Source organism: Pigmentiphaga litoralis (assembly GCF_014651835.1).
Classification (GTDB): domain Bacteria; phylum Pseudomonadota; class Gammaproteobacteria; order Burkholderiales; family Burkholderiaceae_B; genus Pigmentiphaga; species Pigmentiphaga litoralis.
Genome location: NZ_BMXQ01000001.1, coordinates 1,711,237 through 1,768,732, shown reverse-complemented (window position 1 = coordinate 1,768,732; position 57,496 = coordinate 1,711,237). Strand labels below are relative to the sequence as shown.

Genomic DNA, 57,496 nt, shown 5'->3' with positions numbered 1-57,496 from the left:
GTCCATCTATGCCTTCCGCGGCGCCAACGTCGGCAACATGGCCGAATTCGAACGCGACTTTGCGGCCGACCAGGTGATCCGGCTGGAACAGAACTACCGGTCGTATGGGCACATCCTGGACGCGGCCAACACGCTGATCCGCAACAACTCGGGCCGGCTCGGCAAGAATCTGTGGACCGATCGCGGCCACGGCGAACCGATCCGGGTGTACGAGGCAATGTCCGACCAGCAGGAAGCGCAGTGGGTGGTCGAAGAGATCCGCTCGCTCGTCAACGACGGGCGCCTGCGCAGCCAGATCGCCATCCTGTACCGCAGCAACGCCCAGTCGCGCGTGCTGGAACATGCGCTGTTCTCCGCCCAGGTGCCCTACAAGGTGTACGGCGGCCTGCGCTTTTTTGAACGCCAGGAAATTAAGCACGCGCTGGCCTACCTGCGGCTGATGGAAAATCCGCACGAAGACACCGCCTGGATGCGCGTCGTGAACTTCCCGACGCGCGGCATCGGCGCGCGCACGCTGGAACAGCAGGCCGACATTGCCCGCACCCATGCCATCAGCCTGTATTCGGCCGTGGGACACGTGGCCGGGCGCGGCGGCAACAACCTGGCGCAGTTCGCGTCGCTGGTCGACCGCATGCGCTTCGAAACTCAGAACCTGCCGCTGCATGAAATCGTTGAACACGTGATCGAGGCCAGCGGCCTGATCGCCCACTACCAGACCGAAAAGGAAGGCACCGAGCGCATCGAGAACTTGCGCGAACTGGTGAACGCCGCGGCGGCCTTTGCGTCCGAAGACGGGTATGCGTCGGACGATGCGGGCGCCTTGGCCACGACCCTGCCCGAGACCGCACAGGTGCTGCCGTCACCGCTGGCTGCCTTCCTGTCGCATGCGGCGCTGGAAGCCGGCGACAACCAGGCCAGCCTGGGCCAGGACGCCGTGCAACTGATGACGGTGCACGCCGCCAAGGGCCTGGAGTTCGAAGCCGTGTTCATTTCGGGGATGGAAGAGGGCCTGTTCCCGCATGAGAACAGCATCCTTGAACCCGCCGGACTGGAAGAAGAACGCCGCCTGATGTATGTGGCGATCACGCGAGCGCGCGAACGCCTGTACATGAGTTTTTCGCAGACACGGATGCTGCACGGCCAGACCCGCTACCACATGCGGTCGCGTTTCCTGACCGAAGTGCCGGAAGAGTCCCTGAAGTGGCTCACGCCCAAGATGGGCCTGGCCAAAGGCATGGACAGCACGCCCGCCTGGGGACGGTCATCGGCATGGATCGACAGCGAATCGGCCGACGGCGTCAGCATGGGCCGTAGCCGGGGCAAGGATGTGCACGGCTACGTCGGCGCGGCCGAGACGTACTCGAGCCGACGCACGGCGCCGGCAGGCGTCGAGGTCAACGGGAAGACGTACATGGTGGGACAAAGCGTGTCGCATCCCCGGTTCGGGGAAGGGGTGATCGTTCGCCTGCAAGGCGCCGGGCTGGATGCCCAGGTGCAGATCAACTTCAGTGGCTCGGGCACAAAGACCCTTGCGCTTGGCGTGGCCAAGCTGGATCCGGTCTGACGGCCGGATGAACCCAGCGCGGCGGCCGTCGCGGCGGTCGGCGTGCCGGGAAAGAAACCCCGGTGTCGGCCAACGCGCGTCTGGCTGCGCACGCTAACGATTCAGCTACTGCGGCCTGGCTCGTGCAGACAATAAACCAGCACGGCGCGACAGGCGAATTACTACACACGCGGCAGATCTACCCGCGCTACAGGCGCGGAACGCAAAACGCTTAGCGACGGGGAGGACGTGGCGTGCCCGGGGGACCCGAACGCTCGTCCTTGTGGCGGAAGCTGATGCGTCCCTTGGTCAGGTCATAGGGCGACAGTTCCATCGTCACCTTGTCGCCAGCCAGGATACGGATCCGGTGCTTGCGCATCTTGCCCGAGGCGTAGGCCGCGACTTCCATGCCGTTTTCCAGGGTCACCCGGAAGCTGGTGGACGGAAGCACTTCGGCGACGACGCCTTCCATTTCAATAAGGTCTTCTTTAGCCATATGTGATTCTCCGATGCATCGCCAGGATGCAAGAAATTACGCGTGGGCCCCATGACAGGGACCCGACACGATCGACGCTATCCGACGCCATCGGCACCCGACAAGAGGCGAAGCATGGGGAGCGCGAGCGGTGTGCTCTAAGAGTACTGCGGAAGCTTTGTCGCGGAAACGACAAATGGGGCAACAAAGTTGCCCCATCGCCAAAAAACCCCGTAGGGGGCTTTCTGCAATAGAAATTACAGAGGCTGGATATTGGAAGCCTGACGACCCTTCGGGCCGGTGGTCACTTGAAAGCTGACCTTCTGGTTTTCTTGGAGGGACTTGAAGCCTTCCGTGCGGATTTCCGAGAAGTGTGCAAACAGATCGTCGCCGCCTGCATCAGCCGTGATAAATCCAAAGCCCTTGGCGTCGTTAAACCATTTGACGGTACCGGTTTCCATTATTTCTAATCCTTAATACATTGTGGGGTGACTGCTCTTGAATGCAAGACCATCAAGGGTAGAGACAATGGACAACCTGAGCATTACCTGACTCCGGTGGCGGGGGGATGACCACAAGGGACATACCACCAGGGTTCAACCGACCAGCCACCGCAGGCTCACCAATTTGTACAGCAACTCGTAACTTGAAAATCGTGCGCTATCTTTATACGGGTTATTTAGACTCAGGTCAAATCATTTGCTGCGCTTCAGGCGTGTCGGGCTCGCCAAAGACGCTTTCGTACGCCGGGTAGAAGCTGCAATACAGCACTGCGGCGGCAAAGAAGTTGAGCGGCATCTGCACCAGGCCCGCCACGCCCTCGGGCAGGCCGATGCCTTCGAGCAGGCTGCCCAGCAATTCCAGACCGGCCACGGCGCCGAACCACACCAGCCCGTAGACGATGAAGGCGCCTTTGTTGCGCCAGCAGGCCACGGCGGAGAAGAACAGCGCCTTGCGCAGGCTCAGGTTGTGCCAGGCGACCAGCACCGGCGCGTGCCAGAACATCGCGGCCACGCACACATAAAAAATCGCGAACAGGATGATCGGCGTGCGCATCGCGGCCAGCACGGGCGACAGATCGTCGTCGGTCACGCCTTGCAGCGCATCGCGCAGCGTGTCCATGAAGGGCAGGAAGGCGACCATGCCCGCCAGCATCACGATCACCACGTACACGGCGCCCATGCCAAACAGCCGTTTGGCCAGGCCGGGCGTCTTCAGGATCAGGAACAGCCGCAGCGGCATGACGGCCTTGCCCGCCAGAATCTGGCGGCAGGCCACCAGCGTCATCACCGTGACCACCGGCATCAGGGTCACGAAGAGCAGCGGCCCGATGGGCGGGATCATGGTGGCGACCAGCACCAGAAAGCCGATCGTCAGTGCCCAGGTGAACATGGCGATGGGCTGGCGCTTGAACAGGCCGAATCCGTCACGGACCCAGTGCCAGCCGGCGCTCATGGGCAGCGAGGCGGCTTGCATCACGCGTCTCCTTGAAGGCGAGAAGGCGTGGCGGCAAAAACGAATGTCATCAGGGCAGGACCAGGGGAGTGTGCGCGCGGCGCAGCCGCAGGATGCGCTCGAAATGGGTGGGATCGTGCGGCGTCAAGGTCTGAGCCGGACGGGGCAGGTAGAAGTCGAACAGCCGGGACATCCAGAAACGCAGCGCCGCGGCGCGCAGCATCAGGGGCCAGGCGGCACGTTCGGCGTCGGTGAACGGGCGCTCGGCGGCATAGGCGGCCAGGAAGGCGTCAGCCAGGTCGGCGCGGATCTCGCCGGTGGCGTGGGTGATGGCCCAATCGTTGATGCAGACGGCCACGTCGAACAGCCACGTGTCGCAGCCGGCAAAATAGAAATCGATGAAGCCGCCCAGTTCGGGCGCGTCGGGCGTGCCTGCAAACAGGACATTGTCGCGGAACAGGTCGCAATGCGCCGGGCCGCAGGGCAGGCCGCGCGGGGCGTCGGTGGCCGCGAACGCCACTTGCGCGGCGACTTCGTCGCGCAGCATGTCGGCGGCGTTGGCTGGCAGATGCGGCGCCACGATGGGCGCTGTCCTGGCCCACCACTCCACGCCCAGCAGATTGGGCTGGACGATCGGAAAGTCCTGGCCGGCCAGGTGCATGCGCGCCAGGGTGGCGCCCACCAGGGCGTTATGCACCGTACCGGGCTGCATCTGGCACTGGCCCGGCAGCCGCGTCACGATCGCGCTGGGCTTGCCATGCACTTCGGTAATGCGCGTGCCATCGTGCGTGACTTGAGGATGCGGCACCGGCACGTCGTGCTCGGCCAGGTGGCTCATCAGGTCGATGTAGAACGGCAGCTGCGCGTGCGTCAGCCGCTCGAACAGCGTCAGGACGTATTCGCCCGTGGTCGTCGACAGGAAATAGTTGGTATTTTCGATGCCGGATGAGATGCCGCGCAAAGAACGAAGCTCGCCGAGCGAAAACCGCTGGAGCAACGAACGGGCGTCAGCCTCGTCGACGGGGGTGAAGACGGCCATGGATAACTTGTGAAGGAGGTCGGAATGCGGTGCTTGGCAGCATTCTAGCCGCAACGCTTCCGGCGGCATGTGGCGGGCGCGCCGCGACGCACTAATAAAGGGAGTGAGGGCACGCGGATCGTGCGGGCGGCGAGCGGCGGTGGTGCGCGGATGTGTGGCCAGTGTCTGACCGAGGTCTGGCTGACAATCGACTGGCTCAGGGCGGCTGGCGCGAGCGCAGCACGCCGCCGCAAAGCGTTCCCTGCGGGCGCCGCCCGTGATCGCTTTGCGTCGGCCCATCCGCAGTGAAGATCCGCCAAATTTGGCATGGATCGTGCTCGATGCACTGTGCCGCGGGCAGTCCTCGATGCAGGGCTGGCGGGGGATAGGCTGTTCGGCCGACTCGCGGCGCATCATCAAGGACTTCCATGACTGTGAGCATCAAGCTGCGGCCGCTGGGCGTGTTCGCCAGCAGTTCGATCGTGTGCGCCATTCTTGCCTCGTGCGGCGGCAGCGACCAGGACACCGTGATCCGGCTCAATCCGAACCGTGCGCCGTTCCCGCTGGTCGAGGCCACCATTGCCGGCATGCATGCCGCCATGAAGCAGGGCCAACTGTCGTGCCGTGACGTGGTGCAGGGCTATATCGCCCGCATCAACGCCTACGACAAGGAGCCCACGGCGGCCTTTCCGGCCAGCCCTGCGCTGCGCAGCGTGATCGCGATCAACCCGAACGCGCTGGCCGAGGCCGACAAGCTCGACGCCGCCTTTTTCGGCACCCAGAACCTGACGGGTCCGATGCATTGCGTCCCGGTACTGGCCAAAGACAACTTCGACACCTTCGACATGAAGACCACCGCCGGGTCGCTGGCGCTGGCCAACAATCAGCCGCCCGACGACGCCTACACGATCCGCAAGATCCGCGCGGCGGGCGCCATCATCCTGGGCAAGGCCAATCTGGACGAATACGCGTTTGGCTTCGTCGGCCGATCGGCCGTGGGCGGCCAGGCAAAGAATGCCTACGACCCGACCAAGGGACCGGGCGGTTCGTCATCCGGCACGGGCACGTCCATCGCCGCCAGCTTTGCCATGGTCGGCCTGGGCACCGACACCGGCGGGTCGGTGCGGGTGCCGTCGGCGCTGGAAGCCCTGATCGGCATCCGGCCCAGCCTGCGCCTGGTCAGCCAGGACGGCATCGTGCCGCTCGCCCACGCGCAGGACACCGCCGGCCCCATGTGCCGGACGGTGGAAGACTGCGCCGTGCTGCTCGACGCCATGGTGGGCTTTGACCCATCCGCGGGCAGCGGCCAGCGGGCGGCCAAGACCTACAACGCGCCGCTGTTCCCCAACGCCGGCGCCTATGCGGCGGCGACCAAGGTGCCGACCACGTACACCACGTCTTTGCGGGCCGATGGCTTGCGCGGTGCGCGCATCGGCGTGGTGCGCAGCATGTTTCCGGCCGCCACGGCAGCCAACCAGCCTTTCCTGGATGCGCTCAACACCGCCCTGACCGAGATGGCTGCAGCGGGCGCCGTCCTGCAGGACATCGACATCGACGACCGCACCACGGTGCTGGGCTATCCGAGCCTGTCGGGCTACGAATTCAAGGACAACCTGACCGAGTATCTGCTGTCGTGGCCGTCCACGGGGGACGGGCACCCGCGGTCCTACGACGAGGTGTCGACCCTGCTGTCGACGCTGGAGCCGACCTTCGTCAACAGCTTCGAAGGCTATCGCGCCAACGGCACGAACAAGGAAAGCAAGCCGGCCTACCTGACCTACACCAGTGGCGAGCGCGACACCGTCGTCATCACCCGGGTGACCAAGGCGTTGGGCAACAACGGCGGCACGCCCTTCGACGTGCTGGTGTACCCGGTGCTGCAGGGCCTGAACACGGCGGTGGGCAGCTCGCCCAACTCCGGCAGCAACAACCGCCTGAGCCCGTACAGCGGCTTTCCGGCCATGACCGTCGTGGCGGGTTTTGCGACGCCGGTCGGGGCCACGACGCCGGCGCAGCCGGTGGGACTGGAGCTACTGGCGCGCGAGTTTGACGAACCCACGCTGTTCAAGATCGGCTACGGCTGGCAGCAGACGGCCAAAAAGCGCCGCCCGCCCACGACCACGCCGGAACTGATGGCGGCGCCGCAGGGCTGATGGCGTGAGGGCAGGGGACCAGGCAGAAGGCGCCGGGGGAGCCAGGGCACGGGCCCGGCTCAGAGATTGAGCAGGCGCTCGCGTTCGCCGGGCGACTGCGTGAAACCTTCGGCCTGGTAGAAATCGAAGATGGCATCGACGATCTCTTGCGGATCGTCGATCACCTGCAGCAGGTCCGGGTCGCCGACCGACACCAGCTTCTGCGCCAGCGGCTGGGCGCGGATCCAGTCCAGCAGGCCTGCCCAGAATTCGCTGCCCACCAGGATGATGGGCATGCGACGGCTTTGCGTGGTCTGCACCAGGGTCAGCGCTTCAAACAGTTCGTCCAACGTCCCGAACCCCCCTGGCAGCACCACATAGGCCGACGCGTATTTCACGAACGCAACCTTGCGCGGAAAGAAGTGGCGAAACGACAGGCTGATGTTCTGCCAGGCGTTGTGGGTCTGTTCGAAGGGCAGTTCGATGTTCAGGCCGACGCTGGGGCTGGCGCCGGCGTAGGCGCCCTTGTTGGCCGCTTCCATGATGCCCGGCCCGCCGCCGGAGATCACCGAAAAGCCCGCGTCGGACAACAGCCGCGCAATCTTTTCGGTCTTTTCGTACAGGGGGGAATCGCTCTTGATCCGGGCACTGCCGAAGATGCTGACCGCGGGGCGAATCTGGGCCAGCCGTTCAGACGCCTCGAAGAACTCTGACATAATCCCCAGCAGATGCCACGACTCCCGCGCCTTGGTCGCCGTGGCGCGTTCAGCGTTCACGACATCGCGCAACCCCGGTATCCGCCGTGTGTTCTTTGCCTCGACCCGCGGGTCTTTGGTGTCTGGACTTTCTTCGCTAGTTTGAATTTCTGTGTGTTTGATCATGATCAAGACGTTGCTGTTGGTCGACGGTTCGAGTTACTTGTACCGCGCGTTTCATGCCCTTCCCGACTTGCGCAACGCGCAGGGCGAGCCGACCGGCGCCCTGTATGGCGTGCTCAATATGTTGCGTCGAGCGTTGAACGATCATAAGGCAGACTATATCGCCTGCATTTTCGACGCCAAGGGCAAAACCTTCCGCGACGATATGTATCCGGAGTACAAGGCGACCCGTGCGTCCATGCCCGATGACCTGGCCCGCCAGGTCGAGCCTATCGTGCTGTCCGTACGCGCCATGGGCTGGCCGGTGATCTCCATCGAAGGGGTCGAAGCCGACGACGTGATCGGCACGCTGACCACCATGGCGGCCAAGCAGGGCGTCAAGTCCATCGTGTCGACGGGCGACAAGGACATGGCCCAACTGGTGAACGACCACGTCACCCTGGTCAACACCATGAGCGCCGAAACGCTCGACATCAACGGCGTGATCGCCAAGTTCGGCGTGCCGCCCGAGCGCATCGTGGACTACCTGATGCTGATCGGCGATACGGTCGACAACGTCCCCGGCGTGGAAAAGGTCGGCCCCAAGACGGCGGCCAAGTGGATCACGCAGTATGGCTCGCTTGAGGAATTGATCCGCCAGGCCGATACCGTCAAGGGCGTGGCCGGCAACAATCTGCGCGCGGCCATCCCGAATTTCGAACTGACCCGCAAGCTGGTCACGATTCGCACGGACTGCGACCTGGCCAAGGAAATCCCGGACCTGGAGTCGCTGCGCCCGCGCCCGATCGAACGCGACACGCTCGAAACCTTGTACGAACGTTATGGTTTCCGCACCTGGGTGCGCGAGATCACCGGTGATGCGCAGCGGGTGCCTGAAGGCGACTCGCGCGTGCAGACCGACCTGCCGGCGGCGCCCGAGACGGTCGAGTACGACACCGTCATGGACTGGCCGACGTTCGATACCTGGCTGGCGCGGATCGAGGCGGCCGAACTGGTCGCCCTGGATACCGAAACCAATTCCCTGGTGGAAATGCAGGCGCGGCTGGTCGGCATTTCGATCGCGACCGCGCCGGGTCAGGCCTGCTATTTCCCGCTGACCCACCGCTACGGCGGCGTACCGGACCAATTGCCCCTGGCCGAGGTGCTGGCCCGGCTCAAGCCCTGGCTGGAAAACGCCGACGCCCCCAAGCTGCTGCACAACGCCAAGTACGACACCCACGTGTTTGCCAACGAGGGCGTGAGCCTGCGCGGCGTCCGGCACGACACCATGCTGCAGGCCTACGTGCTGGAATCGCACCGCGGAGTGGGCCTGGCCGACCTGGCGCAGCGCTGGCTGGGCCGCAGCGGCGTGCAATATGAAGAACTGTGCGGCAAGGGCGCCAAGCAGATCTGCTTTGATGAAGTGGCGATCGACGCCGCCTCGCACTATGCCGCCGAAGATGCCGACTTCACGCTGCAACTGCACAACGTCCTCTTCCCCAAGATCGACGCCGACGAGAAGCTGAAGACGGTGTACGCGATCGAGATGCCCGTGTCACGCGTGCTGACCGTGATCGAGCGCAACGGCGTCAGCATCGACAGCGATGAACTGGCGCGGCAAAGCCACGTGATCGGCCAGGAACTGATGACGCTGGAACAGCGCGCGTATGAGCTGGCGGGCCAGCCCTTCAACCTGAATTCACCCAAGCAGTTGGGCGAGATCCTGTTCGACAAGCTCAAGTTGCCGGTCGTCAAGAAGACGGCCAGCGGCGCGCCGTCTACCGACGAAGACGTGCTGTCCAAGCTGGCTGAAGACTTCCCCTTGCCCAAGGCGCTGCTTACCTATCGCAGCCTGTCCAAGCTCAAGGGCACCTATACCGACAAGCTGCCCAAGATGGTGAATCTGGCCACGCGGCGGGTCCACACCCGCTATGCGCAGGCCGCGGTCGTGACTGGCCGGCTGGCGTCGAGCGACCCCAATCTGCAGAACATCCCGGTGCGCACGGTGGAAGGGCGCCGTGTGCGCGAGGCCTTCGTGGCCGACGAGGGCAATGTGATCGTGTCGGCCGACTATTCACAGATCGAGCTGCGGATCATGGCGCACATTTCCGGCGACGAGAGCCTGCTCAAGGCCTTTGCCGCCGGCGAGGACATCCACCGCGCGACGGCGTCCGAGATATTTTCGGCCAGGCTCGAAGAAGTGAGTTCGGAGCAGCGCCGGTATGCCAAGGTCATCAACTTCGGCCTGATCTACGGCATGAGTGCATTCGGGCTTGCGGCCAATCTGGGCATCGAGCGCGACGCGGCCAAGCATTACATCGACCGCTACTTCACCCGCTATCCGGGGGTGGCGCGGTATATGGAAGAAACGCGCGCGCTGGCGCATGAACGCGGCTATGTCGAGACCGTGTTTGGCCGCCGCCTGTGGCTGCCCGAGATCAACGGCGGCAGCGGACCCCGCCGTCAGGCCGCCGAACGCGCTGCCATCAATGCGCCCATGCAGGGCACGGCGGCCGACCTGATCAAGTTGGCGATGGTGGCCGTGCAGGACTGGCTCGACGAGTCCGGCATGCGCTCACGCATCGTCATGCAGGTGCACGATGAACTGGTGGTTGAAGTGCCGGAAACCGAGGTCGACGTGATGCGCGAGCGGCTGCCTGCGTTGATGTGCGGCGTCGCCGAACTGAAGGTGCCGCTGCTGGCCGAGACGGGCGTCGGGAAGAACTGGGAGCAGGCGCACTGAGCACGCGTCGTTCCTTCAGCTGTTACGCTTCTTAAGCCTCGATGGGCAGGACGTGGATACGCACGTCGCCCAATTCGACGATCTGATCCGCCCGGATCTTGCAGGTCTTGCGCAGCTCGACCTGCCCGTCGACCTTCACCAGGCCATCGGCCACCATCGCCTTGCCCATCCCTCCGGAATCGGCCACGCCCGTGGCTTTGAGCAGATCACAGAGGAGAATGAACTCGCGGGTGAGTGTGAATTGAAGCTGTTGCATGGTCGCGATCTTTGGTTGACGAGGATGCGCCATTATGAGGCCAGGCGCCGCGGCGTTCGTGCATCGCGTCGCTGCGGCAGTGCCTCGACCGGCGCAAGGCCGCGTCACCGCTTGTTGCGATCGCTCTCCCTTTGCATTGAGCGCAATCACCGCGCGTGTGCTGGCGACTGATAGATTGAGGACGTGTCGGGAGACACCTTCATCTATCAGTTGAACAGGAGGGATGCCGGATGGCCTACCAACGCAACGATGCAAAAAAATTACTGACTGCGCCCGAGCTGGCGCTGTTTGACGCCGGCCGCAGCGGCGACATCAAGAACCACAGCAAATCCGCGCTGCGCGGTCACCTTGAACGTGCCCGCAAGCTGCGCGACAAATACCGTGACCTGTACCGCCGTCAACGTGTGGCGCTGCGCGGATCGTCGGGCGCCAAGTCGGGCGCGCAGGGTGAGGGGAACGAACGCACGCGCCAGAAGGAAGAGATCCTTGCCGAAGCCGTGACCCGTTTCGAGACGCGCCTGGCGCAGATCGAAGCCGCGGAAGATCGGGAACACGCCGCGGCCGAAAAGGCAGCGAGCAAGTCGGCGGGCAAGGCATCCAGCCGGACGGCGGTGGGCACGAAGTCAGCCGCAACGAAGTCGGCTGGAAAGAAGTCGGCTGGGAAGACGGCGGCCGGAACGACGGCAGCCGGAAAGAAGTCGGCTGGGAAAACCACAGCAACGAAGTCGGCAGCCACCAAGTCGGCATCGACCAAGTCGGCCGGCAAGTCTGCCGGCACGAAGTCCGCGGCAGGAAAGTCGTCTGGCAGGAAGTCGGCGGGCAACGCGTCCGCCGCGGACTCGTCTGCGGAAACACGGTCGGCCGGGACCAAGTCAGCCGGCAAGAAAGCGGCTGGCAAGAAGTCGGCGGGCAGGAAGGCGGCCAAGAAGTCCTCCGCCGCGAGCTCGGCGTCGGATGCATCCGCGTCCCGTACCCCGGCCAGGAAGAGCAGCGCCAAGTCGGCCAGGAAGTCGACGGCGTCCAAGACGGCTTCTGCATCATCGGACACCGGGTCGTCGGCATCCGCTGCGAAGAAGTCTTCGGCCGGCAAGTCGTCTGCAAAGAAATCGTCGGCAAAGACTTCGTCGGCCAGCAAATCCGCCAGTAAGTCCGCCAGTAAGTCGGCCGGTAAATCCGCCTCGAAATCGGCCGCCAGGAAGTCATCGACGGATACTGCCTCGGCCAGCAAGACAGCCAGCAAGACAGCAGGCAAGTCAGCCAGCAAGTCCGCGACCGGCGCCGCCGGCAAGACGGCCAGCGCCCGCAAGGGCGGCAGCCGTTCGTCCAAGACCGCGCGCAGCCCGACCGACGAAGCCGCGGCCCGGTTGCCGGACCTGCCTGACATCCTGAAGCCCAGTGGGGATGCCGCGAGTGGCTCGGCCGGCGGTTCTGGCGCAGCAGGCAAGTCCGCGTCGGCCAAGCGCAGCAGCGCGACAAAAGCCCCGGCGAAGAAGCGCAGTGCCACAGGCGGCGCGTCCAGCGCCGCTTCCGGCCCGTCGTCGACAGCCGCAGGCAACGACGGCGGCAACGCCTCGGACGCGCCACCCGCGGGCGGCAGCGACAATGGCGGCAGCAATGGCGGCAATGGCGGCAATGGCAACAGCGGTGTCAACGGTGCAGACACCCTGACCGGCGCCCCGAGTCAGAACCTGCTCGCCTGATCGACCCTGCCGGGCTGACCCCCGGTTCCACGCACATCGGCCGCGCATTGCGGCCGATGTGCGTTGGGCTGACGCTGCCAACACCTCGTGCCGGGCAGGACCGCCATCCGCTCTTTCCTCCAGACCCGTCGGTTGCGTTCGCAGGTAGCGGTAAACTCGCTGTCTGTCCTACAGCCGCCGCCCGCCCCCGATAATGAGAACCCGCATTCTGACCGGCGTCACCACGACCGGCATTCCTCACCTTGGCAACTATGTGGGCGCCATCCGCCCGGCAATCGAGGCCAGCAAGGCGCCCGACGCCGATGCCTTCCTGTTTCTTGCCGACTATCACGCGCTGATCAAGTGCGGCGAGCCGGAGCGCTTGCAGTCGTCGCGCCTTGCCATTGCCGCAACGTGGCTGGCGGCGGGGCTGGATCCCGAGCGCGTCACGTTCTATCGCCAGTCCGACATCCCCGAGATTTCCGAACTCTGCTGGCTGCTGACCTGCGTCACGGCCAAGGGCCTGATGAACCGCGCGCATGCCTACAAGGCGTCGGTGGACCAGAACGTGGCCGAGAACCTGGAGCCGGACGCGGGCATCACCATGGGTTTGTTTTCGTACCCCGTGCTGATGGCGGCCGACATCCTCATGTTCAATGCGCACAAGGTGCCGGTGGGCCGTGACCAGATCCAGCACATCGAAATGGCGCGCGACATCGCGCAGCGCTTCAGTCATCTGTACGGCAACGGCAAGGAGCTGTTCACGCTTCCAGAAGCCCTGATCGAAGATTCGGTGGCCACCTTGCCCGGGCTCGATGGCCGCAAGATGTCCAAGAGCTACAACAACACCATTCCGCTGTTTGAAGGGGGGCGCAAGCTGCTCAAGGACACGATCGGCCGCGTCGTGACCGATTCGCGCCTGCCCGGCGAGCCCAAAGACGCCGAGACCAGCCAGCTCTACACCATCTTCCGTGCGTTTGCGTCCGACGACGAAGCTGCCGCGTTCCGCCAGCAACTGGAAGGCGGCATGGGGTGGGGGGACGCCAAGGCGGCGCTGTTCGAACGCCTGGAACGCGACATCGCACCGATGCGTGAGCGCTACGAATCGCTGATCGCCCGTCCGGACGAGATCGACGACATCCTGCTTGAAGGCGCCCGCAAGGCCCGTGAGCTGGCTCGCCCGTTGATGGCGACACTGCGCGACGCGGTGGGGCTCGGCTCCATGCGGGCCGGCAGCGGCGCCGCCGCCAAGGCCGGCAAGAAGAAAGCGGCCAGGCAGGCCAGATTCGTCAGCTTTCGCGAAGCGGACGGCACCTTCCGCTTCCGTTTCGTGGCGGCCGATGGCGAGGCCCTGCTGCTATCGGACACCTATGCCGACGCGCAGACCGCAGGCGCGGCGATCAAGCATCTGCAGGCCCAGCCCGACCTGGCAGAGAACTTGCTGTTGGACGAACTGGGCTTCACGGTCAGCCTGGACGGTCACGTGGTCGCCCGCGGCGGTCCGTTCGCCACGTCCGAGGCCCGTGACGCGGCGCGCGACAAGCTGTTGGCCGAACTGCGCAGCCTGTCCGCCGCCGGCTGACACGGGACGCGTCGGGCCGGTGCACGACGCCGGCGCGCGACGCCAGCGCCAGCGCCGCAGCCCGACCCCGCAGTTCGTTCCAGCCTTCTGTTACCGACCCAGGCGCCGGAATTTTTTCCCGACGCCGACAGTCCCACCTTTTTTGCCCAGGAAAGCCGCTCATGGCGCAGTTCTTTACCGTCCATCCCCAGAATCCGCAGGCCCGGCTGCTCAAGCAGGCGGCCGCGCTCATCAGCAGCGGCGGCCTCGTCGCGATTCCGACCGACTCCAGCTACGCGGTGGTCGCCCACCTCGATGACAAGAATGCGGCCGACGGCCTGCGCCGCCTGCGCGGCGTCGACGATCGCCATCACCTGACCCTGCTGTGCCGCGACCTGGCCGAGATCGGCCACATGGCGCACGTCGACAACCGCCAGTACCGCCTGCTCAAGACCGGCACCCCCGGTCCCTTCACCTTCATCCTGGAAGCGACCAAGGAAGTGCCGCGCCGCCTGTCGCACCCTTCGCGCAAGACCATCGGCATCCGCATTCCCGACAACGCCATCACCCTGGCGCTGCTGGAAGAGGTGGGGGCACCGCTGATCTCGACCACCCTGATCCCCGATGGCGAAACCGAGCCGCTGAACGATGCCGAGCAGATCCGCGAACGCTACGAGCGCCAGCTGGCCGCCGTGATCGACGGGGGCGCCTGTCCGCACCAGGCCACCACCGTCATCGACCTGACCGACGACCAGCCGGTCGTGGTGCGGATCGGGCGGGGCGATCCGGCGTCCCTGGGCATCCGGGTCGATGCCTCTTGACTGAACGGCACTGATCCACCCGGCGGAGGCGCATTGCCGCGCCGCCGCATACAATGCCGCATGGAATCTGTCATTCAAACGATCGCGATCTACGCGATCCCGCTGATTTTCGCGATCACCCTGCACGAAGCGGCCCACGGTTACGTCGCCCGCATGTTCGGCGACAACACCGCCTATGCCGCCGGACGGGTCACCCTCAATCCCATCAAGCACATCGATCCGATCGGCACCCTGCTGGTGCCGGCGGTGATCCTGCTGACCAGCAAGCTGTTCGGCTTTGGCGGGCTGCTGTTCGGCTGGGCCAAGCCCGTGCCGGTCGACTTTGGCCGGCTGCGCCGCCCCAAACGCGACATGCTGTGGGTGGCGGCCGCCGGACCGGGGATCAACCTGGTCATGGCGATCATCTGGGCGGTCAGCCTCAAGCTGATGATCGCGACCAGCATGACCGAAGAGTTTTTCATGGCGATGGCCGTGGCGGGCATCCAGGTCAACCTGATGCTGATGGCATTGAATCTGCTGCCCATTCCCCCGCTGGACGGCGGGCGCATCGTGTTCAGCCTGCTGCCCGACAAGCTGGCCTTTCAATATTCGCGGATCGAGCCGTATGGCATGGTGATCCTGGTGGTGCTGCTCGTGACCAATCTGCTGACCTTCCTGGTGTCGCCGATTCTTGCGGTGGGCGATGCGATCATCAAGCTGTTCCTGTAGACGCGTCCCGTGAACTTTTCGGGACCGGGATTGCCTGATAGGCCAGCGGTCGCGCAATGCCGCTAATCCGGTACACTTGAACGATTTTCCGTCTTCCGCCAACTGGCCGACCCCACCACGTATGTCACCCACTTCTTCGGCACCTTCCGCGCGCGCCACGGCGCCCGGCGCATCAGTCCAAGGTCAAATCGCAGGCAGCATTGTCGCCATCGTCACGCCCATGTCGCCCGATGGCGCGCTCGACATCGCCGCGTACAAAGCCTTGATCGACTGGCACCTGGCCGAAGGCACCAATGGGTTCGTGGTCGTCGGCACCACCGGCGAATCGCCCACCATTTCGGTCGATGAACACGCCGAAATGATCCGGCTATCGGTCGAACACGTCGCCGGCCGCGCGCCCGTCATCGCGGGGGCCGGCGCCAACTCCACGGCCGAAGCCATCGAACTGACGCGCTACGCCGCCGAAGTCGGCGCCGACGCCAGCCTGTCCGTGGTGCCGTACTACAACCGGCCGACGCAGGAAGGGCTGTACCGCCATTTCAAGACGATCGCCGAAGCGGTGGATCTGCCCATGATCCTGTATAACGTCCCCGGTCGCACCGGCGCGGACCTGGGTCATGACGCCACGCTGCGCCTGGCGCAAGTGCCCGGCGTCATCGGCCTGAAAGACGCCACCGGCGACATCGGCCGTGGCGCCTTGCTGCTCAGCCAGCTGCCTGATTCGTTTGCCGTCTACAGCGGGGATGACCCCACTGCCGCTGCCCTGATCCTGATGGGCGCGAAGGGCAATATTTCCGTCACGGCGAACGTTGCGCCGCGACTGATGCAGGAACTGTGTGCCGCCGCCCTGGCAGGCGATGCCGCCCGTGCGCGCGAAATCAACAAGCGCCTGGCGCTGTTGAACAAGAACCTGTTCCTGGAACCCAATCCCATCCCCGTCAAATGGGCGCTCGCCCAGATGGGACGTTCCGCACTCGGCTACCGCCTGCCGCTGGTCGAGTTCAGTTCGCAGTACCATGCCGCTGTCCGTGAGGCGCTGTTGGCGGCGGACATCCGTATCTAAGTGCCCTGTACTTCAAGCGCCCTTGACGACAACCGCCTTCCCGCGCTGGCGCCTGCGCCGGTGCGCAAGCGCCAACCTCTCTTACCGGACGACCCGCCACGCCTTTGATCGGCCGGCGGTTTCAGGAGTTACGATCCAAATGAATGCTGTTCGACCCCATCTGCCACGCATGGCAGTATTGCCCATGCTGCTCACCCTTTGTGTCCTGGTCACCGGATGCAATACGGTCAACCAGCTGCTGGGCAAAGAAGAATCGATCGACTACAAGAGCGCGTCGCAGCCCAACAAGAACGCCAAGCTCGAAGTACCGCCCGACCTGACGCAGTTGCCCCAGGACACGCGCTACCAGTTGCCGGCCGGCCCGGCCAGCACCACGTTCTCGAGCTATTCGACGACCAAGCCCGCGCCGTCGGCGCCTGCCGCGACCGCCGTGCTGCCGGCCCGGTCCGACATGCGCGTGGAACGCGCCGGCGCCCAGCGCTGGCTGGTCGTCGAAAACCGTCCACCTGAACAGCTCTACCCGATCGTTCGCCAGTTCTGGCAGGACAACGGTTTCCTGATCCGCGAAGACACGCCGCAAGCCGGCGTGATGGAAACGGACTGGGCCGAAAACCGCGCCAAGATTCCGCAGGACTTCATCCGCCGCACGGTGGGCAGAGTCTTTGACGGCCTGTGGTCGACTGGCGAGCGCGACATGTATCGCACGCGTCTGGAGCGCTCGGGCAGCGGTACCGAAATCTACATCAGCCATCGCGGCGCGGTGGAAGAACTGACCGGCAGCGAAAAGACCCAGACCATCTGGACCGCGCGTCCGAATGATCCGGGCCTGGAAGCCGAATTCCTGAGCCGTCTGATGGTCCGTCTGGGCAGCGACACCGATCGCGCCAAGTCCGCCGTCGCCCAAGCCGCGCCGGTCAATGATCCGGGTCAGGCACCGCGTCTGCTGACGGTCACGCCAAGCGGCGCGCTGCAGGTCAACGAGTCGTTCGACCGCGCCTGGCGCCGCGTGGGCCTCGCGCTCGATCGCGGCGGCTTCACGGTCGAAGACCGGAACCGCGCCGAAGGCACCTATTTCGTTCGCTACGTCGATACCGATGCGGTCAACACGACCGAAAAGCCTGGCTTCTTCAGCCGACTCTTCAAGCGTGACACGACCGAAACGCGGCCGCAGTTCCGCGTGAAGCTGGCCTCGGCCGGCGAGCAGACCCAGGTCACCGTGTTGAACAGCCAGGGCGCCCCTGAAAACAGCGCCACCGGCCGTCGCATTCTGACCGTACTGGGTGATCAACTGAAGTGATGGACAGGCAGTCCGCAACGGGCCGCCAGGAGCGGGACGGGGCCTGATGCGATACACCAGTCTGGGCAGCGGCAGCGAGGGCAACGCCCTCGTTGTCGAAGCCACCGAAGGCGCGACCACCACGCGCATCATGATCGACTGCGGCTTCGGGCTGCGTGAAATCGAGCGGCGCCTGCTGGCTCGAGGCCTGGAGCCCGGCAGTCTGAGCGGCATTCTTGTCACGCACGAACACGGCGACCACATTGGCGGCGTGTTCAAGCTGGCCCGCAAGCACAACGTTCCCGTCTTTCTGACCACCGGCACGCATGCCGCGGTCGCGCACAAGATCCCCGACGGCATGTGGGTGGTCCGCTGCGACAGCCACATCCCGTTCGGGATCGGCGCCTTGCAGATCCTTCCTTTTCCTGTACCGCACGACGCCCGTGAACCGGTGCAATTCGTGATGACGGACGGCGCGCGCCGGCTGGGCGTGCTGACCGATCTGGGAGAGGGCACCCCGCACGTGCATCGCATGCTGTCTGGCTGCGACGCGCTCGTGCTGGAATGCAATCACTGCCCCGATCTGCTGTCAGAAAGCGCCTATCCGTATTCGCTGAAAATGCGCATCTCGGGCCGCCTCGGGCATCTGTCGAACGCCGCTGCCGCGGCCGTGCTCAAGGCGGTGGATCGCAGCCGGCTCAAGCGCGTGCACGCCGCGCATCTGAGCAAACAGAACAATGCCCCCATCCTTGCGCAGATGGCGCTCGCGCCGATTCTGGGCTGGCTGCCGGAAGAAATCGGCATCGCCGACCAGTCCGAAGGGTTCGACTGGGAAGTGATCGGCTAGGGAAGGGCCCACGCCCCAGACGACAAAAAGCCAGCTCGAAAGCTGGCTTTTTGTCATGCCGCGCTAGTGCGTGGCATGTATCCCGGTGGTCTGACCCAGGCGCGGCGGGGGTTCGCCTGCGATGGGGGGATATCCTATCGGATAAACGCCCGGGTGTTCGACCCGTGCTACTTAGGAAGCGGTAGCAGGAGCAGCCGGATCAGCAGGTGTCATCGGCGCGGCAGGAGCGGCCGGGTCAACTGCTGGCGGGGTGGTCGGGGTCATTGGAGCCGGCGTGGTCACTGCAGGCGGGGTCGTGTCAGCAGGAACAGCAGCTTCTTCTTTCTTGCCGCAAGCCGACAGGGCGATTGCAAGCATCGATGCCAAGAGCAGAGTCTTTTTCATAGTAGATCCTTAGAATTTATAGTAATGATCGGAGATCAAAAACGAACTAGAAATAGCGCTATTTCCGGTAGATGTCCGGGCCTTCGGCGCAGCGAGCAAGTGCTTTGGCTCATCTCTACAACCGCGATCTGGACAAGTGTAAATTTTAGCAGCCCGGTCAAGCTTTTGCCACGATGAGGGCAAAAAGTAAGTCTCACGTAAGCAATTTATGTATCAGTTCGGTCAAGAATGTGCGAAAGCGTTTCGAGTCCGTGGCTTTATGACGTCTTGCTTACGCCGGCCGGGCATTTCACCGCTCAGGGTTTACGTGTTTTCCGAAACGCCGCAGATGCGCTGACCGTGGGCGGGGTGGCGGCGTAATGCAGCCAGCCATCGTCCAGCCAGTCGGTCAGCATGCTGCGTTCCGCGTCCGTCAGTTTTCGGCAGAGCGGGTCGGCGCAATCCAGCACGCGTTCGTCGGCCAGGCGCCGCAAGGCCGCACTGGCCGGGTGGTCGATCATTTCGCCATTGATGAACGCGGTGCGCTCGCGATAGATCATCAGGGACCGGCGGTCCAGCGTCAGTGTGCCCGATGCGGGCCAGTCTTCGGCCAGATCGGGCAAGGTGTCCATGTCGACGGCATCGAATACGACGTCGGGCTTGGGCTCGGTCAACCAGCAGCCCAGAAAGCGGCTGGCCAGGGTGCGGTCCAGCGGCACGGCCGCGGCGGCGGCCAGCGCCGCGTCTACCAGCGTTTCAGGCAGGGCACCCGGCTGGTCGACGGCAGGCTGATCCGGGTCGCGGTAGTGTCCCTTGAGCGCGGCCGGTGTCCGGTCGGACAACTGGTCCGCCGCGGCTTCCAGCATGCCGCGCGCCAGTTCGGCCATCGACGGCGACCGGAAGCCGATCGAGATCGTCATGCACTCGCCCTCGGCAATGCCGTCGTGGGCGTAGGCGGGCGGCAGATACAGCATGTCGCCCGGGTTGAGCACGAATTCTTCGGCCGGCGTGAAGTTCGCCAGGATCTTCAGCGGCGCGTTCGGATCCAGGCTCAGATCCTTCTGCTTGCTGATGCGCCAGCGGCGCTGCCCCACCGCCTGCAGCAGGAAGACGTCATAGCTGTCGAAATGCGGCCCCACGCCGCCGCCGTCGGTCGCGATACTGATCATCAGGTCGTCCAGCCGGGCGTCGGGCACGAAGCGGAAGCGGTGCATGAGCGCGGCCGCCGCGTCGTTGTGCAGGTTCACGCCCTGCACCAGCAGGGACCACTCGGGATCCTTGGCCGGCGGCAAGCGGGCGAACGGACCCGATTCCATCTGCCATTGGCCGTCTTCGCGCCACACCAGGCGCGATTCGACCTCGTCCTGGCGCGCCAGGCGTTTGACCTCGGCAATCGAGAGCGGCGGGCGGAAATCGGGGATGGCGCCGCGGATCAGCAGGGGCTTCTTCTGCCAGTGGCGTTGCATGAATTGGGCTGGTGTCAGGCCAGCGAGCAGGGCGGTGGATTCGTTAGCGTTCATGGCCGCGATCATAACAAGGTGGTAACAAGCTCGGACGGGCATCTGACCCGCGTCAGACTGTAAACTGATGGATTACCAGTACAGATTACGGATGTCCCTAAAATGGCCGATTCCAAACTAGATTCCGCACTGACCGTCGGCGAAAACACGGTTGTGACCGTGGAATTCTGGATCACCGACACCGATGGCGAAGCGCTGGATGACAGCGGCGGCCCGGTCAGCTTCCTGCATCGCGGGCTGGACAGCCTGTTGCCGCGCCTGGATGACGCCATCGAGGGCAAGCAGGTCGGCTTCGAAGACACCTTCCACCTCGAGCCCAGCGACGCATTTGGCGACTACGATGCCGACCTGCTGCGGGTCGAGCCGCGCTCGCGTTTTCCCGAGCCGCTTGAAGTCGGCATGCAGTTCGAAGGCGTGCCGGGCCCGGAAGGCGACGAGAGCGACGGCCCGACCGTGACCGAAGCCGACGAGGATGACGAACTGTCCGAAGACTCGCTGATCTTTGTCGTGACCGATCTGTCGGAAGACAAGGTGGTGCTGGACGCCAACCATCCGTACGCCGGCATGGCGCTGCGGGTGCGCATCAAGCTGCTGGGCGTGCGCCCGGCTGACCCCGAAGAAATCGAACAGGGCCACGCCGAAGGCGCCGAAGAAGACGACGATGAAGACGTGCTGGACGCGCTGATCGAATCACGCCGCAATCCGGGCGTGCTGCACTGATCGGTCAGGGACGCGGCGCGGTCAGGGGCGCGGCGGCTCGGCCACCGCGTTCCGGTTGCCGACCCGGATCTGGCCCTTGCGGCCCGGCTCGACTTCCACCTTGATCCAGAACGCCGCGCTGCCCACGCCATAGGCCCTGATGCGCATGACGTTTTCCAGCGGCTTGCCATTGACCTTGAGCGGATGGTCAGGCTTGGGCGGGGTGCCCACGCCGGGCGCCGCGCCATGCACGATCAGCACATCGCCCGCAAACTTGGCTGCCAGACGCGCCAGGGTGATCTTGAATTCGGCGAAGGGGTCGCGACCGTCGCTTGCAGCCAGGTCCTGCTGTCCATCGAAATGCGGGTCCGCGTCGAACGCGATCACGATCGCCTTGCGTTTGTCCCGGGTGGCGGTCGAAAAGGCCTGCCTGAGCCAGAAGGCGTTCGCCAGGATACGTTCCTCGTACTCGCCGTTGCGGCCGGCCCCGGTGCGATAGTTGTTGTGCGTACCTGGCATGTTCAGAGTCACGAACAGCACGTCGCCGTATTCCCACCGTGCGTTTTCGGGGTAGCTGCGGTAACGCGCCGTATCGCTGAGGCGTTGCAGCCCGACCTTGATCGTCCCCATCGATTCCGACGACTCGAAAAACAGTTCACGCAGGCGGTTCAGGCGTTCCACCGGACCAAACTGGCCGGCCAGGTCGCGGTCGCACGTCGCCCAATCGTTGCTGCCAGGGGCGAACACGAAGGGGACGGGGCTGGCGTCGAACAGGGCGCGCCGCCGCTGGTAGGTGGCGTCGTCGCACCGTTCGGTGTCGTACTTCAGGTTGCCCACATGCACGATCAGGTCGGCTTCGCGGCCGATCTGCGCCAGCACATTGACGACCGTGCCTTCATCCCGTGACCCCGCGGGCGTATCGCCGATGACCGCGAAGTTGAATCCGCGGCGGGCAGCATATGACGATTCCGTCACGGCGCTGGCTGGCGTGGCCCAGCTGCCGCAGGCAATGGCACAGGCGGCGGCCAGCAAGCCGCGCCGCGACAGGGCGGCTGGATGGGACGACAGACGCCAGCAGGCGCGAAGGGAACGGATCATGACGCCGATTGTAGAAGGCTCTTCAGCCTGTACAGGGCATCCAGGGCCTCTCGTGGACTCAATACATCAGGATCGATTGCGGTCAACGCGTCCTTGACAGCATCGGCCGCGGCAGCATCGGCGACCGCCTCGTCATTGGCGGACGTGTCGGGGGGCAGGCTGAACAGCGGCAATTGCGGCGCCTGGGCGCCCTGGGTCTCGAGCTTTTCCAGTTCGCGCCGCGCCATGCGCACGACGGCCGACGGTATGCCGGCGCGCTGCGCCACCTGGATCCCGTAGCTGCGGCTGGCCGGGCCGTCGCGCACTTCATGCAGAAAGACGATGCCTTTGTGCGACTCGGCGGCGGCCAGGTGGACGTTGGCGGCCTCGGGCTGCACCGACGGCAGGCGGGTCAATTCGAAGTAGTGGGTGGCAAACAGAGTCAACGCACGGTTGTGTGTCACCAGCTGATGGGCGATCGCCCACGCCAGCGACAGGCCGTCGTAGGTCGACGTGCCACGGCCGATTTCGTCCATCAGTACCAGGCTGTCGGCGGTGCTGGCGGACAGAATCGCCGCGGCTTCAATCATCTCCATCATGAAGGTGGACCGGCCCCCCGCCAGATCGTCGGCGGCGCCGATCCGGGTAAAGATCCGGTCGATGCGCCCGATGCTGGCCGACCGCGCCGGCACGAAACTGCCGATGCGGGCCAGCAGCACGATCAGCGCCGTCTGGCGCATGTAGGTCGACTTGCCGCCCATGTTCGGGCCGGTGATCAGCAGCATGCGGCGGGTGCGCCCCAGCCGGCAATCGTTGGGCGTGAAGCGTTCGATCACACGCTCGACGACCGGATGGCGGCCTTGTTCGATCACGATGTCGGCGGTGTCCAGCAACTGCGGCGGGATCCAGTCGTGGTCGCGCGCATGCACGGCCAGCGAGGCCAGCACGTCAATCTCGGCCAGCGCGGCGGCCACTTGCGTCAGTGACCGCACGTGGGGCGCCATCTGGTCCAGCAACTGTTCGAACAGCCACTTTTCGCGCGCCAGTGCGCGGTCCTGCGCCGACAGGATCTTGTCTTCCCAGGTCTTCAGTTCGGGGGTGATGTACCGCTCGGCATTCTTGAGGGTCTGCCGGCGGCGGTAGTCATCGGGCACCTTGTCGGTCTGCCCGCGTGTCACTTCGATAAAGAAGCCATGCACCCGGTTGAATTCAACCCGCAAATTGGCGATGCCGGTTCGCTCGCGTTCGCGCGCCTCCAGCTGCACCAGGAAGTCGCCCGTGTGCGACTCCAGCGTGCGCAGTTCGTCCAGGTCGGCATCGAAGCCCGTGGCAATGACGCCGCCATCGCGCACATTGACGCTGGGCTCGGGGGCGATCGCGCGCGACAGCAGCGCGCCGATGTCGGGATCGATCACGATCTGCGCGGCCAGTTCGGCCAGCTTCGAGACGCCGTCGGTCAATTGTCCGCCTGCCGACACAAACCCGGTCAGCGTGGCATGCAGGGTCGGGGTCAGCGCGACGGCGTCGCGCAGGCTGGCCAGTTCGCGCGGGCGCACCGATCGCAGCGCGACCCGGGCGGCAATCCGTTCCACGTCGGGCAGCGGAGCCAGGGCCGACTGCAGGCTGCGCGGATCGCCGCCTGCGAGCAGCATGCCGATCGCTTCCTGACGCGCCGCCACCGTCGCGTTGTCGCGCAGCGGATGATGCAGCCAGCGGCGCAGCAGGCGGCTGCCCATGGGCGTCTTGTTGTGGTCCAGCGCCGAGAACAAAGTGGGGGATTCTTCACCCCGCAGCGTCTCGGTCAATTCCAGGTTGCGCCGCGTGACCGGGTCCAGCAACACATATTGGCTGGCGCGGTCGGCGCTCAGCTGCTGCACGTGCGCCAGCGCCTGCGATTGCGTGTGCGACACGTAACGGAGCAGGGCGCCCGCGGCACACACGGCCTCGGGCATGTCTTCCACATCGAAGCCCGCCAGCGAATCGACCTTGAAATGATTGAGCAGTTGCTGGCGCGCGCCGCTGCTTTCGAAGTGCCAGTCCGGCACGGGGCTGATGGACGCCACGTAGTCGACGGCCAGCGGCTGGCCCTCGATCAGGACAACTTCGGCCGGCGCAATGCGGTGCAGCTCGCTGGCCAGTTGGCCGAGCACACATTCGGTCAGCCGGAATTCGCCGCTGGCCAGGTTCAGCCAGGCGACGCCGCAGCGGCCCGTGGCGCCCTTGGCCTTGCTCGTGCCGACGCACACCGCCGCAATCGCGCGGTCGGCCTTGGCCGGCAGCAGGGCATCATCGGTCAGGGTGCCAGGCGTCACGATGCGCACGATGCGCCGTTCGACCGGGCCTTTGGATGCGGCCGGATCGCCGATCTGCTCGCAGATCGCCACCGACTCCCCCAGCTTGACCAGCCGCGCCAGGTATTGCTCGACCGAATGATGCGGCATGCCGCACATCTTGATCGGCACGCCGTTCGATGCGCCGCGCGTGGTCAGTGTCAGGTTCAGCATGCGCGATGCCTTGACGGCATCGTCGTAGAACATTTCGTAGAAATCGCCCATGCGATAGAGCAGCAGCATCGACCCGGCCTCGGCCTTGAGTCGAAGGTATTGCTGCATCATGGGGGTATGCCCAGCGGTGTCTGGAAGTGTCATTCAGGAGATATCGGTCGCGGGTCAGGCCAAAGAGGTATTTGACCATGTTTGCCGCGCTCGGCCGCGTTGCCAGCTCTCAGTGAACCTGACAACGCGGCCAGACGCCGCGCCGTGTCTCCACACGCCGCGGTGTCGTCACTGCCTCGTCCCCTTACGGACGCGGCGTCTTCAGCGTGCCGTCGTTCTTGCCGTCGCCTTCCACACGCTCGACTTCCACTTCGGTGCCGCGCAGGGTGTCGTGGATGGTCTCGGTCCGCTGCGACGATTCCTTGCCCACCACCACTTCTTCGACCACGCGCGCGGTTTTCTGAATCACCGGTGTTTCGTCGGTTTCCTTGACCTCGACATAGGCTTCCTTGCGGTCGGCGTCCGTCGCCGGACGATCGACCGGACGGCGTTCGATTGATGCATGCTCTTCGCGCAGGGTGACGTCCTCGGTCACGGGGGTACTGGTCGTGCGCGTGTAGACACGATAGGCGCCGGTCTGCACCTTCCGCTTGCCGACGGCCAGTTCTTCCTCGATCACGGGCAAGGCCTCTTCGCCGGTGGCGCTGGTGTTGCGGCCGGACGCCAGATCATCGTCCAGATCGGAATCCAGCGGGCCCATGTCGGTACCCAGGCCTGTTGTGCCCATTCCCGTCCCGGTATCGACCGTGGAGGCGATCTCGCGGTTGGTGCCGATGCCGCCGCCCGTCGTGGTCGGTAAGCCCGACGCGGTGGTGGACCCCCCCCCTTCGGTACCCAGGCCAGTGCTCGCGCCCACGCCCGAACCGCTGCCCATGCCGCTGCCGGTTCCCATGCCCATGCCGGACGAGATGCCGGTGCCGGTGTCGTCGGACGCGGAACGGGCACCGGATGTCAGGCCAGCAGGCGAGCTGGCACCCGTTGTCGAGACAGTCCCCATGCCGCTGGTCGAGCCCATGCCGGCAGTGGATCCGATGCCCGAGGTGGATCCCATATCCGCACCCAGTCCCAGCGATGAACCGGCGCCAGGCTGCAGGGTGGATGGCGCATCGCGTTCCAGCATCGGATCCAGGTTGGCCTGGGACGAACTCACCGTGCGCCCGCCCGTGGAGGTTTCGGTGGAACTGAGCGTCTGACCCGCCGCCATCGCCCGCCCGGCGGGCATGTCCTGGCTGGCACCCTGGGTGCCTTCACCAAGGTGTCCGCCGGTGGTGCTGACCGTGGACTCATCCGTCCCGCCGACACGATAGGGTGTGTAGCCGGTGCTCTGCCATTGCGCCGCACGCTCATCAATATCGACTGCGCCCGCGTCATCAAGCACGCGCTTGACCCTGTCGAAGTCATCGTCGTCGCTCACTTCCACCGACACCAAGGCGCCGCCGCGGCGAATGGCCTCGTGATAATGGCTGAATTCGGCCGGGCGGTCGTTGTCGCCGACGAGGTTGGAAAAGAAGTGCTCGATGCGCGCAAAGAAGCCGTGCTGCGCATGCTCATGATCGCCCGATACATGAGTCGTGCCCTCCTCGGCAGGCGTGGTCCCTGTCTCTTGCGAGTGCAGCTGGATCGCAGTGCGCGAGATGCCGGCGTCGACGAGATCGCGTACGGCGTCGTCGGCGTCGGTCGTGTTGTCGAATGTACCGATAACGGTTTGAGTCATGAGTTCACCTTTTTGTGTATGGCCGCGGCTTTGCCACGGCATGTGTGATGGCGCGAGTATCAGCGTGTCTCCGGCGTGCTTGGAAGAGGGGGTTCAGGAACCCACTCGCCCGCAGGCCCGTGCCGGCGTTCCACGATTAATGTGTCCTTGCGGACCGGTACGGTATGGATTACCTCTTTTTCGACGTTGCGGCGCGTGATGTGGACCTCCTCTTTCAACATAAGGCGCATCTCGGTGACGGGGACGTATTCGAAGACGGGCACGATCCACGTGTCGCCAACCTGGCGGGGACCGTACTCGCTGTCTACGCGGCGGTTCTCGGGTACGTGGCGGACATCGACATGTTCGCTACGCAGGGTGACGGGCACATCGACAAAGTCCTCATGAACGACTTTGCGCACGCGGACCGCGCCGGTCTCGTGTTGTGTCGCACTGACGGTGACCTGTTCCTCGACCACTGACAGCCGCACCGGCGCGCCGTCGGTGACGACGTGGAGCGGTTCTGCTGGCAGCGGGGGCTGGCGGTCGGACATGCGTGACTCCTGGTGGTCGCCAGCCGGCTTGCGCAAACACTGCAACGGCGTGGTTCAGGGATGCTTCGCAATCACTGTTCCCGATGCTGAACAGTCACGCCATGTCCTGCGCCATGAGTTCCCGCCCGACGGCCTGGATCACCGCCGACTTTGCCGCGTCACGCCACCGGACCAGTGCGATCTGCCGCGCCTCGGTCGCCGCCGGAATGGCCAGCACCCGCAGGCGCGGATCCTGGTGCCAGGCGCTGGCCCGTGGCAGGGGCAGGATGGACACCCCCAGCGACGAGCGGACCAGGTCGGCAATGGCTTCCAATGAATTGAGTTCCAGGAATTCGCTGGGCCGGACCCGTAGCCGGCGCAGGGTGCGTTCAACCAGTTGCCCGGTCTGCTCCTGCCGGTCAAACCGGATGAAGGGATAGTGTTCGAGCAGCACCTTGATGTTGGTTTCGCGGGAGTCGGGCGGCGCGATCAGGGCCATGGGTTCCGCATACAGCGACTGCCATACCAGGGTCGGCTGGCTCTGACCCGGGTCGCGCACCAGAACGGCGCAGTCCAGTTTGCCGGCGTCCACCTGCGCGACGAGTTCGGCCGATTTGGCGGCGGACACGTGCAGGTCCAGCCCCGGATGCCGTTGCTTCAATGACAAGGTCGCCCGAAGCAGCCGGGGCAGGGCCGACACGATGGCGCCCAGATGCACGGTCCCGCTCATGGGTTCGGGCGCATCGGGGTTTTCGAGCATCTGGCCGTACAGGCTGATCATCTGGCGCGCGAGCGGAAGCAGGGCCCGGCCATGGTCGTTGAGAACGACAACTTTTCCTTCGCGCGTGAAAAGTTTGCGTTTGAGGTCGTCTTCCAGTGTGCGCATCTGCAGTCCGACAGCGGCCTGGGTCAGGGCGACCCGATGGGCCGCACCGGTAAACGATCCTTCAGCCGCAACAGCCAGGAAGGTCCGGAAGAGACGGATGCTGGACATGGGGCTCCCTTGTATGACATGCACCAAAACGGAAATCTGTTGAAAGTTTTCCTTTCGTTACTCTAAAGCAATATTCGCTTTCCTTTGGTGAAAACGGCTCGCACAATCCAGATCATGACGTCGGAAGGCACCTGGGACTGCGGTCCCGCCGTCCGCCAGCCAACCTGCCATCGAGCGACGAATCGCCAAGGAAGAAACACCATGATGTCGACCCTGTCTCCCCTGTCCTTTACCCGCCGCTCGCTGCTGGGCCTGGCGGTCCTTGCTACCACCACCTGGGGCGTCCAGGCCATTGCGGCTGACGCCTACCCGTCGCAGCCCCTGAAGATGGTGGTCGGCTTTGCAGCCGGCGGCGGCAACGATGTGATCGCGCGCATCATCGCCAAGGAGATGCAGCAGAGCATGGGCCAGACCATCGTGGTGGAAAACCGCGCCGGTGCAGGCGGCCTGATCGCCGCCGACGTGGTGGCCAAGGCGCAGCCCAATGGCTACACGCTGCTGCTCGGTTCGACCGGCAGCAACACCGTGGCCCCGTTGCTCGCCAGCAAGCTGAGCTTCGATCCGCGCAAGGACCTGGCGCCCGTGTCGCTGGTGGCCGAGTCGGGCAACGTGCTGCTGGTCAATGCCGGCGTGCCTGCCAACAGCGTGAAGGAATTGGTGGCGCTGGCCCGCAAGGATCCGGGCACGCTGAACTACGCATCGTCGGGCAATGGGTCGACGCTGCATCTGGCGGGCGCGCTGTTCGCCAAGCAGGCCAACGTCAACATCGTGCACGTGCCGTATCGCGGCAACTCGCAGGCCCTGACTGACGTCAGCGGCGGCCAGGTGCAGATGACGTTTTCGGGCATTCCGCCGGCACTGCAGTCGGCCAAGACCGGCCAGACCAAGATCCTGGCGGTGACCACCAAGGAACGGGTGAAGTCGCTGCCGAACATTCCGACCATCGCTGAAGCGGGCGTGCCGGGCTATGAATTTTCGACCTGGTATGCCGTGTTCACGACCGGTGGCACCGACCCCGCGATCGTCGAGCGGCTGGCCGCCGAGGTGAAGAAGGCCGTGGCCAAGCCTGACGTGCAGGCCATGCTGGCCGCGCAGGGCGTGGAGCCCTCGACCAACACGCCGGCACAGATGCGCCAGAAGATCGACACCGAACTGACCCAGTGGGGTCGCGACCTGAAGGCATTCGGCATTACTGCGCAATAAATCGGAAGCTCACCATGCAATTCAACTTTTCCAATCCGTATCCCTCGGCGCGCATTCCGGTGTTCGCCCGTAACGTGGTCTCGACGTCGCACCCGATGGCGTCGCAGGCCGGTCTGCGCATGCTGGCTGCCGGCGGCAATGCGGTCGACGCCGCGATCGCCACGGCGGCCTGCATGACGTTGCTCGAGCCGGTCAGCAACGGCCTGGGGTCGGATGCGTTCTGCATCTTGTGGGACGGCAAGGAATTGCATGGACTGAATGCGTCGGGCCGCTCGCCCCAGGCGTGGACGCCAGAGTATTTTTCGAAGAAGTATGGCGACGGCCAGACGACGCCGCCCAAGCGCGGCATCGATTCCGTAACGGTGCCGGGCGCGGTCAGCGCCTGGATGGCGCTGAGCGAACGGTTTGGCAAGCTGCCGTTCGCGGACCTGATGGCGCCTGCCATCGAGATCGCCGAACGGGGCTACCTGGTGCCGCCCGTGGTGCGCCAGAAGTGGGCGGCCGGCGCCGCGGAGCTCAAGGGCCAGCCAGGCTTTGCCCAGGCGTTCATGCCGTGGGGCCGCGCGCCCGATATCGGCGAACTGTTCCAGTTCAAGGCTGCGGCGCGCGCGTTGCGGTCGATTGCGGCCAGCAAGGGCAAGTCCTTCTATGAAGGCGACATTGCCGACGCGCTGGTGGCGTTGTCGAAAGAGTTGGGCGGTTCCCTGACGAAGCAGGACCTGGCCAACCATCGCGCCGATTGGGTCACGCCCATCTCGCGTGACTACCGTGGCTATACGCTGCACGAAATCCCGCCGAGCGGGCAGGGCATTGCCGCGCTGATCGCGCTCGGCATCCTTGACCAGTTCGACGTGGCCGAACACGGCGTGGATTCGGCCGAGACGCAGCACCTGATGATCGAGGCCATGAAGCTGGCCTTTGCCGACGTGTACGAATTCGTGGCCGACCCGGACCACATGCGGGTGACCGCGGCGCATCTGCTGGACGATGCGTATCTGGCTTCGCGCGCTAAGCTCATCGATCGCAACAAGGCGCAGGACTTCGGCTTCGGCAATCCCGTCAAGGGCGGCACCATCTACCTGACCGCGGCCGACGAAAGCGGCATGATGGTCAGCTTCATCCAGAGCAATTTCCAGGGCTTCGGGTCGGGCGTCGTCGAGCCCGAATTCGGCATCAGCCTGCAGAACCGCGGCTTCGGCTTCAATCTGGATCCAGCCAGCGCCAACGTGGTCGCGCCGGGCAAGCGCCCCTTCCACACCATCATCCCGGCCTTCCTGACGCAAGACGGCCAGCCGGTCATGAGCTTTGGCGTGATGGGCGGCAACATGCAGCCCCAAGGCCACATGCAGACCCTGGTGCGCATGCTGGACTACAAGCAGAACCCCCAGGCTGCGTGCGATGCGCCGCGCTGGCGCTACAACGCCGGGCTGGAGATCAACCTGGAAAGCGCCATGCCGGCCGACGTGGTGGCCGGGCTGGCTGCCCGGGGCCATCGCCCGGCGATCATCAATGATTCCTACCAGGACTTTGGCGCAGGGCAGTTCATCTGGAAGATGGGCGATCCGGCCACTCAAGGCTATGTCGCCGCCAGCGATCCGCGCCGCGACGGCGCAGCCGCGGGGTTCTGAGCTTCCGGTCAGAACGTCCTGGTCAGGCTGACCAGGACCATTCCCTTTCCCAGATAGCGGCCGCGCGTGTTCGTATACACGCCGCGGTCCGCATTCGTGTCGAGCCACCCGGCCGACAGCACCGTGCTTGCTCCCAGGTCTTTCGACAGCCCCACCCGCCAGTCGGTGTACGACGCGGCCGACAGGTTGTGCACCCATTGGTGGCCCACGTGGGCGGTGGCGGTCACGCCCCATACACCCGTATCCATCGTTCCGGTCAGATCCGCATAGCCACTGTTCCGGGTGTCGGCAAAGCCGAACAGATTGGTCAGCGCATGCGAGTACTTGAACACCACGGGCCCCGCGCCAACGCTGGCATAGACCTCGGTCGTGTCCGGCGACGTGAAGCCGTCCGGGCGGCTGCCCGGGTAGGCATATTGCAGCACCCCCACATCCCAGGCGACCGGTCCGGTCGTGGTCTTGTAGCCGCCGTAGAAGTCCATTTCCAGTGACGACGAGACGTCGGGGTTTGAGTCCGCCAGCCAGCTGATGTTGCTGTTCCAGTTGCCGACATAGAAGCCGCTGGCATGCAACAGGTCGAAGCCGCCTTGCAGTGCCGGACGGCCATTGGTCTGGCCGATGCCGCGGTAGCGGTATTCATTGGCCAGCGCCACATTTGCGGTCACGGTCACCTCGTTGGCAAACGTGGCAACTTTGGGCAAAAAACCGGTGTCAGGGGACTGCGCAGCGGCGTTCGCGCCCAGGCTGCCCAGCAGACACGCAAGCAGTGCGGGTCGGGTCATCATCGAAAACATCCTTGTGGTCGGTGCGCCGGGAACCAGTGCCCGGGCTGACGACACAGTAGGGACTCGCGTGCAAAAAAGCTGTCAAGACGGCGCGTCTTTACGCTTTCTTGATACGTCCTGCCCGGCTTTCTACACCGATTTGACGTGCATGTGCCTACGCTGGAGGCCTCGTCAAGACATCGGTATGAGGCATGTATGGATCTGATTTTTCTGGCCCTGACAGCAGGCCTGTTCGGCCTCGCGCTGGGCCTTGTCGCGCTATGCGACCGGCTGGGCGTCCGCACCGAAGGACGTCCATGAACGTGCTGATGATCGTGAGCGGCGTGCTTGCCGCGGGCCTGTTCATCTACCTGCTGGTGGCCCTGTTCCGCGCGGAGGACTTTTGATGACTTTCGCAACCAACTCGTTGACGACCACAACGATCGGGTCCTTGGTCACCGGCCAGTCCTGGATGCTGCTGGCCGTGTTTCTTGGGGTCCTGTTCGTGGCTGCGTGGCCCTTGGGACTGTGGCTGACACGCGTGGCCGACGGGCGCTTTCCGGCGCCACTGTCACGCGGCGCCCGCATGGAACGCGGCCTGTTCCGTCTGGCCGGCGTCGACGTCGCGCAGGGCATGGGCTGGAAGACCTACGCCCTGGCGCTGCTGGTCTTCAACCTGATCGGCGTGCTGGTGGTGTACGGCCTGCAGCGGTTCCAGCTGTCCTTGCCGCTGAACCCGCAAGGCTTGCCAGCCGTCAGTGCCGACTCGGCGTTCAACACCGCCATCAGCTTTGCCAGCAACACCAACTGGCAGGGCTATTCGGGCGAAGCCACGATGAGCTACCTGACCCAGATGCTGGCGCTGACCGTGCAGAACTTCCTGTCCGCCGCGACCGGCATTGCCGTGGTCTTCGCGTTCATTCGTGGCCTTGCCGCGCGGTCCAGCGCGTCGCTGGGCAACGCCTGGGTCGACCTGACCCGCGTCACGCTCTATGTGCTGCTGCCGCTGTCGATCGCGTTTGCGCTGTTCCTGACCAGCCAGGGCGTGGTGCAGAACCTGGATGCCTACCTGCCCGTCACGACACTGCAAGGCGGTGCCGATGCCATGCAGTCGATTGCCATGGGGCCCGTCGCGTCGCAGGAAGCCATCAAGATGCTGGGGACCAATGGGGGCGGTTTCTTCAATGCCAATTCGGCGCACCCCTTCGAGAACCCCACGGCGTTGACCAACCTCTTGCAGATGCTGTCCATCTTTCTGATCCCGACGGCCTTGTGCGTCATGTTCGGCAAGTTGGTCGGTGACCTTCGCCAGGCGGGGGCCCTGCTTGCCGCCATGACCTTGATCTTCCTGATCGTGGCCACGGGCACCATCGCTTCCGAGCAGCAGGGCAATCCGCTGATCGCCGCGCTGGGCGTCGACCAGGCCCATGGCATGAGCCAGTCGGGCGGCAATATGGAAGGCAAGGAAACACGCTTCGGCATCGGTGCATCCGCGCTGTTTGCGACGGTGACGACGGCGGCCTCGTGTGGTGCGGTCAATGCCATGCATGACTCGTTCACGCCGCTTGGTGGCATGGGGCCGATGGTGCTGATGCAGCTGGGTGAGGTGGTGTTCGGTGGTGTCGGCACGGGCCTGTACGGCATGTTGGTGGTCGCGCTGGTCGCCGTGTTCCTGGCGGGGCTGATGATAGGCCGCACGCCGGAATACCTGGGCAAGAAGATCGAGCCCTTCGAGATGAAGATGGCCGCGATCGCGCTGCTGGCCGCGCCGATCCTGACGCTGGCCGGCACCGCATTGGCCGGCGTGCATCCGGAGGGTCTGGCCGGCCTGGCCAATCCGGGGCCACATGGCTTTTCCGAGATGCTGTATGCGCTGACCTCGGGCGCCAACAACAACGGCAGCGCGTTCGCCGGACTGTCGGCCAACACGCCGTTCTACAACACACTGCAGGGCGTGGCGATGTGGTTCGGGCGCTTTGCCGTCATCGTTGCCGTGCTTGCGCTGGCAGGGTCGCTGGCCGCCAAGAAACGCGTGCCCGTCACGGCAGGCACCTTGCCTACCCACGGCCCCCTGTTCGTGACGCTGCTGGTGGGCACCGTGGTGCTGATCGGCCTGCTCAATTTCGTTCCGGCGCTCGCCCTCGGGCCGATCGTCGAACACCTCATGCTCTATCCCGGCCACTGAGGAACCCGAGACTTCCATGACACGACATTCTTTTTCCCTCTGGGATCCGGTGCTGGCCGCCGGCGCGGTCAAGGCCGCGTTCATCAAGCTCGACCCCCGCGTGCAGTGGCGCAATCCGGTCATGTTCGTGGTCTACGTCGGCAGCCTGCTGACAACCGCGTTGTGGCTGCAGGCGCTGTTTGGCCAGGGCGAAGCACCGGCCGGGTTCATCCTCGCCATCACCGCCTGGCTGTGGTTCACCGTGCTGTTCGCCAACTTTGCCGAAGCCATGGCCGAAGGGCGCAGCAAGGCGCAGGCGGCATCGCTGCGCGGGCTCAAACAAAGTACCGTGGCCAAGAAGCTGGCGCGGCCCGATCGTGCCGGTGGCTGGCGCGACGTGCCCTCCACCGACCTGCGCAAGGGCGACCTGGTGCTGGTGCAAGCCGGCGACCTGGTGCCGGTCGATGGCGAGGTGCTGGACGGCGTGGCCTCGGTCGATGAAAGCGCGATCACGGGCGAGTCGGCGCCGGTGATCCGCGAATCGGGGGGTGATTTCTCGGCGGTAACGGGCGGCACCCGCGTGCTGTCCGACTGGTTGATCGTGCGCGTCGCGGTCAATCCGGGCGAAGCCTTCCTGGACCGCATGATCGCCATGGTCGAAAACGCCAAGCGCCAGAAGACGCCCAACGAGATCGCGCTGACGATTCTGCTGGTGGCGTTGACGCTGGTCTTCCTCGTCGTCACGGTCACCTTGCTGCCTTTCTCGTATTACGCGGTGGCGTCCTCGGGTGCAGGGGCTGTCGTGACGATCACCGCACTGGTGTCGCTGCTGGTTTGCTTGATTCCGACAACTATTGGCGGGCTGCTGTCGGCCATCGGCGTGGCTGGCATGAGCCGCATGATGCAGGCCAATGTGATCGCCACATCGGGCCGCGCGGTCGAAGCCGCCGGCGATGTGGACGTGCTGCTGCTCGACAAGACCGGCACCATCACGCTGGGCAACCGGCAGGCGTCTGCCTTTGTGCCGGCCGCTGGTGTATCTGAACAGGCGCTGGCCGACCTGGCGCAACTGGCATCGCTTGCCGACGAAACGCCCGAAGGCCGCAGCATTGCCGTGCTCGCCAAGCAGCGCTTCAACGTCCGCGAACGCGACATGGCTTCTCTGTCGGCGACCTTCGTGCCGTTCACCGCGCAGACCCGCATGAGCGGCATCGACCTGGCCGGGGAGGGCGGTGCACGCCAGATCCGCAAGGGCTCGTCGCAGGCCGTGCGCCAGCATATCGAGGCGCTGGGCGGGACCTTCCCTGCCGACGTGCAGGCTGCGGTGGACGCTGCCGCGCGCAACGGCAGCACGCCGCTGGTCGTGACCGATGGCCGCGAGGTCAAGGGCATGGTGGAACTCAAGGACATCGTGAAGGGCGGCATCAAGGAACGCTTCGCCGAGCTGCGCCGCATGGGCATCAAGACGGTGATGATCACGGGTGACAACCGGCTGACCGCGGCCGCCATTGCCGCCGAAGCCGGTGTGGATGACTTCCTGGCCGAAGCGACACCCGAGGCCAAGCTCAAGCTGATCCGCGACTATCAGTCCGAAGGCCGCCTGGTGGCGATGACGGGCGACGGCACCAACGATGCGCCGGCGCTGGCCCAGGCCGACGTGGCGGTCGCGATGAACACGGGCACGCAGGCCGCAAAAGAGGCGGGCAACATGGTCGACCTGGATTCGAACCCGACCAAGCTTCTGGAAATCGTTGAGACCGGCAAGCAGTTGCTGATGACCCGGGGTGCGCTGACGACGTTCTCGACCGCCAACGACGTGGCCAAGTTCTTTGCAATCATTCCGGCCGCGTTCGTCGCCACCTATCCGCAACTGAGCGCGCTCAACGTCATGGGACTGGCCAGCCCGTCGTCCGCCATTTTGTCGGCCGTGATCTTCAACGCCGTCATCATCGTGGCGCTGATTCCGCTCGCCCTGCGCGGCGTGGCGTATCGCGCGGTGGGCGCCAACGCCCTGCTGCGCCGCAATCTGCTGGTGTACGGCCTGGGTGGCCTGATTGCACCCTTCGTTGGCATCAAGCTGATCGACATGGCGCTGGTCGCCCTTCATCTCGTCTAAGGAATTTCCATGCGCCAACTTCTGCGTCCTGCCCTGACCCTGTTCGTGCTGCTGTCGGTGATCACCGGCCTGATCTACCCGTGGCTGTTGACCCGCGCCGGCAGCGCGCTGTTTCCCGACCAGGCGCAGGGCAGCCTGGTGCGGCACGAAGGCAAGGTGATCGGCTCGTCGCTGATCGGCCAATCCTTTACCGATCCCGGCCTGTTCTGGGGCCGTCCGTCGGCCACCGCGCCCACGCCCTACAACCCGGCGGCGTCGTCGGGGTCCAACCTTGGCCCGACCAATCCCGCATTGATCACGGCCATCCAGGGCCGCATCGATGCCCTCAAGGCGGCCGATCCGTCCAATACGCTGCCCGTGCCGGTGGACCTGGTGACCGCGTCGGCCAGTGGTCTCGATCCGCATATCAGCGTGGCGGGCGCCTATTACCAGGTCGGCCGGGTGGCGGCGGCGCGCGGCATGTCGGCCAGCGCGGTCCGCGCACTGGTGGAAAGTCATCAGGACGCGCGACAATGGGGCTTCCTGGGTGAGCCGCGCGTCAATGTGCTGGCCTTGAACCTGGCCTTGCTTGCATCCACCGCTTCCCCCGTCAAGGCGAAATGACCGCTGCCCGTCCCGATCCCGACCAGTTGCTCGACCGCCTGCGCGGCGACGCACTGCGCGCGGGCCGAGGGCATCTGCGCATCTACATTGGCGCGTCGGCGGGGGCGGGCAAGACCTGTGCGATGCTGGCAGCGGCCCATGACGCCGTGGCCAAAGGGGTGGACGTGGTGATCGGCGTGGTCGAAACGCATGGCCGCGCCGACACCGCCGCCCGCGTCGAAGGCCTGGCGCGGCTGCCACTGCGCACCGTGACGCACCGTGGGCGCGACCTGGCCGAGTTCGATCTGGACGCCGCGCTGGCGCGCCGGCCGGGGCTGCTGCTGGTGGACGAACTGGCGCATTCGAACGCACCGGGGTCGCGGCACCCCAAACGCTGGCAGGATGTCGAGGACGTGCTGGCCGCCGGCATCGATGTGCTGAGCACGCTCAATATTCAACACCTCGAAAGCCTGAATGACGTGGTAGCCGGCATCGTCGGAATCCGGGTGCAGGAAACGCTGCCCGACTCGGTGTTCGACAACGCCGACGACGTGGTGATGGTGGATGTACCCGCCGACGAACTGCTCGCGCGGCTCAAGGCCGGCAAGGTCTATGTCGCGCCGCAAGCCGAGCGCGCGGCGCAGCACTTCTTTCGCAAGGGCAATCTGATCGCGCTGCGTGAACTGGCGCTGCGCCGCATGGCCGATCGCATGCAGGGCGACGTGCAGGACTATCGCGATGCCCAATCGATCCGCGACGTCTGGCGCACGCAAGAAGCGTTGCTGGCCTGCATTGGGCCCGGTCCCGAGGGCGAGCATGTGGCGCGCAGCGCGGCCCGGCTGGCGGGTCGGCTCAACATCACGTGGCATGCCGTGTACGTCGAGACACCCGCCTTGCAGCATGCCCCCCGTGCCAAGCGCATGCAGGTACTGTCCACGCTGCACCTTGCCGAGACACTGTCGGCTACGACCGCCGTGCTGACCGGCGCCGACGTTGCCCACGTGCTGGTCGACTATGCGCGTGAACACAATCTGTCCACGCTGGTGATGGGGCCGGCGCGGCCCCGGGGCCTGTCCTTCTGGTTGCGCGCAGGGCAGAGCGGGCGCGCTGCCGGCCACGCGCCGTGGCGCTCAGTAGCGAGCGCCGTGTCGCGCTGCGGCGCCGACCTGGACGTGATCCGGATCGGCGCGGCGCGCAGCGACACCCCCGGGAGTCCTGGCACGGCCACGCGCGTGACGCGATCGATGGCGCTGCGCGCCACCGGGTCCCCATCGGCCCGGCGCCGCTGGACCGCCTATCTGTGGCCGGTGCTGGGCGCGGTGATCGCGACCGCCTGCCTGCAGCCGCTGTCGGACCTGCTGGAGCCGACCAATATCGCGATGCTGTTCCTGCTGGGGGTAGTAGGGGTCGCCGTGCGCCACGGGCGCGGGCCGGCCGCACTGGCCGCGCTGCTGAATGTCGCGGCCTTCGACCTGTTTTTCATCCCGCCCATCCTGTCGTTCACGGTCAACGACGCGCAGTATGTGTTGACCTTTGGCGTCATGCTGGCGGTCGGGCTGGTTGTCGGGCAACTGACGGCGGGGCTGCGCTTCCAGGCCCGCATCGCCGCCCATCGCGAAACGCGCGCCCGCAAGCTGTTCGAATTTGCGCGTGATCTGTCGGGCGCCTTGCAGCGTGAGCAGGTGGTCGAGTCGACCGGCAGCACGCTGTCGTCGGCCTTCGGCAGCCAGGTGGTGCTGCTCCTGCCCGGCAGCGATGATGCGTTGGTGATGCCCGCCAACGCGCCCGGCGACCTGGATCCGGGCATCGCCCAGTGGGCCTGCGACCAGGATAGACAGGCAGGCCTGGGCACCGATACCTTGCCCGCCAGTGCGTTCCGCTACGTGCCGCTGCGCGCGCCCATGCGCATTCGCGGCGTGCTGGCCATCCGCCCCGAAGACCCCCGCTGGCTGATGATCCCCGAGCAGCAACGCCAGCTGGATACGTTTGCGAGCCTGATCGCCATCGCACTGGAACGGGTGCACTATGCCGACGTGGCGCGCCAGACCCAGGTCGGCATGGAAGCCGAACGCCTGCGCAATTCCTTGCTGTCGGCCATGTCGCATGACATCCGCACGCCCCTGACGGTGCTGGCCGGTCTGGCCGAATCGCTGGCAACCGTGCCACCGGCCTTGTCACCGGATCAACAGGAACAGGTGCACGCCATTCGCATTGAAGTCATGCACATGAGCACGCTGGTCGCCAACCTGCTCGACATGGCCCGCATCCAGAGCGGCGCGATCACCTTGCGGCGCGAATGGCAGTCGCTGGAGGAAATCGTCGGCACGGCGATCCAGTCCGTGCGGCGCCAGCTGGGTCCGCGAACCGTCGCGGTCAGCTTGCCCGCCGATCTGCCCCTGGTCCGGTTCGATGCCGTCCTGATCGAACGCGTACTGGCGAATCTGCTGGAGAACGCCGCAAAGTACACCCCATCCACCACCCGCATCACCTTGTCGGCGTCCTGCGTGGGCAAAGACCTGCGCGTGACGGTGGCCGACGATGGTCCCGGCCTGCCGCCGGGCCGCGCCGACCGCCTGTTCGACAAGTTCACGCGGGGCGATTCCGAGTCGGCCACGCCCGGCGTCGGACTTGGGCTGGCCATCTGCCGCGCGATCATCGACGCCCATGGCGGCCATATCTCTGCCGGCGCATCCCCCGAGGGCGGCGCTGCGATGACCTTTACCTTGCCATTGGGTACGCCGCCGGTGATCGATGCCGACGCCGAACTGCCCGTCTTGCCGGAAACCGCCTGATGTCCGAACCCCAGCCCACCGCGATCCTGATCGAAGACGAACCCCAGATCCGCCGCTTTGTGCGTGCCGCCCTGGAAGGGGAAGGGTGGAGCGTGGTCGAAGCAGACACCGTCAAACGCGGGCTGATCGACATCGGCACGCGGCGGCCCGACCTGGTGATCGTGGACCTGGGTCTGCCCGACGGGGATGGCGCCGAATTGATCCGCGATGTGCGCAACTGGTCGTCGGTGCCGGTGATCGTGCTGTCGGCCCGCGCCGACGAAACCGACAAGGTCAAGGCGCTGGACGCCGGCGCCGACGATTACCTGGTCAAACCGTTTGGCGTGGCCGAACTGATGGCCCGGGTGCGGGCGAACCTGCGACGCTCGCGCAGCGACAGAACGGCCTCGCCCGTATTCACCTTCGGCAATGTCGAGGTCGATCAAGGCGCGCGTATCGTGCGCAAGGCCGGCGCCGAAGTGCACCTGACGCCAATCGAATACCGGCTGCTGGGCGTGCTGATTGCCAATGTCGGCCGGGTGATGACGCACCAACAATTGCTGCGCGCCGTGTGGGGGCCGGGCCGGTCCGACAGCAGCCACTACCTGCGCGTGTACATGGGACACTTGCGGCAGAAACTGGAAGACGACGCCGCGCAGCCGCGCCATATCCTGACCGAGACGGCCGTCGGTTACCGGCTGGTCGAAGACGCGGCCGGTCACTGACAGTTGCATCACCAGGCGGCCGCGGCACGCTGCCCGTGGCACCCTACACAATTGACAAGACCGGCAAACCTGACCGGAGGCCCCATGAAACCTGTCCTGCTATCCCTGTTCGTTCTGGCGCTGTGCACGGCGTGCCAGTCCTATCCCCGCACGCCCAACGAGCCGTCCAGCCAGAGCGGCATTCAGGTCTATGGTCTCGTCGATGTCGGCGTGACATCCAACCGCTGACCGCCTTTGATGCGGCAGCCGCAGCGCATCATTCCGCCGGTCTAGACCGCACCACCGACTTGACCTGAGTCGCTGTCAACCCTGTTTGCCTACCCGACAGGAATGCATTTTGCTGATGCGCTGGTGATTTGTCTTTATCCACTCACCACCGGCCGCGCCGGCAAATGGGCAGCGCATGTTCAAACGTTTTTTCGTCCTCGCCAAGAAATCGGTCAATGCATGGGTGGACGACTACGCACCCAGTATGGGCGCCGCCATTTCCTACTACACCGTCTTTTCGATGGCGCCCTTGCTCATCATCGTGCTGTCGGTGGCCGGCTTCATCTGGGGACGTGAAGCCGTCGAAGGGCAGTTGTATGGCCAATTGACATCGATGATCGGTACCGAAGGCGCTGCTGGCGTGCAAAGCCTGATTGCCAGCGCCGACAAGCCCGCGGCGGGCATCGTCGCCACCATCATCAGCGTGGCCGTCCTCATCTTCGGTGCCACCACGGTATTTGCCGAACTGCAGAGCGCGCTCGACCGCATCTGGCAGGTGCCTGAAGACCAGAAGCAAAGCGGCATCCTGTCCACCATTCGCGCCCGCCTGCTTTCCTTCGGCCTGGTCTTGTGCCTGGCCTTCCTGCTCATGGTGTCACTCGTGCTCAGCGCCGGGTTGGCGGCGGTCGGCAGCTACGCCACGGACCTCTTCCCGGGTTGGGAAGTGCTCATGCGCCTGCTGAACATGGCAGTGTCGCTGGCGGTCACGACCGTGTTGTTCGCGCTGATTTTCAAGATGATGCCGCAGGCCAAGATCGCCTGGCGCGACGTTTGGGTCGGCGCCTTCGTCACGGCGGTGCTGTTTGAAGTGGGCAAGCTGTTGATCGGCCTGTACATCGGCAAGAGCTCGGTTACCTCGTCGTTTGCGGCCGCGGGATCGCTGGTGATCGTGCTGCTCTGGGTGTATTACGCGGCGCAGGTGTTCCTGCTCGGCGCGGAATTCACCTGGGTCTATGCCAACGAGCACGGGTCCCGCGCCAACGAAGGCGTGGATACCGACACCGGCAAGCAGACCAATCTGCCCCCGAGCAAATCGGGTGACGCCGAAGGCGACGCCGCCAGCAACACTGGCAACGCCAACAACGCCAGGCCCGCCGCCATTCCGGCCGTACAGCCCTTGATGCCGCGCCTGGCGTCGCGCAAGCAGATGCCGTACCGCCGCAGCCCGACCTGACCTTCGCCGCCCCCAGGCGGCGGTTGGTATCATGGCCGCCCGCCCGCACGGCTGTCGCCGCGGGCGGGACTGCCATTTCAGGACACCATGACCATCAAGATCAACGACGAACTGCGCGCCTATATCGACCCGCTGACCCCCGACGAATACGATTCACTGGAGCGCAGTCTGCTGGCCGAAGGCTGCCGCGACGCGCTGGTGCTGTGGGGCGACCTGCTGGTGGACGGCCACAACCGGTACGCCATCTGCACCAAGCACAACCTGCCTTTCCAGACGATCCAGAACGAACGGTTTACCAGCATCGATGACGTCCACCTGTGGATGATCGACAACCATCTGGGCCGCCGCAGCGTCTCGGACTTCCAGCGGGGCATTCTTGCCCTGCGCAAGAAGGACATCGTGCTGGCCCGGGCCCGCGCGCTGGAAGAGGCCGCTGCCGCCGCTCAGGCGAGCAGTGATGCCGCCGCCGACGCCGAGACCTCGTCGCCGCCGCCCGTGCTGGCCACCCGCGAGTCGATTGCGAAAGCCGCGCGCGTCAGCAGCGCCACCATCGGCCAGATCGAAAAGATCCAGCGGGAAGCCGCGCCTGAACTGGTACAGGCCGTCAAGGCGGGCAACATCTCCATCAATGCGGCCGCGGCCGTGGCGACGCTGCCGGTTGATGCCCAGCAGGCTGCCGTTGCCGGCGGGCGCAAGGAATTGCGGGAAGCTGCCCGCCTGGTCCGTGAGCAGAAGGCAGCGGCCCGGCCGCCCAAGGCGCCGAAGGAAGAGGGCGCCGAGGGCGACGCCAAGGCAGCCGGTCCGGCCACCGATAGCGAGCATGCGCGCCTGCTGGAGAAAATCGCCACGCTGGAAGAGGAGAACGCCAAGTTGCGCCGGCAGGTCGTCGGCCTGACGACCGCGCTGGAGACGGCGCGCCGCGAGGCGGGCGGCGGCTGATCTTCCACGTTTCGTCCTGTCCTGACGCTGTATACAGGACACGACGGGAAGCCTTCAGACACCCGTGCAGCCGCGGTGTTTGGAATGCGTGGATCCCAAATGACGGTAATTAGCTGGTCGGAACTAGGGGATTTCCCTTGCTTCGCAACCGTCTCGTTGTTCGCCGCCGTGTCGCTGTATACACTGTGTATTCATCGTCAACGCCAGCCTCCATGCCGCGTTGGCAATTCACGCAGCGAGTCCGGCCATGCATCACGACACGATCAGCCCCATCGACAGCAAGACGCCCGCCACGGCGCAGGCAGCCGCCTCGCAAACCGTGCGTGCGCTGCTGGGCCTGCGTGAACTGATCCTCGGCGGCGAACTGGCGGCTGGCGCGCGTATTTCCGAACTGTGGGTGGTGGAACGCCTGGGCGTGTCCCGTACGCCGGTGCGCGCCGCCCTGATCCGCCTGCAGGAAGAAGGGCTGCTCGACGTCATTCCGTCGGGCGGCTACGCCGTTCGCCTGTTTTCGGAGGGCGAGATCCGCGACGCCATCGAATTGCGCGGCACGCTGGAAGGCCTGGCGGCCAGGCTCGCTGCCGAGCGCGGTGTGTCCGAAAGCTGGTTGCGCCACATGCAGGACTGCGTCGATCAGATCGACGAGATCCTGGCAGGCGAGCTGACCGAGGCCAAATTTTCGACCTATGTCGAAGTCAACGAGCGTTTCCACCGCCTGCTTGCCGCGGCGTCCGGCAGCAGCGTCATTGAACGCCAGCTGGACAAAGTCATGTCGCTGCCGTTTGCGTCGGCCAGTGCGTTCGTCATGGTCCAGGCCATCGACCCGGGCGGCCGCGACGTGCTGGTCCTGGCCCAGGCGCAGCACCGATCGCTCTTGCAGGCGATCCGTCAGCGGGAAGGCGCGCGCGCCGAAGCCCTGATGCGTGAACATGCCCGCATCGCGCACCACAATCTTCAAAGCGCCTTCGACAATCAGAAGGCGATGACCCGTTTGTTGGGCGGCAACCTGATCCGCCGCCCGGCGGCGTAGCCTGCGCTGCGCCGCCTTGCCATAACCAGAAGTCGTGGCCGCGCCCAAGTGCGCGGACTGCACCGGTAACCCAGCCGACCGGCCGCCGCCGGAGGCGCTACGGAGATAGACATGTTCCTGAAAAATACCTGGTACGTTGCCTGCACCCCCGACGAGATCGACGGCAAGCCGCTCGGCCGGCAGGTGTGCGGTGAAAAGATCGTGTTCTTTCGCGGACCCGACGGCAAGGTCGCGGCCACCGAGGACTTCTGTCCGCATCGCGGTGCGCCCCTGTCGCTGGGCTTCATGCGCGAGGGCAGGCTGGTGTGCGGCTACCACGGCCTGGAAATGGGCACCGACGGCAAATGCGCCAGCATGCCCGGCCAGCGCGTCGGCGGCTTTCCTGGCCTGCGCACCTTCCCGGTCATCGAACGTTATGGCTTCATCTGGGTGTGGACGGGCGAAGCCGAACTGGCGGACCCGGCCAAGCTGCACCCCCTGGAATGGGCCGAGAGTTCCGACTGGGCCTATGGCGGCGGCCTGTACCACATCAGTTGCGACTACCGCCTGATGATCGACAACCTCATGGACCTGACCCATGAGACCTATGTGCACGCGACCAGCATCGGCCAGACCGAGATCGAAGAGTCCGCGCCATCGACCAAGATCGAGGGCGAATCGGTCGTGACGAGCCGCTTCATGGAAAACGTGATGCCGCCGCCCTTCTGGGCCTCGGCCCTGCGCGGCAACGGCCTGGATGGCGACGTGCCTTGCGACCGCTGGCAGATCTGCCGCTTCACGCCGCCCAGCCATGTGCTGATCGAAGTGGGCGTGGCGCATGCCGGCAAGGGCGGCTATCACGCCGATCCCGCGCACAAGGTGTCGAGCATCGTCGTCGACTTCATCACGCCTGAAACCGAAACGTCGATCTGGTATTTCTGGGGCATGGCGCGCAACTTCCGTCCGCAAGACGAAGCGCTCACCGCCATGATCCGCGAAGGCCAGGGCAAGATCTTTGGTGAAGACCTGGAGATGCTGGAAGCGCAGCAGCGCAACCTGCTGGCCAATCCGACGCGGCGCATTCTCAAGCTGAACATCGATGCCGGCGGCGTCAAGTCACGCGAGATGATCGACCGCTTGCTGGAACAGGAAAAGCGCCCCGAAGCAGCGTGATCCGCAGCCACGGCAACTAAAGAAAATCCATGCATGTGCATGGATTTTTTTTGCGCGCATGATCGTGTCCAGCAGGCGCCTGCACCGCGAACATGACAGCCGAGCCTGCTGCCCCGGCCTGGTGCAGAAAAGCCCCGGAACGTTGAACTTCTAGGAGCCTTGGGCGGCGGCGCACTGTATAAATTATGCGCGATCGCATAAAATCAGGGGTCTGCGCGGCAAGACCTTCCTGGTCCGGCGCGGTTTTCCTGGCTCACGCACCATGTCATCGCATCTGTCGACTCAAGACCTTCCCCCGACACGCACGCTTTCGGAGCGCGCGTATCGGCTGCTGCGCGACGATATCCTGGCAGGGCGGCTGGAACCCGGTTCGAAGCTCAAGTTGCAGACGCTGCAAAAGCGCTATGGCCTGGGCATCAGTCCCATCCGTGAAGCGTTGATGATGCTGTCCAACGAACGCCTGGCCGCCAATGAAGGCCAGCGCGGGTTCAGCGTGGCGGAAGTGTCGGCAGAGGACCTGGCCGACATCGTCAAGGCGCGCCGGCACATCGAAGGCATCCTGCTCAAGGAAGCCATCGAAAATGGGGACGATGAGTGGGGCGCGGCCATTGCGGCGGCCTACTACAAGCTGGCGCGCACCCCCTTGCCCAGCAACACCAGCGATGACGAAGCCATTGAACGGTTCGAGCGCGCCCACCGCAACTTCCACCTGGCCATGTTGAGCGGCGCGCGGTCCCCGTGGCTGCTGCGCATCGACGAACAACTGGTCGCGCATTCGGAACGCTACCGCCGCATCCGCCTGCTGCACGTCGAAGGCGTGCAGTCCGCATCGGCCTACGAAACGCGTGAAGAAGACAACGTCGTGGTCGAACATGAACGGCTCATGCAGGCCGTGCTGGACAAGAACCTGCCTGCCGCACTGGCGCTGCTCGACCAGCACATTGGCGACACCGGCCGCCTGGTCGCGGATTACCTGGGCTACGACGGCAACGATGCGCCTGCCCTGGAACGCAAGGCTCCCGAGCGCAAGCCGCGATCCTCTCGCGCGCGCATGGCGGCCAGCGCCGCCTGATGAAAAAAAGCCACGCATCGCGTGGCTTTTCTTGGCCTTCATTCCTGGCCAGTTCGTGCGTCACCTGCTGTCCCTAGCAAACAGGTGACGCACGCTGCCGTGGCGCACGCTCATCGGCGCGCGCACACGCTCATTGCGCGGCCGGTGCGCCGAACGCCACGAGTTCGATTTTCATGCCTGGGACCACGAGTTGCACCGCGGCGCTCGACCGGCTGGGGTAGGGCGCAGTAAAGAACTCGCGGTAGACCGCGTCGATGGTTTTCATGTCCTTGACGTCGGTCATGTAGATCAGGACCTGGGCCACATCGGCCAGCGTGCCGCCACCGGCTTCCATGGCCTTCTGCAGATTGCGGAAGGTCAGGCGCGCCTGGTCTTCGATCGGCCCCGTGTCGATCGTGCCGTCATCGCGCACGGGTCCGGCCGACGTGAAGATCACGCCATTGGCGCGCACGGCCCACGAAAAAGGTTGGCCCACATCGGGCAGATTGACGTCGAGGACTTCTTTCATGAGTCGGTGTTCCGTACGAGTTGATCGAGGTCAGCGTACCACTGGTCCGCGGGGTCCCGCAGGGCCAGGTGCGTGTCGAAATGGGTCATGCCCGCGCGCATGGTCAACGTCGATGACGCGGGCTGCGCCGCCAGCAGACGGGCAATGCGGCGGTTCGACAGGATCACGCGTGCGCTGTCGTTCTCGCCATAGGTCAGGCGCATCGGCACCCGGTTGCCGCGGGTCCAGCTGATGGGGCTCATGACCGCGTCGTCATACCGGTCCGACAACACCGCCGTGTAGACGCGGTCGTCCAGGCTGTCGGGGGCCGGCGAGGTGTGATGCAGGTCCAGGATCCCGCTGATCGGCAGGCAACCGCGGATCGATGTGGCCGCAACGCCGGCTGCCTCAAGCGCGTCCGGCTGCAGCGCCGTCATCATCGCCAGATGGCCGCCCGCCGAATGTCCGCTCAGGTACATGCGCGTCGCATCGATGCCATGTTCCGATCCGTGCGCGACCAGATGCGCGAGCATCGCGCGACAGTCGTCGATCGGTGCGGGCATCGGGTAGTCCGGGGCCAGGCGATAGGTGGGCGCGACCAGCACCATGTTCAGGCGGGCCACCTGCGACGCCATGAAACCCGTGAACTCCTTGTAACCGTTGGTCCAGCCGCCCCCATGCCAAAACACCAGCACGGGCAGTCCCTTGGCGTCAATTGGCGCAAACACGTCGTACCGGTGCGCGGCATCGGGACCATAGGCCAGGTCACGGGTAATGACAAGGTCGTCCGGCACCTCGCCAGACCACGCAAGCGCTTGATCTGCATAGTCTTCCGCAGCTTTGAACGGAAGCGGAGGCTGCGGGGCCAGGGAGAAAACAATGCGCCGGGTCAAGGAAGTCATCCAGTCGAAAAGACGCCATATGGTGAGTCAAAAATATGGCTAGCGCAATAATTTATATTTTCCTCATAAACTTATATTGACACTCTCGTTACATCAAACAGAGAATAAAGATCAGCGGGCCGGCATCAACGCATCGTGCAACGCCGCTTCCTGTCTCGTGCATTGTTCCTCTCTGGAGTCTGTCGATGAGTCGCCCCCTGTTGTCTCTGCTGTGCACGCGCACGTTCGCCCTCGGGCTGGTCGCCGCTGCGGCAACCGCCTTGGCTGCACCCGCCGCCTATGCGCAACAGCTTGTACGCATCTCCGCAGCCTCCATCGATACGGATGCGCTGAGCAAGTCGCTGGTGACGTTCAAGGACACCCTGGAAAAGTCGGCGCCCGGCAGGTTCGACGTCAAGGTTTATCCGGCCAGCACGCTGTTCAAGCAGGGCACCGAAGTGCCGGCCATGCAGCGCGGCAACCTTGAAATGAGCACCATGACAACGTTCGAGGTCGAACAGCAGATTCCCGAATTCGCGGTGTTCAGCACCGGCTATCTGTTCCGTGACTACGGCCACATGAAAGCCGTTTTCTCGAGCCCGATCGGCGCCGAGTACTACAAGAAGGTCGAAGAGGTAATGGGGATCAAGATCCTTCAACCCTTCTACCTTGGGACCCGTCAGGTCAACCTGCGCAAGGCGCGCGATGTGAAAGGCCCGGACGACCTGAAAGGCGTGAAGCTGCGCGTGCCGGGTGGCCCGGGCTGGCTCGCCCTGGCGCGCGGCCTGGGCGTCAGCCCGACGCCCATGGCCATGCCCGAGGTCTATCTGGCCCTCAGCACCGGCACTATCGACGGCCAGGAAAATCCGCTGTCCATCATGCGCGCCAACAAGCTCGAAGAAGTCACGCAGCAGATCGTGCTGACCTCGCATCTGGTGCAGCCGGTATTCCTGGCCATGGCGCTGCCGATCTGGAACAAGCTGTCGGCCGACGACCAGGCCAAGGCTCTGGCCGCCGCCAGAGTGGCGGCCGAAGCCAATGACAAGGCCCGGATTGCCGAAGAAAAAAGCATCGTCGACGAACTGCAGGCCAAGGGCTTGAAGATTGCCCGCCCCGACACCGCCCTGTTCCGCAAGGCCGTGATGGCGCAGTACGAATCGTCGGGCCTGAAAGCCAAGTGGCCTGCCGGCATGTATGAACGCATCGACCAGGTGAAGTGATGGAGGAAGTCGAACGCACGCCGCCGGGTGCGCTCGAACGCGCCGGGCTGGGAGTGCGCCGGGTGTTCGAGGTGCTGGGCGTCGCCCTGCTCGCGCTGGTCCAGCTGACCTTTATGTACGGCGTCATCAGCCGCTATGTGTTCCAGCGGCCGGTGGAGTGGGCGGACGAAATCGTGATCGTGACCTACCTGTGGTCGATGTTCCTGGCTGCTGCGTTCACCGTCACGCTCAAGGAAAACGTGGCTTTTGACATGATTTATACGGCGTTGCCGGCAAAGGGTCAGCGCGCCATGCTGCTGGCCGGATCCGCGCTGGTCGCCATCCTGTTGGCCTGGGCGACACCGGCTGTTCATGCCTACGTTGCCTTCCTGACCCGTGAACGGACGCCCGTCCTGGAATGGCCCCTGAATGTGGTCTACAGCTGCGTGGTCGTGTTCTTTGTCGTGACGGTGGTGCGCGAACTCTGGCGCTGCGCGGTGCTGATGTCGCCCACCTGGCGCGAGCATCTCTAATGGTCTTGCCTTCCTCCGCCCAAGGCCGCGAATGAGCCATTCCTTTCTGTTGATGATCGTGGTGTTCTTCGTGCTCGCGCTGATGCGCGTGCCGTTGTCGCTGGCGATGATAGGCAGCAGCGTCGTGTACTTCATTGTCACGGGCCAGGACCTGGGCCTGATCGCCGACCAGATGATGAACTCGCTCATGAGCAGCTACGTGATGCTGGCCGTCCCCATGTTCATTCTGGCCGCCAACATCATGAACGCGGCCACCATCAGTGACCGCCTGTGGGCCGCGGCCAATGCCATCGTCGGCCGCGCGCAGGGCGGACTGGCCTACGTGTCGGTACTGCTGCTGATCGTGTCGTCGAGCATGACGGGAAGCGCGATTGCCGACGCATCGGGCGCCGGCATGATGTCGGTGCGCATGATGAAGAAAGTGGGCGGCTATCCCCGGGGCTTCGCGGCGGCGGTGGTGGCGGCTGGGTCGACGGCCGCATCCGCGATTCCGCCGGCCATTCCACTGGTGATCTATGCCTTGATTTCCGGGGCGTCGGTCGGCGCGCTGTTCCTGGGCGGACTGCTGCCCGGCATCCTGATGGGCGCTGCCCTCATGGCCGTCATCTACTTTCTGGCGCCGCGCATGAATCTGCCGCGTGGCGAAGCGGTGCCGCGCCGGGATTTGCCCAAGGTGTTCGCACAGGCCATCATTCCCATGACCCTGCCGGTGGTGCTGCTCGGCGGGATCTGGGCCGGCATCTTTACGCCGACCGAAGCGGCCGCCGTGGCCGGAGGCTATGCGCTGCTGCTCGGCATGTTCGTATATCGCGCGCTCAATCCCAAGGTGCTGTTTGCGGTGTTTGCGGAATCGTCGCGCGCGTCGGCCGTCGTGATGCTGCTGATTGCAGGCGCCTACGTCACCAACTATGTGGTGACGGCGGAAGGCCTGGACCGGATGTTCCTGGCGTGGATACAGAGCCTGGGCCTGGGCCCGGTCGGCTTCTTTCTGACCGTGAATGTCCTGCTGCTGGCGATGGGCATGCTGTTCGATACCGGCGTGTTGTTGCTGGTGGTGATCCCGATCCTGATGCCCACGGTCAAGGCGCTGGGTATCGACCTGGTCCACTTCGGCGTCGTGATCGTTATCAATCTCATGATCGGCTTGTCAATGCCGCCGCACGGCATGTTGCTCTTCGTCCTCAGCGCGCATTCGAAAACGCCCGTGGGCGAGATTTTCAAGGCAATCTTGCCCTTCATCGCCGCATTGTTGGCAGTATTGCTGTTGATGACATTGGTGCCGCAGACGGTGTTGTGGCTGCCGCAACTGTTTGGATATTGAGCTTGTGTAATCGTGCCTGATGCGGGGGGTCGGGGGGCCTTCCGCATTCCCGGAAATAACGATGTTTCCTTGGTACAGAAGCGGTTTGAACCGCTCGCCCCTGTCGGATTATTTCTTGGTCCTTGTTGTTCCTGGCACGGTTGGCGGCCATCCGGTCCGCCCATCGTCGACTTGTCCTTATCAGTTCACGATCGGAGAAATCGAGTGAAAAAGCTCACGCTTCCCTTGGCCGTCCTGGCCGCCCTGTCTGGCAACGCCGCGCTCGCCCAAAGCAATGTCACCCTGTACGGCCTGATCTCCGAAGGCTACGTCTACACCAACAACGTCGGCGGCAAGAGCATGTCCGAGATGAAGGGCAACCTGCAGCAAGGGTCGCGTTGGGGGATCCGTGGCACCGAAGATCTGGGCAATGGAAATAGCGCCGTCTTTACTCTGGAAAGCGGCTTTTCGCCGGACACCGGCACGTCGGCCCAGGGCAACCGCTTGTTCGGCCGCGCCGCCGTCGTCGGCCTGTCGAACAAGACCTGGGGTACCGTGACGATCGGCCGCCAGGCTGATGCCATGTCGCAGACCCTGCAGGGCTACGAGTCGGCCATCCAGATCGCCGCCACCGGCACCCACATCGGTGACAACGACAACCTGTTCCCGACCTTCCGTATCAATAATTCGGTGCAGTACTCGGGTCAATTCGGCGGCCTGGGTGTCAAGACCGTGTACGGTTCGTCGGACCGCGCCGGCGCTCCCAGCGACAACCGCAGCTTCAGTGCTGGCGCGACCTGGGCGCAAGGCCCCTGGGCGATCAGCGCAGCCTTGCACGACATACGTCGTCCAAGCAGCGCGACCAACGCGGCCGGCGCCGTCACGCTGGACTACGGCGCGTTCTCCCCGTTCATCACCAGCCCGGTGTCGGGTGCGGGCGTGGCGCGCCAGACCGCCAGCGGTGCAGGCGGCTCCTACGCATTGGCCGCGGGCACCAAGCTGTCCTTGCTGTACACGCACACCGAGTTCAAGTACATCGACAACACCGGCCTGAAGCTGTCGAACTACGAAGCGTCCATCACCAGCTTCGTGACGACCAGCACGCAGCTGGGCGCCGGCTACGTGTTCACCAATGGCAAGTACGACAGCAACGGCAACAAGCCGAAGTGGCATCAGGTGAACCTGGCGGCCGACTACTTCTTCTCCAAGCGCACCGACGTGTACCTGGTGGCGCTGTATCAGAAGGCAGCCGGCGACGCGCAGTTCGCGCAACTGTTCACGACCGGCCCGTCCGATTCGAAGACGCAGGCGCAGTTGATCGCAGGCATTCGCCACAAGTTCTGATCGGGTCGAGGGCGGGCCTGCCCGGATGCCGCTGCGCATCCTGGCAGGCGCGTCTCCTACGACCTTCCAAAAAAATGCCGGCACTGCCGGCATTTTTACTAGTAAATCGGTAACAAAACAGCCTACGCAGTCGCCGTAGCTCCGAGAGCGCCGTCATACACTACGCGGCAAGCTTTTTTCTCTTCTCGGATGCACGAATGCCTCAGTTGCCCTGGTACGTCTACGTACTCTTGGCCATCATTGCCGTCCTGGGATGCTGGCTGCTGCTGCCGGCACGCAAACCCCAACGCCGCGAACGCGAGACCTTCCGCCGCAGTGCTTCGGCCACGGCGGTGACCGGTGATCGCGCGCGTCAACTGCTTCCTGGATTGATCCACGCCGTCGACTTCGGCGCCACGGTGGACAGCCTGAGCACTGGCGTGAAACGCGCGCGGGTGGCCAGCGCCTTGAACGACTGGTGGAATATCGGCAGCACCGAGCAGGCGCAGTCGACCCTGGGCTGGCTGCTGCAGGAAGGCCACCGCGCGGTGTGGCCGCACGTGTGGCGCATCGCCACGTCGGAGCCGGTCGAAAACTGGACCGCGTCGGTCTACGCGATCCGCCAGAAAGTCGATCGCGACCAGATCCAGGAATACCTGAACCACCTTGCCGAGACCCTGCCGGGGCTGCAGGAGCAAGGCATTGTGCAAGCGAGCGACGACCTGGCCCGCGGCATCGTGGCCTGGGACATGAGCCGAGCGATCATGGTGGCGCGCATGTGCTACGACTGCAAGCTGATCACCGAGCCGCAGGCTTGGGAAGTCATCGCCTACGCATCGGCCGCCGTGTCGCACAGCCTGTCGTCATGGGAAGACGTGGCCAAAAGCACCGTGATCGGCCGCGCCATGTGGACGGGGCAGGGCGCGCCCTTGACCGAACTGACCGCCATTTCGGCCCAGTGCCGGAACGATCCCGCCAGCCCGTGGACGACCACCCCCTTCAAGGCGACGCCGACCGAGTTGTGACGGCGAGCGCGGCGAGCAACAAAAAGGCCGTTCCATGGAACGGCCTTTTTGTTTGCAGCGTGGGTTTGTTCTGTGGACCGGGCGTGGTCGCCGACCCTGGCTGTGCGGCGTCGAGGTGGGTCTGGCGCCGGTGCCTATTCGCCGACCGCGCTTATTCGCTGACCGTGCTCGAGAAATCGCGCACGACGTGCACGACGCGCTGCGCACCGAGGCGCATCTGCTCGATGGCCGCGCCGGCTTCGTGCGCCAGCACCACGCCCTGTTCGACTTCTTCCAGGCTGCTGTTCATGCTGCTGACCGCGGCGCGCGTGTCGATCTGCACCCGATCGACGGTGCCCGCGATTTCGGTGGTGGAGTTACGGGTGCGCTCCGCCAGCTTGCGAACCTCGTCGGCGACCACCGCAAAGCCGCGGCCCGCCTCGCCCGCACGCGCCGCTTCGATCGCGGCGTTCAAGGCCAGCAGGTTGGTGCGGTCGGCAATTTCCTTGATCGTGGCCACAATGGCGCCGATCCGTTCCGAATGCGCGCCCAGGTTCGAGACCTGGCCCGACGCGTCTTTCACCATCGACGAGATGGCGCGCATCTTGTCGACCGTTTGCTGGATGACCTGTTCGCCATTGTTGGACAAGGCCTCGGTTTCCAGCGAAATACGGTAGGCGCTGGCTGCGCTGTCCTTTTCGGCTTGCAGGCGCTTGATGCGTTCGGTCACGTCGGTCGCGAACTTGACGACCTTGATCGGGCGGCCATCGGGGTCCAGCACGGGATTGTAGGTAGCCTCAAGCCACACGGTTTCGCCGCGCTGGTTGACGCGTTCGCACTGGCCCGAGAAATGGGCGCCGGAATTCAGACGTTCCCAAAGCTGTGCATAGTCACGGCTGGCCGCGTATTCCGGTGTGCACAGAATGTTGTGGTGCTTGCCGCGGACGCCGTCCAGCGTATAACCCATGGCTGACAGAAAATTGTCATTTGCGGTCAGAATCGTGCCGTCCATGGCGAATTCGATCACGGCCATGGACCGGCCCAGCGCTTCGGACACGCTGCGCAGCATGCCCGATTCGCGCACGCGGTCGGTAATGTCGGACGCCACCTTGATGATCCTGACAATGCGCCCGGTGTCGTCCAACACTGGCGAGTAGGTCGCTTCGAGCCAGATCGGGGTGCCGGATTTGTTCAGGCGCGCAAAGCGACCTTGCATGGGCTCGCCCTTGCGCAGGCGGTTCCAGAATTCCGCATACTCAGCGCTGGCCGCGTAGTCGGCATGGCACAGCGTGCGGTGATGGCGGCCTTGCAGCTCTTCCACGCCGTAGCCCACGCTGGCCGCAAACTTGGCATTGCACCGCAGGATCACGCCGTCGGTACCGAATTCGACCATGGCCATGGATGCGTTCAGGGCGTCGTGCAGGGCGGTGTAGTGTTGGAGGTCGTTCTGTGTCTGCGCAAGTTGCGCTTTGGTCTTGTTATTGAACATGTTGCGTGGCTTTTCTACAGTTCGGATTCGATGGGAGCACTTCGGCTCAGGATCTTGACCTGGGTGATGCACATGTAGCCGACGCCATATACATTGCGCAGCTGCAGTTCGGGCGTGCCGTGGCCTTTGAGCTTCAGGCGCAGGCGGTGGATCATGGTGTCGAGTCGGTGCGGATCGTAGGCGTCGGGCGACTCGCCCAGCGCGACGATCAGCGCATTGCGGCTGACGGGCATATGGCTGCTGTTCACGAGCGCCGACAGCAGGCGGCTTTCGCCTTCAGTGACGTCGATCATGCGGCCCGCGGGCGAACAGAGCCGGCGCGCGGGCGGATCGTAGCTCCAGCCGGCGATGTCCTGGGGTGGGGCCGCTTCGACCAGTCGCAGGCGGCGCGACAGCGCCGACAATGTGGCCACCAGTTCAGCCAGCTTGACCGGCTTGGTCAGGTAATGATCGGCGCCCGCGCTCAGGCCGTGGACGCGGTCCTGGCTGCGCAGTAGCCCCGTCAGCATCATGATGCCCATGTGCGGCGCGGCAGCCCGCAGGCGTGCCACATGATTCAAGCCGTTGCCGTCGGGCAGGTTTGCATCGAGGATCAGGATGTCGGGCGCACCGCCCTGCATCAGGATGTCGAGTTCGGCAAGCGTGCTCAGGTCCCTGACCTCGTAGCCAAGTTGGGAAAGATGGTCGGCAACCGTGTTGCGCCAGTCTTCCTGATCTTCGACGATTACGACGCGCATGATGACAACTCCGACGTGCGTGGCGCGAAAAGCGTGAGCGATGAAATTTGCACGACCAAAACGACTCCAGAAGGGGCGATCGAATCTCGTTGGGAGGCCGAAACGGCCATGCTGCCAGAGATGTGGAAACTATATAGCTCATCCCATTTGGTGAATGTTCACCAATATTCACCCGTTGTTGAGCCCCCGGAAACGCTGCCGCAGCAAGTGCGTTCTCCGCCACTGGCGTAGCAGGATGTGCTTCTGTGCATTAACGGCCGAACTTGGCCCGCGCTTAGCTGTAAGAATACTTACGCATTCATCCCGACCGCGTTGTTGCGGCGCTGCACTTAAGATGCGCCTGAGCCGGGATGACCGAGCACCCTCCTTGCAGCCAGGCAGCGAACCGGGCGGTGGTCTGCGGGCAAGACGGTAACAGTGCGTGCGAATCGCTAAATATCATCGGCGCCTTGCCGTTATACGTGTGACTGGCGATCTTGCTTCGCTGTGGACCACGACAGGGCAGGCCGGTCGTCGTGATCCTTCCTGCCGCCTGTAGCCTATGCATTCTCATCTGCAAGACGTCCTTTCCCCGCCGCTCGCTGCCCTGGAGCAGGCCATCGACTTCCTCGCGCGTATCGACGCGCGTGGGCGCTTTACCTATGTGTCCGAGCCTGGGCTGGCCTTTATCGGCTATCACCGCGAATACCTGAAGATCGTCACGCTGGCCGACCTGGTGCCGGCGAACGAACAGGCGATTCTGAATGCGACGCTGGAGCGCGTGCGGCTGACCGGCGACCTGCAGCGCTGCACCCTGCATCTGGTCAAGACATTGACCTACCCGCAACTGGTCGAACTGCGGATCGTGCCGGATCTGTCGCAGCCGGGAGAATGGCTGGTGATCGCGCAGGACATGTCGGCGTGGGCGGCCAAAGAAGAACGCCTGACTTACGAAATGCATCACGACGCGCTGACCGGGCTCGACAACCTGGCGTCGGCGCGCCGCGAGATCGAACGCGCCAAGCACGAAGCCAATGCCACCGAATCGCAGCTGGCGCTGCTGCTGATCGACGTCGACGAGTACCACCGCGTCAACCAGGCCTTCGGCTACGAAGCGGGCGACCTGGTCCTGTCCGAAATCGCTACGCGCCTGAAGTCGGCCGTCCATGCGCGCGAGTTCGTCGCGCGGTGCGACAGCGACTCCTTCCTGGTCCTGCTGCGCAACATTCCCGGTCGGGCCCATGTGCAGGAAGTCGCGCGCCGCATTTCTGACGCCATCCTGCAGCCCTACACGCACCATGGGCAGAACCTGCAGCTGTCGATCAAGATCGGCGCCGTCGTGTTTCCCGATGCGGCCAATGACAACGGCCAGCTGTTGCGGCTGGCGGACGAAGCCATCGTGCAGGCGCGCAAGGAAGGCGGCAGCTCGTTCGCGTTCTATGCGCCCTACAGCCTGCCGGCCCGGACCGACACGCTCAAGCTCGAGTCCGACATGCACAACGGCATCCGGAACGGCGAGTTCTCCTTGCACTACCAGCCGATCTACGACCCGTTCGACAACTATGTGGTCGGCATCGAAGCGCTGATGCGCTGGCAGCATCCGGTGCACGGCGCCGTGCCGCCCGGCGTGTTCATTCCGCTGGCCGAGTCGGCCGGGCTGATCGGGTTCCTGGGCGACTGGGCGCTGCGCAACGCCTGCATGCAGCTCATGCAATGGGACCGCCTGGGCATCCACCTGCAATACGCCAGCGTGAACGTGTCGCCGCAGCAATTCCGCGACACCCGGTTTGCGTCGGTGGTGCGCGACGCCGTTGCGCTGACTGGCGTGTCGCCGCGGCGCATCGTGCTGGAAATCACTGAAAGCGTGCTGATGCATGATCCGCTGCACGCCAAGGGCCTGCTCGAAGACCTGGCCGAGCTCGGCATCCGCTTTGCGGTCGACGATTTCGGCACCGGCTATTCCAGCCTCGCGTATCTGCAGAGTTTTCCGCTGGCCACCCTCAAGATCGACCGGCGTTTCATTACCGACCTGCCGACGTCGCGCAACGATCAGGCGATCGTCGACGCGGTGGTCGGACTGGCCAAGACGCTGGAATTGCAACTCGTCGCCGAGGGGGTGGAAACGCAGGAACAACTTGCCATGCTCACGGCCCGCGGATGTCACTTGATACAAGGGTGGCTTATTTGCAAAGCGCTGCCGAGCGCCGAGTTGACGGAAAAATTCCAGCAAGGCATGCTGCGTACGCAGAAACAATGACATGCAGATGTCCACCTAATTGCAGTCCCTTATGCCGGATCCCCAAGACAAGAACGCAGTGATCAGGAAGCTGTGGTTGCGCATCAATGAGCGCGGCGACTTTCCGATGCTGTCGAATTCCCTGCGGACCACCATCTCCGCGATGCAGGGTAACGACTACGATTTCACTGCGCTTGTCCAGGTCGTGCTGTCCGACTTCACCCTGACGCAACGCGTCATCCGCCTGGCCAACTCCGCCATGTACATGGCGTTCGGCGGCAACATCACGACCGTGTCGCGCGCGTTGATGGTCCTTGGGATGGAAGCGGTGGGGCACGTGGTGCTGGGCCTGAAGCTGGTCGACCACTTCCAGCAGTCGACCACCCGCCGCATCGAAGCCAAGATGGAATTGAACCGCACCATGCTGGCGAGTCATGTCGCCCGCAAGGTGAGCGAATCGCGCGACGTGCTGGTTGGCGAAGAAGCGGTGGTGTGCACGCTCATGCGTCAGCTGGGCAAGCTGCTGTGCCTGTTCTATCTCGAAAACGAATGGAACCAGATCCGCGACCACGCGACGCGCGAAAATTGCGATGAAGAATTGGCGTGCGTGGCCGTGCTGGGAATCTGCTTCGAAGAATTGGGCGAAGAAGTGGCCGAGCGCTGGGGCTTGCCGCCGATCATCCGCGAAGGGATGAAGGCGTTCGAGGCCGATCCCGACGCGGACCCGGACGTGCCGATTTCGGGCGCCACCTGGTTGCAGGCGATCGCCAGCTTTTCCACCAAGGTCTCGCACGACATGACGCTGCCCAGCGCCGATGCGATGGCGCGTGCGCAAAGCCTCAAGCGCACGGCCCTGGAATACGGCAAGCTGCT

General features: G+C 64.7%; 49 protein-coding genes (2 of these 49 running past the window's edge). 32 read left to right on the top strand and 17 right to left on the bottom strand.

Going from position 1 to position 57,496, the window contains the following annotated elements; translation table 11 throughout:
- On the top strand, positions 1-1,564 hold the 3' portion of the coding sequence (locus IE116_RS07805; RefSeq protein ID WP_189611290.1) for a UvrD-helicase domain-containing protein. Its footprint begins 740 nt before the window's first position; the window shows 1,564 of its 2,304 coding nt (coding positions 741-2,304); its start codon lies off the left edge, out of view; it ends in the stop codon at positions 1,562-1,564.
- Between the two features lie 211 nt (positions 1,565-1,775).
- Here the strand turns inward: IE116_RS07805 and infA are convergent, their stop codons facing one another.
- The 4 genes from infA to IE116_RS07785 form a co-directional block, all read right to left on the bottom strand.
- On the bottom strand, positions 1,776-2,039 hold the full coding sequence (infA, locus tag IE116_RS07800; protein WP_189611288.1) for a translation initiation factor IF-1: 264 nt from the start codon (positions 2,037-2,039) through the stop codon (positions 1,776-1,778).
- 236 nt (positions 2,040-2,275) lie between these two features.
- Positions 2,276-2,479 carry a cold-shock protein gene (locus tag IE116_RS07795; RefSeq protein ID WP_179586448.1) on the bottom strand — a complete coding sequence of 68 codons (204 nt, stop codon included), beginning with the start codon at positions 2,477-2,479 and terminating at the stop codon, positions 2,276-2,278.
- 229 nt (positions 2,480-2,708) lie between these two features.
- On the bottom strand, positions 2,709-3,494 hold the full coding sequence (locus tag IE116_RS07790; protein ID WP_189611287.1) for a BPSS1780 family membrane protein: 786 nt from the start codon (positions 3,492-3,494) through the stop codon (positions 2,709-2,711).
- 49 nt (positions 3,495-3,543) lie between these two features.
- On the bottom strand, positions 3,544-4,512 hold the full coding sequence (locus IE116_RS07785; protein ID WP_189611284.1) for a homoserine kinase: 969 nt from the start codon (positions 4,510-4,512) through the stop codon (positions 3,544-3,546).
- A 407-nt stretch (positions 4,513-4,919) separates the two neighbouring features.
- Between IE116_RS07785 and IE116_RS07780 the strand changes: the two genes are divergently transcribed.
- Entirely contained in the window at positions 4,920-6,644 is a 1,725-nt protein-coding gene (locus tag IE116_RS07780) for an amidase family protein (RefSeq protein WP_189611283.1), read from the top strand.
- A 59-nt stretch (positions 6,645-6,703) separates the two neighbouring features.
- On the opposite strand, the gene IE116_RS07775 is transcribed toward IE116_RS07780, so the two are convergent.
- Positions 6,704-7,399 (bottom strand): LOG family protein, encoded by a 696-nt coding sequence (locus IE116_RS07775; RefSeq protein ID WP_373302967.1) that lies wholly within the window; start codon positions 7,397-7,399, stop codon positions 6,704-6,706.
- A 103-nt stretch (positions 7,400-7,502) separates the two neighbouring features.
- On the opposite strand from IE116_RS07775, the gene polA reads away from it, so the two are divergent.
- Positions 7,503-10,223 carry a DNA polymerase I gene (polA, locus tag IE116_RS07770; RefSeq protein ID WP_189611278.1) on the top strand — a complete coding sequence of 907 codons (2,721 nt, stop codon included), beginning with the start codon at positions 7,503-7,505 and terminating at the stop codon, positions 10,221-10,223.
- A gap of 31 nt (positions 10,224-10,254) precedes the next feature.
- On the opposite strand, the gene IE116_RS07765 is transcribed toward polA, so the two are convergent.
- Complete coding sequence (locus IE116_RS07765; RefSeq protein ID WP_189611276.1) at positions 10,255-10,479, bottom strand: RNA-binding S4 domain-containing protein; 225 nt, start codon at positions 10,477-10,479, stop codon at positions 10,255-10,257.
- A gap of 230 nt (positions 10,480-10,709) precedes the next feature.
- On the opposite strand from IE116_RS07765, the gene IE116_RS07760 reads away from it, so the two are divergent.
- The 7 genes from IE116_RS07760 to IE116_RS07730 all read left to right on the top strand — a co-directional run bounded on the left by IE116_RS07760 (position 10,710) and on the right by IE116_RS07730 (position 18,434).
- Entirely contained in the window at positions 10,710-12,179 is a 1,470-nt protein-coding gene (locus IE116_RS07760; RefSeq protein WP_189611274.1) for a hypothetical protein, read from the top strand.
- A 193-nt stretch (positions 12,180-12,372) separates the two neighbouring features.
- The gene (locus tag IE116_RS07755; protein ID WP_189611272.1) at positions 12,373-13,740 is read left to right on the top strand and encodes a tryptophan--tRNA ligase; all 1,368 of its coding nucleotides are present in this window, start codon (positions 12,373-12,375) and stop codon (positions 13,738-13,740) included.
- A 161-nt stretch (positions 13,741-13,901) separates the two neighbouring features.
- Positions 13,902-14,540 carry an L-threonylcarbamoyladenylate synthase gene (locus IE116_RS07750; protein ID WP_179586467.1) on the top strand — a complete coding sequence of 213 codons (639 nt, stop codon included), beginning with the start codon at positions 13,902-13,904 and terminating at the stop codon, positions 14,538-14,540.
- A gap of 60 nt (positions 14,541-14,600) precedes the next feature.
- Positions 14,601-15,248: a site-2 protease family protein gene (locus IE116_RS07745; protein ID WP_189611270.1), complete on the top strand. Its 648-nt coding sequence runs from the start codon at positions 14,601-14,603 to the stop codon at positions 15,246-15,248.
- Between the two features lie 121 nt (positions 15,249-15,369).
- On the top strand, positions 15,370-16,311 hold the full coding sequence (gene dapA / locus IE116_RS07740; protein WP_189611267.1) for a 4-hydroxy-tetrahydrodipicolinate synthase: 942 nt from the start codon (positions 15,370-15,372) through the stop codon (positions 16,309-16,311).
- A 139-nt stretch (positions 16,312-16,450) separates the two neighbouring features.
- Positions 16,451-17,608, top strand: coding sequence for an NlpB/DapX family lipoprotein (gene bamC / locus IE116_RS07735; RefSeq protein ID WP_373302966.1), 1,158 nt, complete (start codon positions 16,451-16,453; stop codon positions 17,606-17,608).
- Between the two features lie 46 nt (positions 17,609-17,654).
- A complete protein-coding gene (locus IE116_RS07730; protein ID WP_189611265.1) occupies positions 17,655-18,434 on the top strand; it encodes an MBL fold metallo-hydrolase in 780 nt (259 codons plus the stop codon).
- Between the two features lie 680 nt (positions 18,435-19,114).
- Here the strand turns inward: IE116_RS07730 and IE116_RS07725 are convergent.
- A complete protein-coding gene (locus IE116_RS07725; RefSeq protein WP_189611263.1) occupies positions 19,115-20,317 on the bottom strand; it encodes a ribosomal protein uL16 3-hydroxylase in 1,203 nt (400 codons plus the stop codon).
- 102 nt (positions 20,318-20,419) lie between these two features.
- Here IE116_RS07725 and IE116_RS07720 point away from each other — a divergent pair, with 102 nt between their 5' ends.
- Positions 20,420-21,037: an FKBP-type peptidyl-prolyl cis-trans isomerase gene (locus tag IE116_RS07720; RefSeq protein ID WP_189611261.1), complete on the top strand. Its 618-nt coding sequence runs from the start codon at positions 20,420-20,422 to the stop codon at positions 21,035-21,037.
- A 21-nt stretch (positions 21,038-21,058) separates the two neighbouring features.
- Here IE116_RS07720 and IE116_RS07715 read toward each other — a convergent pair whose 3' ends face one another.
- The 5 genes from IE116_RS07715 to IE116_RS07695 all read right to left on the bottom strand — a co-directional run bounded on the left by IE116_RS07715 (position 21,059) and on the right by IE116_RS07695 (position 27,868).
- Complete coding sequence (locus IE116_RS07715; RefSeq protein ID WP_189611259.1) at positions 21,059-22,114, bottom strand: metallophosphoesterase family protein; 1,056 nt, start codon at positions 22,112-22,114, stop codon at positions 21,059-21,061.
- A complete protein-coding gene (gene mutS, locus IE116_RS07710) occupies positions 22,111-24,741 on the bottom strand; it encodes a DNA mismatch repair protein MutS (protein WP_444544099.1) in 2,631 nt (876 codons plus the stop codon). Before mutS ends, IE116_RS07715 begins: the two co-directional genes overlap by 4 nt.
- Positions 24,742-24,892: 151 nt before the next feature.
- Positions 24,893-26,362 (bottom strand): YsnF/AvaK domain-containing protein, encoded by a 1,470-nt coding sequence (locus IE116_RS25840; protein WP_229828048.1) that lies wholly within the window; start codon positions 26,360-26,362, stop codon positions 24,893-24,895.
- 59 nt (positions 26,363-26,421) lie between these two features.
- Positions 26,422-26,895: a YsnF/AvaK domain-containing protein gene (locus IE116_RS07700; RefSeq protein ID WP_189611256.1), complete on the bottom strand. Its 474-nt coding sequence runs from the start codon at positions 26,893-26,895 to the stop codon at positions 26,422-26,424.
- 94 nt (positions 26,896-26,989) lie between these two features.
- Positions 26,990-27,868: a LysR substrate-binding domain-containing protein gene (locus IE116_RS07695; RefSeq protein WP_189611255.1), complete on the bottom strand. Its 879-nt coding sequence runs from the start codon at positions 27,866-27,868 to the stop codon at positions 26,990-26,992.
- 201 nt (positions 27,869-28,069) lie between these two features.
- Between IE116_RS07695 and IE116_RS07690 the strand changes: the two genes are divergently transcribed.
- Complete coding sequence (locus IE116_RS07690; protein ID WP_229828047.1) at positions 28,070-29,071, top strand: Bug family tripartite tricarboxylate transporter substrate binding protein; 1,002 nt, start codon at positions 28,070-28,072, stop codon at positions 29,069-29,071.
- 14 nt (positions 29,072-29,085) lie between these two features.
- Positions 29,086-30,699, top strand: coding sequence for a gamma-glutamyltransferase family protein (locus IE116_RS07685; protein WP_229828046.1), 1,614 nt, complete (start codon positions 29,086-29,088; stop codon positions 30,697-30,699).
- Positions 30,700-30,707: 8 nt separating this feature from the next.
- On the opposite strand, the gene IE116_RS07680 is transcribed toward IE116_RS07685, so the two are convergent.
- The gene (locus tag IE116_RS07680; protein ID WP_189614501.1) at positions 30,708-31,481 is read right to left on the bottom strand and encodes a TorF family putative porin; all 774 of its coding nucleotides are present in this window, start codon (positions 31,479-31,481) and stop codon (positions 30,708-30,710) included.
- A 299-nt stretch (positions 31,482-31,780) separates the two neighbouring features.
- On the opposite strand from IE116_RS07680, the gene kdpF reads away from it, so the two are divergent.
- From kdpF to IE116_RS07620, 12 genes are all read left to right on the top strand, one after another.
- Positions 31,781-31,870, top strand: a complete 90-nt coding sequence (kdpF, locus tag IE116_RS07675) for a K(+)-transporting ATPase subunit F (RefSeq protein ID WP_189611253.1) — start codon at positions 31,781-31,783, stop codon at positions 31,868-31,870.
- Positions 31,870-33,648 (top strand): potassium-transporting ATPase subunit KdpA, encoded by a 1,779-nt coding sequence (gene kdpA, locus IE116_RS07670; RefSeq protein WP_189611251.1) that lies wholly within the window; start codon positions 31,870-31,872, stop codon positions 33,646-33,648. Before kdpF ends, kdpA begins: the two co-directional genes overlap by 1 nt.
- A gap of 16 nt (positions 33,649-33,664) precedes the next feature.
- On the top strand, positions 33,665-35,743 hold the full coding sequence (gene kdpB, locus IE116_RS07665; protein WP_189611249.1) for a potassium-transporting ATPase subunit KdpB: 2,079 nt from the start codon (positions 33,665-33,667) through the stop codon (positions 35,741-35,743).
- A gap of 9 nt (positions 35,744-35,752) precedes the next feature.
- Positions 35,753-36,346 carry a potassium-transporting ATPase subunit KdpC gene (gene kdpC, locus IE116_RS07660; protein WP_189611247.1) on the top strand — a complete coding sequence of 198 codons (594 nt, stop codon included), beginning with the start codon at positions 35,753-35,755 and terminating at the stop codon, positions 36,344-36,346.
- Positions 36,343-39,117 carry a DUF4118 domain-containing protein gene (locus IE116_RS07655; RefSeq protein ID WP_189611245.1) on the top strand — a complete coding sequence of 925 codons (2,775 nt, stop codon included), beginning with the start codon at positions 36,343-36,345 and terminating at the stop codon, positions 39,115-39,117. The genes kdpC and IE116_RS07655 overlap by 4 nt, the downstream gene beginning before the upstream one ends.
- Positions 39,117-39,821, top strand: coding sequence for a two-component system response regulator KdpE (gene kdpE, locus IE116_RS07650; RefSeq protein WP_189611243.1), 705 nt, complete (start codon positions 39,117-39,119; stop codon positions 39,819-39,821). Before IE116_RS07655 ends, kdpE begins: the two co-directional genes overlap by 1 nt.
- 84 nt (positions 39,822-39,905) lie before the next feature.
- A complete protein-coding gene (locus tag IE116_RS07645) occupies positions 39,906-40,049 on the top strand; it encodes a hypothetical protein (protein WP_189611240.1) in 144 nt (47 codons plus the stop codon).
- 175 nt (positions 40,050-40,224) lie between these two features.
- Positions 40,225-41,262: a YihY/virulence factor BrkB family protein gene (locus IE116_RS07640; protein WP_189611238.1), complete on the top strand. Its 1,038-nt coding sequence runs from the start codon at positions 40,225-40,227 to the stop codon at positions 41,260-41,262.
- An 87-nt stretch (positions 41,263-41,349) separates the two neighbouring features.
- Entirely contained in the window at positions 41,350-42,201 is an 852-nt protein-coding gene (locus tag IE116_RS07635) for a ParB N-terminal domain-containing protein (RefSeq protein WP_189611236.1), read from the top strand.
- A 247-nt stretch (positions 42,202-42,448) separates the two neighbouring features.
- Positions 42,449-43,231 carry a GntR family transcriptional regulator gene (locus IE116_RS07630; protein WP_189611234.1) on the top strand — a complete coding sequence of 261 codons (783 nt, stop codon included), beginning with the start codon at positions 42,449-42,451 and terminating at the stop codon, positions 43,229-43,231.
- A gap of 111 nt (positions 43,232-43,342) precedes the next feature.
- A complete protein-coding gene (locus IE116_RS07625) occupies positions 43,343-44,383 on the top strand; it encodes a Rieske 2Fe-2S domain-containing protein (RefSeq protein ID WP_189611232.1) in 1,041 nt (346 codons plus the stop codon).
- Between the two features lie 262 nt (positions 44,384-44,645).
- Complete coding sequence (locus tag IE116_RS07620; protein WP_189611230.1) at positions 44,646-45,455, top strand: GntR family transcriptional regulator; 810 nt, start codon at positions 44,646-44,648, stop codon at positions 45,453-45,455.
- A gap of 130 nt (positions 45,456-45,585) precedes the next feature.
- Here the strand turns inward: IE116_RS07620 and IE116_RS07615 are convergent, their stop codons facing one another.
- Both IE116_RS07615 and IE116_RS07610 read right to left on the bottom strand, forming a co-directional pair.
- Positions 45,586-45,963: a RidA family protein gene (locus IE116_RS07615; RefSeq protein WP_189611229.1), complete on the bottom strand. Its 378-nt coding sequence runs from the start codon at positions 45,961-45,963 to the stop codon at positions 45,586-45,588.
- A complete protein-coding gene (locus IE116_RS07610; protein WP_189611227.1) occupies positions 45,960-46,736 on the bottom strand; it encodes an alpha/beta hydrolase in 777 nt (258 codons plus the stop codon). Before IE116_RS07610 ends, IE116_RS07615 begins: the two co-directional genes overlap by 4 nt.
- A gap of 293 nt (positions 46,737-47,029) precedes the next feature.
- On the opposite strand from IE116_RS07610, the gene IE116_RS07605 reads away from it, so the two are divergent.
- The 5 genes from IE116_RS07605 (at position 47,030) to IE116_RS07585 (ending at position 52,203) form a co-directional block, all read left to right on the top strand.
- A complete protein-coding gene (locus tag IE116_RS07605; RefSeq protein ID WP_189611225.1) occupies positions 47,030-48,043 on the top strand; it encodes a DctP family TRAP transporter solute-binding subunit in 1,014 nt (337 codons plus the stop codon).
- Complete coding sequence (locus IE116_RS07600; protein ID WP_189611224.1) at positions 48,043-48,555, top strand: TRAP transporter small permease; 513 nt, start codon at positions 48,043-48,045, stop codon at positions 48,553-48,555. Before IE116_RS07605 ends, IE116_RS07600 begins: the two co-directional genes overlap by 1 nt.
- 31 nt (positions 48,556-48,586) lie before the next feature.
- Positions 48,587-49,876: a TRAP transporter large permease gene (locus IE116_RS07595; RefSeq protein ID WP_189611221.1), complete on the top strand. Its 1,290-nt coding sequence runs from the start codon at positions 48,587-48,589 to the stop codon at positions 49,874-49,876.
- 204 nt (positions 49,877-50,080) lie between these two features.
- Positions 50,081-51,199: a porin gene (locus tag IE116_RS07590; RefSeq protein WP_229828045.1), complete on the top strand. Its 1,119-nt coding sequence runs from the start codon at positions 50,081-50,083 to the stop codon at positions 51,197-51,199.
- Between the two features lie 197 nt (positions 51,200-51,396).
- Entirely contained in the window at positions 51,397-52,203 is an 807-nt protein-coding gene (locus IE116_RS07585; RefSeq protein WP_189611219.1) for a DUF1266 domain-containing protein, read from the top strand.
- A gap of 151 nt (positions 52,204-52,354) precedes the next feature.
- On the opposite strand, the gene IE116_RS26115 is transcribed toward IE116_RS07585, so the two are convergent.
- Positions 52,355-53,671: a methyl-accepting chemotaxis protein gene (locus IE116_RS26115; protein ID WP_189611217.1), complete on the bottom strand. Its 1,317-nt coding sequence runs from the start codon at positions 53,669-53,671 to the stop codon at positions 52,355-52,357.
- 14 nt (positions 53,672-53,685) lie between these two features.
- Entirely contained in the window at positions 53,686-54,408 is a 723-nt protein-coding gene (locus tag IE116_RS07575; RefSeq protein WP_189611215.1) for a response regulator transcription factor, read from the bottom strand.
- A 541-nt stretch (positions 54,409-54,949) separates the two neighbouring features.
- Here IE116_RS07575 and IE116_RS07570 point away from each other — a divergent pair.
- On the top strand, positions 54,950-56,644 hold the full coding sequence (locus IE116_RS07570; RefSeq protein WP_189611214.1) for a putative bifunctional diguanylate cyclase/phosphodiesterase: 1,695 nt from the start codon (positions 54,950-54,952) through the stop codon (positions 56,642-56,644).
- Between the two features lie 31 nt (positions 56,645-56,675).
- Positions 56,676-57,496, top strand: partial view of an HDOD domain-containing protein gene (locus tag IE116_RS07565; RefSeq protein WP_189611212.1) — the 5' portion only. 655 nt of this gene lie beyond the right edge of the window; only the first 821 of its 1,476 coding nucleotides appear in the window; it begins with the start codon at positions 56,676-56,678; the stop codon falls past the right edge of the window.

What these genes read in the sequence shown, in the direction of transcription:
- infA (WP_189611288.1), bottom strand. Translation starts at nt 2,039, where the DNA reads ATGGCTAAAGAAGACCTTATTGAAATGGAAGGCGTCGTCGCCGAAGTG.
- IE116_RS07795 (WP_179586448.1), bottom strand. Translation starts at nt 2,479, where the DNA reads ATGGAAACCGGTACCGTCAAATGGTTTAACGACGCCAAGGGCTTTGGA.
- IE116_RS07790 (WP_189611287.1), bottom strand. Translation starts at nt 3,494, where the DNA reads ATGCAAGCCGCCTCGCTGCCCATGAGCGCCGGCTGGCACTGGGTCCGT.
- IE116_RS07785 (WP_189611284.1), bottom strand. Translation starts at nt 4,512, where the DNA reads ATGGCCGTCTTCACCCCCGTCGACGAGGCTGACGCCCGTTCGTTGCTC.
- IE116_RS07780 (WP_189611283.1), top strand. Translation starts at nt 4,920, where the DNA reads ATGACTGTGAGCATCAAGCTGCGGCCGCTGGGCGTGTTCGCCAGCAGT.
- polA (WP_189611278.1), top strand. Translation starts at nt 7,503, where the DNA reads ATGATCAAGACGTTGCTGTTGGTCGACGGTTCGAGTTACTTGTACCGC.
- IE116_RS07765 (WP_189611276.1), bottom strand. Translation starts at nt 10,479, where the DNA reads ATGCAACAGCTTCAATTCACACTCACCCGCGAGTTCATTCTCCTCTGT.
- IE116_RS07760 (WP_189611274.1), top strand. Translation starts at nt 10,710, where the DNA reads ATGGCCTACCAACGCAACGATGCAAAAAAATTACTGACTGCGCCCGAG.
- IE116_RS07755 (WP_189611272.1), top strand. Translation starts at nt 12,373, where the DNA reads ATGAGAACCCGCATTCTGACCGGCGTCACCACGACCGGCATTCCTCAC.
- IE116_RS07750 (WP_179586467.1), top strand. Translation starts at nt 13,902, where the DNA reads ATGGCGCAGTTCTTTACCGTCCATCCCCAGAATCCGCAGGCCCGGCTG.
- IE116_RS07745 (WP_189611270.1), top strand. Translation starts at nt 14,601, where the DNA reads ATGGAATCTGTCATTCAAACGATCGCGATCTACGCGATCCCGCTGATT.
- dapA (WP_189611267.1), top strand. Translation starts at nt 15,370, where the DNA reads ATGTCACCCACTTCTTCGGCACCTTCCGCGCGCGCCACGGCGCCCGGC.
- bamC (WP_373302966.1), top strand. Translation starts at nt 16,451, where the DNA reads ATGAATGCTGTTCGACCCCATCTGCCACGCATGGCAGTATTGCCCATG.
- IE116_RS07730 (WP_189611265.1), top strand. Translation starts at nt 17,655, where the DNA reads ATGCGATACACCAGTCTGGGCAGCGGCAGCGAGGGCAACGCCCTCGTT.
- IE116_RS07725 (WP_189611263.1), bottom strand. Translation starts at nt 20,317, where the DNA reads ATGAACGCTAACGAATCCACCGCCCTGCTCGCTGGCCTGACACCAGCC.
- IE116_RS07720 (WP_189611261.1), top strand. Translation starts at nt 20,420, where the DNA reads ATGGCCGATTCCAAACTAGATTCCGCACTGACCGTCGGCGAAAACACG.
- IE116_RS07715 (WP_189611259.1), bottom strand. Translation starts at nt 22,114, where the DNA reads ATGATCCGTTCCCTTCGCGCCTGCTGGCGTCTGTCGTCCCATCCAGCC.
- mutS (WP_444544099.1), bottom strand. Translation starts at nt 24,741, where the DNA reads ATGACACTTCCAGACACCGCTGGGCATACCCCCATGATGCAGCAATAC.
- IE116_RS25840 (WP_229828048.1), bottom strand. Translation starts at nt 26,362, where the DNA reads ATGACTCAAACCGTTATCGGTACATTCGACAACACGACCGACGCCGAC.
- IE116_RS07700 (WP_189611256.1), bottom strand. Translation starts at nt 26,895, where the DNA reads ATGTCCGACCGCCAGCCCCCGCTGCCAGCAGAACCGCTCCACGTCGTC.
- IE116_RS07695 (WP_189611255.1), bottom strand. Translation starts at nt 27,868, where the DNA reads ATGTCCAGCATCCGTCTCTTCCGGACCTTCCTGGCTGTTGCGGCTGAA.
- IE116_RS07690 (WP_229828047.1), top strand. Translation starts at nt 28,070, where the DNA reads ATGATGTCGACCCTGTCTCCCCTGTCCTTTACCCGCCGCTCGCTGCTG.
- IE116_RS07685 (WP_229828046.1), top strand. Translation starts at nt 29,086, where the DNA reads ATGCAATTCAACTTTTCCAATCCGTATCCCTCGGCGCGCATTCCGGTG.
- IE116_RS07680 (WP_189614501.1), bottom strand. Translation starts at nt 31,481, where the DNA reads ATGACCCGACCCGCACTGCTTGCGTGTCTGCTGGGCAGCCTGGGCGCG.
- kdpF (WP_189611253.1), top strand. Translation starts at nt 31,781, where the DNA reads ATGAACGTGCTGATGATCGTGAGCGGCGTGCTTGCCGCGGGCCTGTTC.
- kdpA (WP_189611251.1), top strand. Translation starts at nt 31,870, where the DNA reads ATGACTTTCGCAACCAACTCGTTGACGACCACAACGATCGGGTCCTTG.
- kdpB (WP_189611249.1), top strand. Translation starts at nt 33,665, where the DNA reads ATGACACGACATTCTTTTTCCCTCTGGGATCCGGTGCTGGCCGCCGGC.
- kdpC (WP_189611247.1), top strand. Translation starts at nt 35,753, where the DNA reads ATGCGCCAACTTCTGCGTCCTGCCCTGACCCTGTTCGTGCTGCTGTCG.
- IE116_RS07655 (WP_189611245.1), top strand. Translation starts at nt 36,343, where the DNA reads ATGACCGCTGCCCGTCCCGATCCCGACCAGTTGCTCGACCGCCTGCGC.
- kdpE (WP_189611243.1), top strand. Translation starts at nt 39,117, where the DNA reads ATGTCCGAACCCCAGCCCACCGCGATCCTGATCGAAGACGAACCCCAG.
- IE116_RS07645 (WP_189611240.1), top strand. Translation starts at nt 39,906, where the DNA reads ATGAAACCTGTCCTGCTATCCCTGTTCGTTCTGGCGCTGTGCACGGCG.
- IE116_RS07640 (WP_189611238.1), top strand. Translation starts at nt 40,225, where the DNA reads ATGTTCAAACGTTTTTTCGTCCTCGCCAAGAAATCGGTCAATGCATGG.
- IE116_RS07635 (WP_189611236.1), top strand. Translation starts at nt 41,350, where the DNA reads ATGACCATCAAGATCAACGACGAACTGCGCGCCTATATCGACCCGCTG.
- IE116_RS07630 (WP_189611234.1), top strand. Translation starts at nt 42,449, where the DNA reads ATGCATCACGACACGATCAGCCCCATCGACAGCAAGACGCCCGCCACG.
- IE116_RS07625 (WP_189611232.1), top strand. Translation starts at nt 43,343, where the DNA reads ATGTTCCTGAAAAATACCTGGTACGTTGCCTGCACCCCCGACGAGATC.
- IE116_RS07620 (WP_189611230.1), top strand. Translation starts at nt 44,646, where the DNA reads ATGTCATCGCATCTGTCGACTCAAGACCTTCCCCCGACACGCACGCTT.
- IE116_RS07615 (WP_189611229.1), bottom strand. Translation starts at nt 45,963, where the DNA reads ATGAAAGAAGTCCTCGACGTCAATCTGCCCGATGTGGGCCAACCTTTT.
- IE116_RS07605 (WP_189611225.1), top strand. Translation starts at nt 47,030, where the DNA reads ATGAGTCGCCCCCTGTTGTCTCTGCTGTGCACGCGCACGTTCGCCCTC.
- IE116_RS07600 (WP_189611224.1), top strand. Translation starts at nt 48,043, where the DNA reads ATGGAGGAAGTCGAACGCACGCCGCCGGGTGCGCTCGAACGCGCCGGG.
- IE116_RS07595 (WP_189611221.1), top strand. Translation starts at nt 48,587, where the DNA reads ATGAGCCATTCCTTTCTGTTGATGATCGTGGTGTTCTTCGTGCTCGCG.
- IE116_RS07585 (WP_189611219.1), top strand. Translation starts at nt 51,397, where the DNA reads ATGCCTCAGTTGCCCTGGTACGTCTACGTACTCTTGGCCATCATTGCC.
- IE116_RS26115 (WP_189611217.1), bottom strand. Translation starts at nt 53,671, where the DNA reads ATGTTCAATAACAAGACCAAAGCGCAACTTGCGCAGACACAGAACGAC.
- IE116_RS07575 (WP_189611215.1), bottom strand. Translation starts at nt 54,408, where the DNA reads ATGCGCGTCGTAATCGTCGAAGATCAGGAAGACTGGCGCAACACGGTT.
- IE116_RS07570 (WP_189611214.1), top strand. Translation starts at nt 54,950, where the DNA reads ATGCATTCTCATCTGCAAGACGTCCTTTCCCCGCCGCTCGCTGCCCTG.